Raw genomic sequence first — 57671 nt, 5'->3', positions numbered from 1 at the left:
CGAATGTGGTCTCAGGCGCGAAGTCGCCGAAGTTGGAGAAGTGCGCGATCGACCGGAGCTGCGTCGCAACCGCGTCCGCGATCTCGGCGCGGCCGTGCCCGACGTTGGTGAACCACAGGCCCGCTGTCGCGTCCAGGTAGCGGTTGCCTTTGTCGTCCCAGATGTACGCGCCCTCGCCGCGGCTGACGACAAACGGACCGCCCTCGCTCACCGCGCCCATGTCCGCGAATCCGTGCCACAGTGCCTGGGTGTTCGTCACGCCATCTCCTCGCTCTCGCCGGTGGCGATCCCTTCCGCCGCCATCCGGCGCTCGGTTCCACCGTATCGCCACCGCTGGGCGAGCCTGCCCGCGGCGTTGACCGCGAACGACATCAGCACCATGGCCAACAGCAGCACCACCAGCCCGATGGACATCTGCAGGTAGCCCTGCACGCGGGGATCGATGAACGGATACGGGTACCAGTCGACGATCGGGCCGCGGACGAGTGTGTAGACGCCGTAGACGACCGGGAACGTCAGCCAGGTCATCGACTGCCCGTCGGTGATCCGCATCCGCGGCGGGTTGATCAGCCAATCGAGGAAGATCGCGAGCGGCAGGATCTCGTGAAGGAGGACGTTGATCCATTTGTCCTGCAGCATCACATCGACGTTGGCGAGCAGGACCGCGTAGATGATCCCGGTGATGACCATGTACACGGTGGTCGCGCCGCGAAAGAGCTGCCAATTCCGCGACTGCGGGTCCCCGAACGCCCCGACGAGGAACACGATCACCGTCAACACGTTGCTGAGGATGGTGAAGTAGCTGAAGTAATTGGTGGTCGAGAACGTCTCGCTGTCGATGTTGCGCAGCGGGATCCAGACCAGCGCGAGGATCCCGAGACCGGCGAACACCAGCCGCAGCGCCCGCCAGACCGGATTCGTGTGTGGGTAGACCGGGGTATCCGTGGCAGCAGTCACCCGCAGATGTTCGCACAGGGCAACAACGGGCTGCGGTATTTGAGTGGCGGCCTTTCGATAGGCTGGTCCGAGCATGTCCACCACACCTTCGCCCGAGCTGCCCGACGTCGACCGGCGCGAGCTCAAGCGCCGCCTGGCCCACCTCTCCCTCCGAGACGAGCACCGACTCCGACGCCGTCTCGACCGCGCCTCGAACCCCGAGGCCCTCACCGGGGTCCTCCGGGAGGTGTCGCAGGCGGAGGCGCGCATCGCCACTCGCCGCGCCAACACCCCGAAGACCAGCTACCCGGACAACCTTCCGGTCAGCCTGCGCCGTGACGACATCGCCGCCGCGATCGCGGCGAACCAGGTCGTCATCGTGGCCGGCGAGACCGGATCCGGTAAGACAACCCAGATCCCGAAGATCTGTCTCGACCTCGGGCGTGGGGTGCGCGGGCTGATCGGGCACACCCAGCCGCGCCGGATCGCGGCGCGCACCGTCGCTGAGCGCATCGCCGAGGAGTTGGACACCCCGCTCGGCGGGGCCGTGGGGTACACGGTCCGCTTCACCGACCAGGTGTCGGACGGCACCCTGATCAAGCTGATGACCGACGGCATCCTGCTCGCCGAGATCCAGCGCGACCGGATGCTGCGCCGGTACGACACCCTCATCATCGACGAGGCGCACGAACGCAGCCTCAACATCGACTTCATCCTCGGCTACCTCAGGGAACTGTTGCCGCGGCGGCCCGACCTGAAGGTGATCATCACCTCCGCGACGATCGACCCGGAGCGCTTCGCACAGCACTTCGCCGTGAACGGGGTGCCCGCACCGATCGTGGAGGTCTCGGGACGTACCTTCCCGGTCGAGGTCCGGTACCGGCCCCTGAGCGTCGACGTCGGCGAGCAGACCATCGATCGCGACCCCGTCGACGCGGTCGGCGAGGCGGTCGAGGAACTGCTCGGTGAAGGCGACGGCGACATCCTGGTGTTCCTCTCCGGCGAACGCGAGATCCGCGACACCGCCGACGCGCTGCGGGACCGCAAGCTGCGCGGCACAGAGATCCTGCCCCTGTACGCCCGGCTGTCCGCGGCCGAGCAGCACCGGGTCTTCGAGCGGCACACGGGCCGCCGGGTGGTGCTCTCGACCAACGTCGCGGAGACCTCGCTGACGGTCCCCGGCATCCGGTATGTCATCGATCCCGGCACCGCCCGCATCTCCCGGTACTCCGTGCGCACCAAGGTCCAGCGGCTGCCGATCGAGGAGATCTCGCAGGCCTCGGCCCGCCAGCGGGCCGGACGCTGTGGCCGTGTCGCAGACGGCATCTGCATCCGCCTCTACTCCGAGGACGACTTCGAGTCACGTCCGGCCTTCACCGAACCCGAGATCCTGCGCACCAACCTGGCGTCGGTGGTGCTGCAGATGACCGCCCTCGGCCTCGGCGACATCGCCGCCTTCCCGTTCGTGGAGGCGCCGGATCCGCGCGCCATCCGTGATGGCGTCGCGTTGCTCGAGGAACTCGGGGCGATCAAGCCGGGCGCCAAGGACGGCGTCACCGAGCTGACACCGGTGGGGCGGGAGCTCGCCCAGTTGCCGGTGGACCCCCGGATGGCCCGGATGCTCGCTCATGCGCACAACACCGGGTGCCTGCGCGAGACCCTCATCATCGTCGCCGCGCTGTCGATCCAAGACGTGCGCGAGCGGCCGGCCGAACACCAGCAGGCCGCCGACGAGAAGCACGCCAGGTTCACCGTGGGCGGCTCCGATTTCCTCGCCTACCTGAAGCTGTGGGAATACCTCGGCGAGCAGCGGAAGGAGCTGTCCTCCAACCAGTTCCGGAAGATGTGCAAGAACGAGTTCTTGCACTGGCTGCGGATCAGGGAGTGGCAGGACCTGCACGGCCAGCTCGCGCAGATCACCCGTGGGCTCGGCTGGACCGGCAACGACCAGCCCGCCGGCGAGGCCTCGGTGCACCAGGCGCTCCTGTCCGGGCTGCTCTCCCACATCGGCCTGCGCGAGGGCGACAAGCGAGACTTCCTCGGCGCCCGTGGCGCCCGGTTCGCGGTGTTCCCCGGTTCCTCGCTGTTCAAGAAGCCGCCACGCTGGGTGATGGCCGCCGAACTGGTGGAAACCTCCAGGCTCTGGGGCCGGATGGCGGCCGGCATCGAGCCCGAGTGGGCGGAGAAGCTGGCGCCGCACCTGATCAAGCGCACCTACTCCGAGCCGCACTGGTCGACCAAGCGCGCCTGCGCGATGGCGTACGAGCGGGTCACGCTGTACGGCATCCCGCTGGTCGCCAAGCGGGCGGTCACCTACAGCTCGATCGACCCAGAGACCTCGCGGGAGCTGTTCATCCGGCACGCGCTGGTCCAGGGCGAATGGCAGACCCAGCACAAGTTCTTCCATCAGAACCGGGCCCTGCTCGAGGACGTCGAGGAGATGGAGACCAGGGCACGCAGGCGCGACATCCTGGTCGACGACGAGGCCCTCTACGAGTTCTACGACCAACGCGTCGGCCAGGAAGCCGTGTCCGCCAGGCACTTCGACACCTGGTGGAAGCGCGCCAGGCGCACGGAACCGGACCTGCTGAACTTCACCGCGTCGACCATCGTGAACGCCGATGCCGCCGGGGTGCTCGGCGGTGATTATCCGAACACCTGGCGCCAGGGCGAGATCTCGTTCCCGCTGACCTACCAGTTCGAACCCGGGACCGAGGACGACGGCGTCACCGCACGCATCCCCGTCGCGCTGCTCGCCCAGGTCCGCCCGGTCGGCTTCGACTGGCTGGTGCCCGGCATGCGCGAGGACCTGGTCACCGCGCTCATCAAGACGCTGCCGAAACCGTTGCGCCGCACCGTGGTCCCCGCGCCCGACTACGCCAGGGCGGCGCTGTCGGCCGTCAAACCGCGATCCGAGGCGTTGACCATGGCGATCGCCAGGGAACTGTCCCGAATGGCAGGCGTCCCGATCTCGCCCCGCGACTTCGACCTGAGCGCGGTCCCCGATCACCTGCGGATGACCTTCGCCGCGGTCGACGGTTCGGGCAAGGTACTGGGCCGGAGCAAGAGCCTGACCGGGCTCTCCGCCTCGCTCTCGCCCCGCGTCGACGTCGAGGTGGCCAAGGCCGCCTCGAGCACCGAGCGTCCGGCCGCCGCGGTCTGGACGTCGGAGACACTCGGTACCCTGCCGGACAGCGTGACCCGCACCATCGCGGGCCAGAAGGTGGTCGGATACCCGGCGCTCGTCCCCGAGAAGGAGGGCGTCGCTGTCCGGGTCCTCAGCACCCCGCTCGCGCAGCGCCAGGCGATGCGCGAGGGCACAAGGGCCCTGCTGCTGAGCGCCATCGTCACCCCGACCAAGTCCGCGATCTCCGGCCTCGGCACCCGGGATCGGCTGGCCCTGAGCCAGAATCCGCACGGCAGCGTGGAGGCCCTCGTCGAGGACTGCCGGGCCTGCGCGGTGAATGAGCTGATGGACGCGAACGGCGGGCCGACCCGTACCCCTGAGGCGTTCGAGAAGCTGCAGGCCGCGGTGCGAGCCCAGCTCGCCACCCGGGTGGCGGTACTGGTCCGGTTGGTGGTCCCCGCGCTGTCCCGTGCCCAGGAGCTGCGCGTGATCCTCGATCGCGCCACGGGAGAGGCCGCCGACGATGTGCGCGAGCAGCTCGAGACGCTGATGTATGCCGGATTCGTCACCGACACCGGCACCGACCGGCTGCGGGAGCTGCCCCGGTACCTGGAGGGCGCCATCCGCCGTCTCGAGGCGCTCCCCGCGAGCGCGGGGCGCGACAGCCAGGGCTTGGTGATGCTGGACGCGGTGTACGAGGACTATGGCCGGTTGCTCGCCCGTCTGGACGAGCGCAGACACCACGACCCGGATGTGGACGCGGTCCGCTGGATGATCGAGGAACTGAGGGTCGGCCTGTTCGCGCAGTCGCTCGGTACCCCGTACCCCGTGTCCGAGAAGCGGATCCGAAAGGCGATCGCCGCGATCACCAGGTGACGGTCAGTCGGTCGCGGATTCTTCGCGATGCACGCGCAGGTCCTTGATCTCGCGCTCGAAATCCTCGGCGGAGCTGAAAGAGCGGTACACCGAGGCGAATCGCAGGTAGGCCACCTCGTCGAGGTCGCGGAGCGGACCGAGGATCGCCAACCCGACCTCGTTGCTGGGGATCTCGGCCGATCCGGCCGCGCGCACGGCCTCCTCGACCTTCTGGGCGAGCTTGTAGAGCGCGTCCTCGTCCACCGCCCGGCCCTGGCAGGCGCGCCGGACGCCGCGGACCACCTTCTCGCGGCTGAACGGCTCGGTCACGCCGCTGCGCTTGACCACCGAGAGCACCGCGGTCTCGACGGTGGTGAACCGCCGACCGCATTCCGGGCACGATCGCCGCCTGCGAATGGCGTTGCCCTCGTCGGCTTCACGAGAGTCGACCACGCGCGAATCGGGATGCCTACAGAACGGGCAATGCATGGCGAATCCTTCGTCGGAACCGAGGAGCCCTGTACGACCACTGGATGTGGTGGGGCTGACAGGGTTCGAGGATACCGCCGCCGGGCGCCCGAGGGCGCGCATCGGGGTTCAGTCCACCGGTCCGACGGGCACCACCAGCGATTGTCCCGCCTGCACCGAGGCTCCTGACATGGCGTTCAGGTCGAGAATCCGCGCCACGACCTGCTCGACACGGCCCTCCGGTGCGACGCGCGACGCGACGTCGCTGAGCGTCTCTCCGCCCTGCACCTGCACCACCGCGGTCTCGCCGAGGGCGAACTGCGGGTTCGACCGGGCCTGCGCGATCCCGAGCAGGCCGGCCACGGCGACCGCCGACAGCAGCATCCCCACGACCAGCGCGCCGAGTCCGCTCTCCCGCTCGCTCTTGCCGTGAACCGCCCTCGACACCGGCATCGGCGCCCGGCCGTATTCGACGAAGCCGTCCACCCGGCGCCTGCGTGCGACCACCTGTCGCGACCTGCCGCCGTTCGGGACCGTGTTCTTCGGGACCGCCCTGCTCGTGGGAACTGCCATGCTCATGGGGACTGCCATGCTCATCGGAACCTCCGCCGGTGATGGTTTCGCTTCATTCGTTCACACGTTCGAGTGAACGCATGTTCGATTTCTACCACGACGGTCCGACAAAGTCTCGACTTGACGCGACACATCTCGAACAGATGTTTGAAACATGCTGGAATCCGGTCTAGATTCGTGTCAGAACCCACATCGACACGGGAGGCCCTCCATGAAGGACGACAGCTCCAACGACGGCTCGGCCGCCACCCCAGGCGGAACCGACCTCGCGGCGGGGCTCACGGATCGACAGCGCCGGGTGCTGGAGGTGATCCGCGCCTCGGTCAGCGAACGCGGCTACCCGCCGAGCATCCGCGAGATCGGCGACGCGGTCGGGCTCACCTCGACCTCGTCGGTCGCGCACCAGCTCCGCACGCTCGAACGCAAGGGATTCCTGCGACGCGATCCCAACCGTCCGCGCGCCGTGGACGTCCGCGGGCTGGACGACGGTGTGGCGGCCTCCGACACCGAGGCCGGATTCGAGCACGCGGCGCAGCCCGCGGGCGAGGGCACCGAGACCCAGCTGCCGAAGCCGACTTTCGTCCCCGTGCTCGGACGGATCGCCGCAGGCGGTCCGATCCTCGCCGAGGAGGCCGTCGAGGACGTGTTCCCCCTCCCCCGCGAGCTCGTCGGCCAGGGATCGTTGTTCCTGCTGAAGGTGGTCGGCGAATCGATGATCGAGGCGGCGATCTGCGACGGCGACTGGGTGGTCGTCCGGCAGCAGAGCGTGGCCGACAACGGCGACATCGTGGCCGCGATGATCGACGGCGAGGCGACCGTCAAGACATTCAAGCGGAGCAAGGGCGAGGTGTGGCTGATGCCGCACAATCCGCTGTTCGAACCGATCCCCGGCAACGACGCGGCCATTCTCGGCAAGGTCGTCACGGTGATGCGCAAGATCTGATCGGCCGAGACCGAACCCCGGTACGCACGAGAAAGGCCGCGGCACCCGGTGCCGCGGCCTTTCTCGTGTCCGGTCCGATCAGGACAGGTTCAGTCCCCGGCCGATGATCTCCTTCATGATCTCGGTGGTGCCGCCGTAGATGGTCTGCACGCGAGAGTCCATGTACGCCTTGGCGATCGGGTACTCGCGCATGTAGCCGTAGCCGCCGTGCAGCTGAAGGCAGCGATCGATCAGCTTGACCTGCGCCTCGGTGGTCCACCACTTGGCCATCGCGGCCTCCTGGACGGTGAGCTTGCCTTCGTTGAGCTGCTCGATGAACTTGTCCACGAGGATCCGCACGGCGGTGGTCTCGGTGGCGAGCTCGGCGAGCACGAAGCGGGTGTTCTGGAAGCTGCCGATCGGCTTGCCGAACGCCTTGCGGTCGCGGACGTACTGCATCGTCATCTCGAGGCAGGATTCCATCGCTGCGGCGGCGACGACGGCGATCGACATGCGCTCCTGCGGCAGGTTCTGCATCAGGTAGATGAAGCCCATGCCCTCCTCGCCGAGGAGGTTGGCAGCGGGGACCCGCACGTCGGTGAAGCTGAGCTCGGCGGTGTCCTGCGCCTTGAGGCCGATCTTGTCCAGATTACGACCGCGCTCGAAGCCCTCCATGCCGCGCTCGACGACGAGGAGCGAGAAGCCCTGGGCGCCCTTGTCCGGGTCCGTGCACGCGACCACGACCACCAGGTCGGCGTTGATCCCGTTGGTGATGAAGGTCTTCGAGCCGTTGAGGACCCAGTGGTCGCCGTCGCGCACCGCGCGGGTCTTGATGTTCTGCAGGTCGCTGCCGGTTCCTGGCTCGGTCATCGCGATCGCGGTGATGATCTCACCGGAACAGAAACCGGGCAGCCAGCGCTTCTTCTGCTCCTCGTTGGCCAGCTTGAGCAGGTACGGCGCCACCACGTCGTTGTGGAGCATGAAACCGACGCCACTGAAACCACCACGGGTGGTCTCCTCGGTGATGATGGCGTTGTAGCGGAAGTCCTCGACGCCGCCGCCGCCGTACTCCTCGGGCACGTCCATGCCGAGGAAGCCCTGCTCGCCCGCCTTCTTCCAGACCTCACGGTCGACGATGTTCTGCTCTTCCCACTTGTCGTGGTTGGGAGCGACCTCCTGCTCGAGGAACTTCTGGTAGGACTCCCGGAAGAGAAGGTGCTCGGGCTCGAAAAGCGTGCGTTCCATCAAGGCTCCTGTGTGTCGACGTAGCTGCCTGCCAGGCTAGGCGTCGTCCGACTCGGCGGTCGATGACCCTAGCGAGCGCAATCTGTGACCAACAGCGACTCCCGGCCGCGGCGACGAGTGGGTCACCGACGCAGCCGCGCCAGCGCCCGCATCAGCGGGTACCCGACGAGGATCCCGACCGAGCCCCACGCGATGCCGCCGAGCTCAACCGAGCCGACCATCAGGGTGAGGTTTCCGATGCCTGCCACCAGCGCCGCGGCGACCACCGTGAGATTCACCGGATCGGTGAAGTCGACCATGGCCTCCATCCAGATCCGCACGCCGAGAATGCCGATGAGCCCGTAGAGCACCAGCGTCGCGCCGCCGATCACGCCGTCCGGCACGGTGAACACGAGGGCACCGAACTTCGGCGAGAACGCGAGCACGATCGCCGTCGCCGCCGCCACCCAGTAGGCGGCGGTGGAGTACACCCTGGTCGCCGCCATCACGCCGATGTTCTCCGCATAGGTGGTGGTGCCGGAGCCACCGCCCGCGCCGGCGAGGGTGGTGGCGAGACCGTCCGCGAAGAGCGCGTCGCCCGCGACGTCGTCGAGCGACCGACCGGTCATCGCCGCGACCGCCTTGACGTGACCGACGTTCTCGGCGATCAGCACGATCACCACTGGGAGCGCGAGCGCGATCGCCGACCACTGGAAGCTCGGCCCCCGCAGGTGCGGCAGGCCCACCCAGGCCGCCTCACGCAGCGCGTCCACCCGCTCGGTCGACAGGCCGCCGGTGACCGCCGCGAACACCCACCCGATCACCACGCCGACGAGGATTCCCAGCCTGCCGAGCAGCCCAGGACCGGCGGCGGTGACGACGAGGATCGCGACGAGGGTGACGGCCGCGATCAGCGGCTGGGCCTGAAACGAGCCGACCGCCGCAGGCGCCAGGTTCAATCCGATCAGCATGACCACGGCACCGGTCACCACCGGCGGCATCACGGCGTCGAGCACCCTGGCGCCCGCGAGCTTGACCACGATGCCGACCAGCATCAGCACGACGCCGACGGCCAGCACCGCGCCGAGCTGCGCGGCGGGTCCGTCGGCCGCCGAGGCGGTGAGCGGAGCGATGAAGGCGAACGACGAACCGAGATAGCTCGGGATCCGGCCCCTGGTGATGACGAGAAACAGCACGGTGCCGATCCCCGAGAACAAGAGCGTGGTCGTCACCGGGAATCCGGTGATCGTCGGCACCAACAATGTCGCGCCGAACATCGCGATCACGTGCTGCATGCCGATTCCGACCGTGCGGGGCCACGACAGCCGCTCGTCGGGTGCCACGACAGCACCGTCTGCGATTCGCTTGCCGTCGCCGTGCATCTGCCAGCGGAATCGGGATCCGCCGGCGCCCGTCGTCATCTCCTGCTCAGTCACGGGGGCCAATTCTAGGACGCGACACCGCATTCGCGCCCATGGAGGAAACGGTGCGATCGATCGGCCCCTCGGCTAGCGTTACCGCCCATGAACGGGCCAGCTGGTCCGTGACTTCCGTTCCCGAGGAGTTCCATGTCTATTCGTCCCACTTTGGGGAGTGTTGGCGAACATGAACTGCAGAACGAATTCGGCACGACAGAACGTGCCGAGCGGTTCTATTCCGATCAGATGCTCAATCACCTGAACCCGACAATGATCGAGTTCGTAGCCCGGCAGGAAATGGCGTTCATCGCGACCGCCGATGCACACGGCGAATGCGACTCCACATTCCGGGCGGGTGAACCGGGCTTCATCCACGTCATCGACCCGCGGACCGTCGCGTATCCGGAGTATCGCGGCAACGGGGTGATGGCCAGCCTCGGCAACATCAGGGAGAACCCTCATGTCGGGATCCTGATGATGGATTTTGTCCGCGACCTGATCGGTCTCCACGTCAACGGTTCGGCCCGCATCGTCGAGGACGTCGACCTCCGTGCCCAGCTGGCCGACCTGCCCGACACACACGCCAACGGCCGCACGCCCGAACGCTGGGTGGTCGTGGATGTCGAAGAGGCATACATTCACTGCCGCAAGCACATTCCACGGATGGCGCCCGTCGACCGGGATCGGTCCTGGGGCACCGATGACGTGCGCCGAAAGGGTGGCGACTACTTCGACGCCAAGGGAACCCCGCACGAGCTGCCGGAGCCGGTCGCGCCGGCCGCAGAGATCCCGGCCGAGCCCGCGAAGGCGCCCGCGCGGAAGCGGACCTCGAAGAAGGCGGCCAGCGGAAAAGCCCCTGCCAGCAAGACGACTCCGGCGACCAAGACTCCGGCCACAAAGACACCGGCGGCCAAGACACCAGCCAAGAAGGCCCCCGCACGAAAGGCCGCTCCACGAAAGGCGGTCGCCGCGACGGCTGCCACCTCACGGACCCCGGTCAAGAAGAGCGTCACCCAGAAGACCACCGCCGCACGCATTGCGGCGAAGCGGGCGGGCGCTTCGGAGCCGGCCGTCAAGGAGTGACCGGAGGATCTACTGCCGGGTCCAGGCGATCAGATCGTCGGCGGTCCACGTGTTGACCACCCGGTCGGTCCCGATCCCGGCCGCCTGAGCCCGCTCACACCCGTATCCCTGGAAGTCGAGCTGGCCGGGCGCGTGCGCGTCGGTGTCGATCGCGAACAGGCAGTCGCGTTCGAGTGCCAGCTCGATCAGGCGCGCGGGCGGATCACGACGCTCGGGCCTGCTGTTGATCTCCACCGCCGTGCCGAACTGGCGGCACGCCTCGAACACGACCTCCGCGTTGAACTTCGACTCCGGCCTGGTCCCTCGGGTGCCCTCGACCAGCCTGCCGGTGCAGTGCCCGAGCACGTCCACATGCGGGTTCGCGACGGCCCGCACCATCCGTCTGGTCATCGCGTCGGACTCCATCGCGAGCTTCGAGTGCACGCTCGCGACAACGATGTCGAGTTCGGCGAGCAACTCCTCCTCCTGATCCAGGGAGCCGTCATCGAGGATGTCCACCTCGATCCCGGTCAGGATGCGGAACGGCGCGAGCTCCGAGTTCAACTCCGCCACCACCTCGAGCTGTCGGCGCAACCGCTCCGCGGATAGTCCGTTCGCCACCGTCAGCCGCGGCGAATGGTCGGTCAGTGCGCAGTACTCGTGACCGACCATCGCGGCCCGGCGCATCATCTCCCCGATGGGGCTACCGCCATCGGACCAGTCCGAGTGCGTGTGCAGGTCGCCGCGCAGCGCCGCGAGCAGCGCCCGCCCACCCTCACCGATCTGGCCGGCCTTCGACTTCACCTCGGTCAGGTAGGCGGGCACCCCGCCCGTATACGCCTCCGCGATCACCGCGGCCGTCTTGGGCCCGATCCCGCTCAGCGCGGCCCAGGTCCCGGTGCGGCCGAGCCGGTCCCGCTGCTCGTCGCTCAGTGCCTCGACGATGTCCGCGGCGCGGCGGTAGGCCTTGACGCGGTGCGTCTCGGCCCGCGATCGCTCGAGCCAGTATGCGATCTCCCGCAACGCCTCGACAGGGTCCATGTGTACATCCTGAGCCTTCGGTGGTGGCCTGGCCACCGATTACGAACAACGCCCGTCGTTCTACTGCGCGAGCAAGCCCGTGCGCTCGGCGACCCAGTCGAGCTCGCGGGCCAGCGCTGGTCCCCACACCTGCGGGCTGTGGCCCCCGGGCAGCTCGTAGTAGCGGACGTTCATCCCGGCGGACCTCGCTGCCGCGAACATGCGCTGCTGTTGGGGTCGGTACTCCTCGTCACCGCTGCCCGACACGAACACCCCGGCCAGCTGCGGCATGGAGGTCACGGCCAGCAGGTCGCGCGCGTTCACCGCAGCGAACGCGGACTCGTCGCCCCCGAACGTCGCGGCAACCGTGCTCGCGTGGTCACCGAGGGACGGCTCGTCCTGGCCCGAAATGTCCACGAAGGTCGGATAGACGTCCGGGTGGCGGACCGCCAGCTGGACCGAGCAGGTCCCGCCATAGGAGAAGCCCCCGATCGCCCGGTGCTCGGGATCGTTGTCCACCTGGAGGTGGCCTGCGATCCAGTCCGGCACGTCCCGCGCCAGATAGGTGTCCACGTTTCCGAGCTGTGAATCCAGGCACAGCGGCAACGCATCGGTGGCGCCGAGCGCGTCCGGGACCACGACGACCGGGGCGAGTCCGTCGTGTTCGGCGGCGAATGCGGTGACCGTCTCGGCCAAAGCGCCGAGGGTGAGCCAGTCGTCCGGCTTCCCGGGATTGCCCGCCACGAGTACCAGCACAGGAAGCATCGCCCGCGGGGAATCCAGATAGGCGGGCGGCAGGTAGAGCAGCGCGGGCCGTGACGCGAAACCCGACACCGCGCCAGGGATCTCGACGTGCGTGAGCATCCCGTCCCGGGTCGAGCGCAACGGCCGTCGCCAGACACTGGCCACGGGATCACCCGTCTGGACCGCGGCCTGTGGTCCTGGCACCGCGGCGAAATCCGTCGCCAGAGCGCCGGGGGGCGCACGATGGCCGATCACCGCACCGAGGGTGGGAAAGGTGCCGAGATCCTCGTTCACCACTCCTGCACCGCACGCGAGAAGCGCCGTGGCCGTCGCGAACGCAAGCGCCACCCTCCCACGACCCCGGGGACGAAGCAGGCAGACCGCTGCCGCGAACACGCCGAAGAGGCCGACTGCGATCCCCAGACAGCTCTGCACCGACAATTGAGGTGGCAGCGGTCGCAGTGCCGACCACACCGCGACCGCGATGCAAGCGGATGTCGCCACGGCGAGGCCCGCGACCGTCCCACGCACCCGAATCGAGACCCCTCGCAGCGCCGTGCTCGCGCCGACAAGCCCTCCCACCCCAAGAACGACAACAGCGGTCGCTGCAAGGGCGCCGGTCATCGACACCTGCGAGAGCGCGCTCAACACGGCATTGGCGTACATCGGACCAGTATCACGAGCGGTCCGGTCCCGACACCAATCGGACAATCGTGGCCGCCTGCGCCGGCGTGGCGCTCGGCGTCGAATCAGGTCCGACGACTGGCGCGGGGCGGTAGCTGAGTTTGCGCCCACTCCGCCCACTCGCGGTTCATGGTGTGGAAGCGTTCGCCCCACTCCATGGCGATCCGACCGTAGACCGACAGATCGGTGTCGTCCCAGTCGATGGTGGTCTTCAGTGCGGCCAGCTCGCCGTGTGCTTTGAGTGAGCGATCCTCGACATCGCGGAGGTACTGGCGAGCATGCTCCTGGGAGTCGACGCCGAGGAAGAACACGCGCAGCAGCATTTCGTTCCGCGCCACCCGCTTGGGTTTCGTGGTGGTGAGCCAGGTGCGCAGGTCGTCGAGCCCGGCGTCGGTGATCGTGTATTCCTTGCGCCCGCGCGGACCCTCGTCGGTGACGGCGATCAGTCCGGTATCGGCGAGTTTGGTGAGCTCGGTATAGATCTGGCTCTGGGTCGCGGGCCATACGTTCGCGAGGGACTCCTTGAAGCGCCGTAGCAGGTCGTAGCCGCTGGCCGGTCGATCGGACAGCAGCCCTAGCAGCGCGTAGCGGAGACTCATGACATTCACTCTACATTCCAGTATTGACATGTCGAGACTGGAGGCTCATTGTTTGACATGTCAGAACTGGAATGTCAACGGCTAGGAGCCTGACGAGATGACGTACCTTCGCACTTTCGCCCCGTGGATCGTCTACGCCGTGATTCCGTCGCAACACTGGCAGTGGTCCGCGGTGATCGCGCTCGTCATCGCGCTGGCCGGTATCGCCCAGCAGATCCGCGCCGGGCAGCGATGGGACGCGCTGATCATCGATATCGGATCGGCGGTGTTCTTCACCGCACTGACGGTCCTGGCGCTCACCGATCCGGACACCGCGCTGCATCCGTACATGCCCGCCATCTCTTCCGGGGTGCTCGCGCTGATCGCCGGCGTCTCGCTGCTCGTGCGGGTGCCGTTCACCCTGCCGATCGCCAAACAGACTACGCCGCAGGAGTTCTGGGATCAGCCGATGTTCATCCGGACCGCCTACATCCTGACCTCGGTGTGGACGGCGAGCTTCGCGATCGGCTGCATCGCGCTGACCGCGCTCGCCCATTCCTCCTCGGGCCTGCGCACCACGGTGCAGGTGCTCGCCTTCGTCGTCCCGGTGTTGTTCACCCTCCGCTACGTCGCCCACATCCAGGCCAAGGCGAAGCTACTCGGCCAGCCCGCAGCCTGACCCTTCGCGAATCCCTTCGAAAGAACAGGTACGGATCATGACCGTCCCACATCTGACCGGCAATTACGCACCGGTCACCGAGGAACTCACCGCCTACGATTTGCCCGTCACCGGAACCATCCCGGCCGAGTTGACCGGCTGGTACCTGCGCAACGGCCCCAACCCACACGCCGCGGCCTCCAAACACTGGTTCCTCGGCGACGGCATGGTGCACGGCGTGCGTCTCGAAGGCGGACGTTCAGTCTCCTACCGCAACCGGTGGGTCCGCACCACGACCTTCACCGAGGGCGCACACGGTCGTGACAGTCGGGGCAATCGGGATCTCGTTGCCGGCGTGGCCAATACCCACGTCATCCGGCACGCGGGGCGCACCCTCGCACTGGTCGAATCCTCGTACCCGTACGAATTGACCTGCGACCTCGACACTGTCGGCCCGCACGACTTCGACGGCAAACTGACGACCGCCATGACCGCGCACCCCAAGACGTGCCTGATCACCGGTGAACTGCACTTCGTCGGCTACGACGTCTTCGAGCCGTATCTGACCTATCACCGCGCCGATGCCGCAGGCAACCTCGACGTGAGTCGAGCGGTCGAGGTGCCGGCCGCCACCATGCATCACGACTTCAATCTCACCGCGCAGCACGTCGTATTCATGGATCTCCCGGTGTGTTTCGACCTGGAGTCCGCGCAAGCCGGAACGGGTATGCCGTTCCGGTGGAACGACGACCATCAGGCCCGGCTGGGCGTACTGCGCCGCGATGATCCATACGGTGAGATCCGCTGGTTCCCGATCGACCCTTGCTATGTCTTCCACGCGCTCAACGCGCACGACGAGCCCGGACGAATCGTCCTGCACGTCATGCGGTATCCGAGCATGTGGCGGGCCGATTCGCACGACTTCGAGCAGGCCACACTGTGGCGGTGGACCATCGATCTGGTCGCCGAAACGGTTCAGGAGGAGCAGCTCGACGACCGTGTCGCGGAATTTCCTCGGATCGACGATCGGCTCGCCGGTCTCGACACCCGATTCGGACATGCCAGCGTCTCGGGCAGCAGTGGCGCACTGATCCGTTACGACTTGCACAAGGGGTTCAGCTCGGCTCACGAATTCGGCCCCGGCCGGATTCCGGCCGAGGCGTCATTCGTCGCCGCCGATGAAAACCCCGGCGGCGACGGCTACCTCATGACCTATCTCTACAACGCCGACAGCGATCGCAGTGATCTGGTCATCCTCGATGCGGGCGATCTCGCCGCACCGGCGGTTGCGACCATTCACCTACCGAGCCGGGTGCCCTACGGGTTCCACGGTAATTGGCTCGCCGACAACTGAGGTCGATCGGCGCGCTGCGTGTCAGCTCAGAAGCTCGTTTCGACGGGCACCGGCGGCAAGGTGACGACCTGGCCCGCGTAGCTCAGCCCGGCGCCGAAGCCGAGCAGCAGGGCCAGCTGTCCGCCCTTCGCCTTGCCCGTCACCAGCATCTCCTCCATCGCGAGCGGAATCGACGCGGCGGACGTGTTGCCGGTGTTCTCGATGTCGTTCGCGACGGGCACGTCGTCCCCGAGGCCCAGGTTCTTCTTCATGAGGTCGTTGATCCGGGCGTTCGCCTGGTGAGGGACGAAGACCTCGATGTCCTCGATCGCGACGCCGGACTCCGACAGGATGCTGCCGAGGGCCTTGGGCAGGGTGATTGCGGCCCATCGGAAAACCCGGGGGCCCTCCATCGACACCACCATGCGGCCGATCTGCTCGGCGTCCGCGCCCTGGGCCTGCAGGGCCTCCGCGCGGTCCATGTAGGCGGGGATGTCGTAGTTCTGGCTGATGGCGGCGGAGTTCTCGCCGTCGCTACCCCACACCGTCGGCGAGATGCCGTTCCGCTCGCTGGGGCCGACCACCACCGCACCCGCGCCGTCGCCGAAGATGAAGGCGGTGTTGCGGTCGGTCGGTTCCATCACCACGGACATGGTCTCGACACCGATGACCAGGACATACTCGGCCGAGCCGGACCGGATCATGTCGGTGGCCACGCCCAGCCCGTAGCCGAAGCCGCCACAGCCGGACGCGAGGTCGAACGCCGCGATGCCGTTGATCCCCAGCTCGTGCGCCACCTGCGGGGCGCCGTGCGGGATCTTCGTCTTCCAGCTGCCGGTGGCGAGGACGAGCGCGCCGATCTGCTCCTTGTCGATGCCGCTGTTCTTGATCGCCCGCTCGGCCGCGGCAACGGCCATCGACTTCGCGGTCTCGTCGCCGCTGATCCAACGACGGTTGCGGATCCCGCTGCGCTCGTAGATCCACTCGTCCGACGAGTCGAGTACCTCGCACACCTCGGCGTTGCTGACGATCCGCTGGGGCCGGTAGGCGCCGATACCGAGCAGCGACACGTTCTCGTGCCCCTTCTTGACCGCAATGTTGAACATCTGGAGCTTGCCCCTTCGCCGCTGTGAGAGTTGTCCGCCGTTCGGCTGACGTGTGAATCGGCATGGAGCCTACCGACCCGAACCCGACAACTGTTCAGTTCCGTCGACGCCGCGAGCGGATCCGCCACCACAGCACGCCGCCGACGATGACCACGAGCCCGGTGCCGACGGCCGCGGCGATCAGCGCCGCGGGGTCCACCTGCAGCGCGTACCCCACCGACACGGCCCCGGGGGTGACCAGCCCCTCCGCCCCGTACAGGACCCGGATCGGTGGCAGCGGTCCGCCGTTCGCCTCGGACGCGCTGAGCAGGTCGCCTGCCGGGGTGAAGGCGATGGCCTCACCCTGCGGCTGGTCCGGCATCGGCACCCGGGTCGGTTCGGCACCGGTCAGCGCCGCCACGACGTCGCCGTCCGGCGCCGGGTACAGGTACACGTCGGTGTAGGTGCGCAGCGCCACCACTGTGCCGTCCGCGCTGACCGCGCCGCCGGTGATCATGGTCGAGGCAGCGAACGGGATCGGGCCGCCGGGCGTCTCGGTGGGCTCGAATCCGATCTGCCCCACCCGTTCCAACGCGGTGGGTCCCGGGCTCGGCAACTGCTCGGCGCGTAGTGCGCCGGCGGGACGGTAGATGCCGCTCGCGCCGAACAATTCCTTCGTCACGAGCACCGGGACCCCGTCGCTGCCAAGGAGGATCGCCTCCGCGTCGTGAGCGCCGTCCGGGTAGGTGAGCCGGCGCAAGGTGCCTGCGCCGGTGCCGGTGTCCATGTCGGTCAGCGCGACGGTGGTCCGCGCACCGGCGTTGTCGCCGGTGTCCGAAAGCCACAACCGCCCGCCGGCCTGGGCGAGGTCTTCCACGTCGAACGGGTCGACGGGCAGGGGCAACGTGCCGGTCACCCGGCACTGATCGTCGAGGACCCGGATCGCATCGTCCGTCCCGCTGTCGGCTGCCGCGTAGATCCCGTCGTCGGTGACGGCCAGACCGGACACCTCCTCCAACGCGGGATCCGTTGGAGTGCAGAGGTTCTCCCACGCGACATCGACGGTCTCGATGGGCCCGGGCGCCGAGCTCGGCTGGGCCGCCGCGGGCAGCGTGCTGAGAACGGCCGAACCAAGGACAGTGACGGCCACCGCCGCGAGGCGGCTACGCACCGAGGTCGACCAGTCCGGTGGCGCCGCGCAGGACCTGAATCGGCGGCAGCGGACCGCCGTTCGTCTCGGACGCGCTGAGCAGGTCGCCGTCCGGGGTGAACGCGATGGCCTCACCCTGCGGCTGATCCGGCATCGGGACCCGCACCGGCGTCGCGCCGGTCAGCGCGGCCGCGATGTCGCCGTCGGGCGCAGGGTAGAGGTAGACGTCGGTGTAGGTGCGCACCGCGACGACCCGGCCGTCGGCGCTGACCGCGCCACCGGTGACCAGGATCGACCCCGCGACCGGCATCGGGCTGCCGGGAGTGTCGGTGGGCGCGTACGCGATCTGCCCGATGCGTTGCAGCGGCGCCGGGCCGGGGCCGAGCTGGTCCAGGGTTGCGCCGCTCGCCGGTCGGTAGATACCGCTGGCCGCGAGGATCTCCTTGGTGACGATCAACGGTCGGCCGTCGTGGCCGACCAGCAGCGTCTCCGCGTCGTGCGCGCCGTCCGGGTAGGTGAGCAGGTGCCTCGCGCCTGCGCCGGTGACGGGGTCCACGTCGGTCAGCGACACCTGCTGGCGGACCTTGGTGTTGTCGCCGGTGTCCGAGAGCCAGAGCCGACCGCCCACCATGGCCATGTCCTCGACGTCGACCGGGGTCGGCGGCACGGCCACCGTGCCTGTGACCCGGCACTGGTTGTCGAGCACCCACACGACGTCGTCGGTGCCACTGTCACCGATGGCGTAGATCGTCTCACCGGTAGAGACCAGCCCGGAGATCTCCGCGAGCCCGGGATCGGTTGGGGTGCAGAGCGTCTCGAAACGCGCGTCGGACGCCTCGGAACCGGTCGAGGAGCCGGCGGACCCGCTCGAGCCCGGCGCGGCCCCGGCCGAGGCCGCGGTCACCACGGCCGACGCGACCACCGCCAGCGCGAGTACCGCCAGCCTGCTATGCATCGGCGCAGCAGCAGGATCCGGCCGCGGTGCCCGCAGCCTCGAGACAGGCAGCAGCGCCCGGTTCCGTCATGTCCGTTCCCGTCCGGTCAGGCGCTGTGTCGGTACTCCTGGAGTGCGGAGGCCAGCGCCTCCGGCACCTTCGCGCGCACCAGTGTGCCTTCCGCCTCGTGCGAAGACCCGAGAATTCGCCCATCCGAGTGGATGCGGGCCACCAGGTCGCCGCGGGTGTACGGCACCAGCACGGTGACCTCCACCTCCGGCGCCTTCACGATCTCGGCGAGGCACTCCCTCAGCTCGGCGATCCCCTCACCGGTCCGCGCGGAGACGAACACCGCACCGGGCAGCAGCCCCCGCAACTGGGTGAGCATCACCGGATCCGCGGCGTCGATCTTGTTGACCACCAACAGCTCGGGCGGCGCAGGCGAATCGGTCTCGCGGAGCACCTCGGTGACCACCTCGCGCACCGCCTTGATCTGATCGGTCGGCAGCGGGTCGGAGCCGTCGACGACGTGCAGCAGCAGGTCGGCGTCGGCGACCTCCTCCAGCGTCGACCGGAACGCCTCGACCAGCTGGGTCGGCAGGTGCCGGACGAAGCCGACGGTGTCGGTCAGCACGTACTGGCGGCCGTCCTCGAACTCCGCCTTGCGGGTGGTCGGGTCGAGGGTGGCGAACAGTGCGTTCTGCACCAGCACGCCCGCCCCGGTGAGCGAGTTGAGCAGGCTGGACTTGCCGGCGTTGGTGTATCCGATGATCGCGACCGAGGGCACCTCGTTGCGCAGACGCTGGGTGCGTTTGGTGTCGCGGGCGCCCTTCATCTCCTTGATCTCGCGGCGCAGCTTCGCCATCCGCTCGCGGATCCGGCGGCGGTCGGTCTCGATCTTGGTCTCGCCCGGTCCGCGCGTTCCCACGCCGCCGTCCTTGCCCGCGCGGCCACCCGCCTGCCGGGACATCGACTCACCCCAGCCGCGCAGCCGCGGCAGCATGTACTGCATCTGCGCGAGCGCGACCTGCGCCTTGCCCTCGCTGGAGGTGGCGTGCTGGGCGAAGATGTCGAGGATCAGCGCGGTCCGGTCGATGACCTTGACCTTCACGACCTTCTCCAGCGCGTTGAGCTGCGCGGGGGTCAGCTCGCCGTCGGCGATGACGGTGTCGGCGCCGGTGGCGAGCACCACCTCACGCAGTTCGTTGGCCTTGCCGGAGCCGATGTAGGTGGCGGCATCGGGCTTGTCGCGGCGCTGCACCAGCCCCTCGAGCACCTCCGAACCCGCGGTCTCGGCGAGCGCGGCCAGCTCGGCCATGCTCGCCTCGGCCTGCTCGGCCGTGCCGTGGGTCCAGACGCCGACCAGCACCACCCGCTCGAGGCGGAGTTGTCGGTACTCGACCTCGGTGACGTCGGTGAGCTCGGTGGACAGTCCGGCGACCCGGCGCAGCGCCGCGCGCTCGTCCAACTGCATCTCGCCGACCGAGGGGTCATGGCCCGCCCAGTCGGTGTCGCGGTCGGTGGCGTCGTGGCCATCGGCGCCGTCGTGCTCGGCGTCGATGTGATCGAGGATCGGTGTCTTCGTGATACGCGGTGTTTTCGTCATACAAGACCCATGGTCCCACGACCGACCCTCCTGGTGCACGCGCATTTACGCGAGCGCGTTCCACCAGTCGTCGTCGATGCGCCCGGAGCCGACCAGAACCGACGGCCCCCGCAGTTCGGCGGCGCCGTCGCGCACGGCGACCAGGACCTCCCCGCCCGGCACCCGCACCCGGACCTCGCCCTCCTCGCGCCCGTCGGCCCGCAGCGCAGCGGCGGCGGCCGCGACGGTGCCGGTACCGCAGGACCGCGTCTCGCCGACCCCGCGCTCGTACACGCGCATGTCGACGACGCCGTCGACGAGCGGCGTGAGGATCTCGATGTTGACCCCGTGTGGGAAGAAGTCCGCCGCGAACTCGGGCGCGGCGGTCAGGTCGAGCGCGGCGAGCTTGTCGGCGGTGAGCGACTCCTCGACGCAGGCCAGGTGCGGATTGCCCACGTCGATGCCCAGCCCGGTGAACGTCTGGCCGCCCACGGTGGCGCTGGAGGACCCGAGCTCGGTGACCGTGCCCATGCCGACGCTCACATCAGCCGTCCATCCGTCGCAGCGGTGCACGACCACGGGCCTGGCACCCGCGCGGCTGCCGACCACGAATTCCGCGGCTCCCTCGAGGCCGGTGGCCCGGAGGTAGTGCGCGAACACCCGGACCCCGTTGCCGCACATCTCGGCGATCGAACCGTCGCCGTTGCGGTAGTCCATGAACCAGTCGTCCTCGCCGACGCCCTCGGGCAGCGCGTCGAGGACGCCTGCCGCGCGCAGGGCGCCCGCCCTGGCGACCCGCAGGACGCCGTCGGCGCCGAGTCCTCGACGCCTGTCGCACAGCGCGGCCACCCGATCGGCGCGAAGGTCAAGGCGCACGTCGAGGTCTGGCAGCACCACGAAGTCGTTCTCGGTGCCGTGGCCCTTGCTGAATTCCATGCCGATCATGCTACCGAGCGGCGGGTACGGTTCGCCGACCCCGGCGAACAGCGCCATCCGCGCGGCGAGCCGGCCCGCGAGGGCCGCCGACGACCCGTCCGGGTGCGACGTCCAGTCCGAATCCCACTCGTCGCTCATCCGCGCTGCCTCGCAATCTCGTAGAGGCAGACCGCGCCCGCGCTCGGCGCGCCGAGGGAGCTGGCCGCACCGCCGATCGGGATGCTCACGGTGACGTCGCAGGCCGCGCGCCAGGAGGCGCTCATCCCGCGGGTCTCGTTGCCGATGACCAGGATCGTGCCCCCGGTGAAGTCGTGCTCGAAGATCGGCACGTCGCCGTCCTCGTCGGTGCCGACGATCCGCAGCTCGGTGCCGCCGTCGCGGACCCGCGCCCGGTAGGCCAGCACCTCGTCGGCGTCGGAGGCCGTCAGCACGGGTACGGCGAACAACGATCCCGTCGAGGCGCGAACGCACTGCGGGTCGTAAGGATCGGCCGCGTGCCCGGCGACGATCACCGCGTCCGCGCCGAAGGCATTGGCCGACCTGATGAGGGTGCCAAGGTTGCCGGGCGAGGAGGGCCGGTCGAACACCACGAGCAGGGGCGACGCACCGGTGAGGTCAAGCGAACCCAGCCCGCGATGCCGCTGCTTCGCGACCGCGATCAGTTCGGGTGAGGCGTCCTTCTCCCCCAGCTCCGCCATGAGTTCGCCACTGACGCCGACCTTCTCGTGCTGCCAACCGTCGAGCACCCCGCGGGCCCAGGACGAGAGCGGTGGCCCGTCGATCCGGTACAGCAGAGCCTCCAACGGCCAGTCGTGCTCGATCGCGAGCGTCAGCGGTCGCACGCCCTGAATCAGGAACCGCGCCGACTTCGTCCGCTTGGCGCGGGTGTTCAGGTACGACTCCCACTGCTGAAAGCGCGCATTGCGCACCGTGACCCGCGCCTCACGGGCCGCGAGTCTGCTCACCGGCTTCTTGCTCACTGGCTCCCCACAATCGTCATTGCTCTAGAGATCACATCGCGGTCACCGCCGTCGAGCCAGTGCACCCGCTGGTCGCGCCGGAACCAGGAACGCTGCCTGCGGACGTACCGCCTGGTCCCGATCAGGGTCCGCTCCCTGGCCTCGTCCATGTCGTACTCGCCGTCGAGGGCGGCCAGCACCTGGGCGTAGCCGATGGCCCGCGGGGCCGTCACACCCTCGCGCAGTCCCACCTCGATGAGGCCGAGAACCTCCTCGACGAGACCGCCGTCGAACATCAACCGGGTGCGCAACCCGATTCGTTCGTCGAGCTCCGCGGTGTCGCGATCCACACCGAGAATAACCGTCCCCCAACGCGGTTCGCCGATGGCCGGTGCGGAGGCCGCGAACGGCCTGCCGGTGAGCTCGACGACCTCGAGGGCCCGGACCATCCGCCTGCCGTCGGTCGGCAGGATCGTCGCGGCGGCCTCGGGGTCCGCCTTGAGGAGTTCCGCGTGCACCCCCGCCACCCCGCGCTCGGCCAGCACGGCCTCCCAGCGTGCCCGCACGGTGGGATCGGTTGCGGGGAACGACCAGTCGTCGAGCAGGGACTGCACGTACATCATCGAGCCGCCGACGATGATAGGCACCGCACCGCGGGCTGCGATCTCCTCCACGTCCGCCCTCGCCGAACTCTGGTAGTTCGCGACGGTGGCCGTCTCCGTGACGTCGAGCACGTCGAGCTGGTGGTGCGGGATGCCGCGGCGCTGATCCGGTGGCAGCTTGGCGGTCCCGATGTCCATGCCGCGGTACTGCTGCATCGCGTCGATGTTGACGATCTCACCGCCGAGCCGCTCCGCGAGGTCGAGTCCGAGGTCCGACTTCCCGGTCGCGGTCGGGCCGACCACCGCGACCGGTACGGGTGTGCGCTCGCTCACGGCAACCACATGCCCACGTGGTAGCCGACGCCGAACGGCGCGCCCCGGTAGTAGGTCCGGCACTCGCTCGGAGCGCCCCTGAACAGCCCGGCCAGCACCTGCCAGGCCGCGCGCCCCTCGATCCCGATGTCGAGGCAGACCACCGGATCGAGTTCCGCCAGGTACTCGGCGTCGCCGGAGTCCAGTGCCCGGTCCAGCTCGGCCTGCGCCTCGGGCGCCCGCTCGTCGAACGAGCCCGGCGCCTTGGCCGTGAGCGTCCGGGCGCCGTCGGCTACCACCAGCACGCCGTGGGGTCGGGGGTCGGCCTCGAGGCGATCACGCAGCCGGGCGCCGAGTTCGGCGCAGTACACCGGCGAGGTGTCCTCGGCCACGATGATCGCGTCCACGACGGTCTCGGCGGGCGCCGCGGCTCGCAGCCAGCCGGCCATCAACGCGGCCAGCGGCAGCTCCGGGTCCAGGCCCGCGGCGGCGGGCGACAGCGCGACGCGCACGTCCGCCCCGTAGCCGCGGAAGGTGCCCGCCGCGGTCGCCGGGATCTCGCATTCGGTGCGTCCGACGCCGATCGCGGTCCAGCGGGTCGCGAGCGCGCCGAGCCGCGCGGCCACGTGCTTCGAGGCCAGTCGCAGCTCGTCCGTCTCGGTCGCCGCGCCGCCCGCCAACTCGGGTATCAGCAGGGGTGGCGAGGGGATGAGAGCCGCGGCGGTGAACACACTGGGCCACGGTAGTCGACGGCGGAATCCCCGACTTCGGGGTCTGACCTGTTTCAATAGTCCTGGCCACGTGCAGCGGGTTGAATGGAACCCACATGTACGAGTGGCACTGAGACCTACGACGCAACGGCAGCCGTGACGCGCGGCAGAGATGAGGAGTCATGACCGACAGCAGCGCACCCAAGCCAGGCGCCCCGAAGCCAGGAGCGCCCAAGCCCGGCGCCCCCAAGCCCGGCGCGATCAAGCCGTCGGCCGCCGCCCCCGCCGTGGCGCACCCGCCCACCCTGGCTCCGCCGAGCGACCCGAGCCTCTTCGGCCGGGTGGACGAGGACGGCACCGCCTGGGTCAAGACCACCGACGGCGAGCGCCAGATCGGTTCCTGGCAGGCCGGTGACGCGGCCGAGGGCCTTGCCCACTTCGGTCGCCGATACGACGACCTTGCCACCGAGGTCGGATTGCTGGAGGCCCGGCTCGCCTCGGGCGCCGGCGACGCGAAGAAGACCAAGGCCGCCGCCGTCGCGCTCGCGGAGTCGCTGCCGACGGCCTCGGTGATCGGCGACATCGATGCGCTCGCCCGCAGGCTGGACGTGATCGTCGCCGAATCCGATCAGGCCGCGGCGGCCGCGAAGGTCGAACGCGAGCACGAGCGGGAGGAGCACACCCACCGCAAGGAGGAGCTCGCCGCTGAGGCCGAGCAGATCGGCGCCGAGTCCACCCAGTGGAAGGCCGCGGGCGATCGGCTGCGCGAGATCCTCGACGAGTGGAAGACGATCCGCGGCGTGGACCGCAAGATCGACGACGCGCTCTGGAAGCGGTACTCGAAGGCCAGGGAGGCGTTCAACCGGCGTCGCGGCGCGCATTTCGCGGAACTCGACCGCGACCGTGCCTCCGCGAAGGTCGTCAAGGAGGAGCTCGTGGTCCGCGCCGAGGCGCTGTCCGACTCCACCGATTGGGGCCCGACGGCCGCCGCCTTCCGCGATCTGCTCACCGAGTGGAAGGCCGCGGGCCGGGCGCCGCGCGACGCCGACGACGCCCTGTGGAAGCGGTTCAAGGGCGCCCAGGACGTGTTCTTCGCAGCCCGCAACGCCGCGGCGTCCGAGCGCGACGCCGAGTTCGACGAGAACGCCACCGCGAAGGAGGCGTTGCTGCGCGAGTTCGGCGACATCAATCCCGAGAAGGACCTCGAGGCCGCCCGCGCCGCGCTGCGGGACCTGCAGGACAAGTGGGACGCCATCGGGAAGGTGCCGCGCGAGCGCATGCACGATCTCGAGGGCAAGCTGCGCGCGATCGAGAAGAAGGTCCGCGACGCCGTCGATTCCCAGTGGCGCCGGACCGATCCCGAGGCCATGGCCAGGGCCGCGCAGTTCCGCGAGCGGGTCGCGCAGTTCGAGGACCAGGCCGCGAAGGCGACCGCCGCGGGCAAGACCAAGGACGCGGAGAAGGCCCTCGCCCAGGCACAGCAGTGGCGCGAGTGGGCCGAGGCCGCCGAGGGCGCGGTCAACGGGCTCTAGCCGGCGCTGGTGTCCGCGGATCCCGCGGACACCAGGTGCCCGGCCGAGGCCACCAGCAGGATCACGCACACCACCGCCGCGGGCCAGATCAGCACCAGCCCGATCGATCTGAGCCAGGGCGCTCCGATCGCGTCGGCGACCGTGATCGTGGCCGCGGCGGTCATCCCCATCGGAAACGCGGTTGACCAGCGCCGCACGTCGAATCCCAGGCGTGGCCACCGCACCTCACAGATCACCAGCGCCACGTACCCGGCGAGGTCCAGGGCCAGGATCACCGCCGCGGCGACCCGGATCACGGTGTGCGGCCAGCCATTCCAGCCGGCCGCGTCCATCGCGACGATGAGCTTGCCCGCCGCGAGCGCGCTGATGGCCAGTCCACCCGCGCACACCCAGTGGTCACCCGCGCCGGTCTTGAACTGCGCGAACGAGAACCGCGAGAGCACCACGAGGTACGCGATCAGTCCGAGGACGAAGGTCGCCGCCGCCACCGGGGTGAGCCAGGACGCCGGGAGCGCCACCGCGAGGGTCGCGCCGAGGACCACCAGTCCCTGCGTCGCCACGCACAGCAGGAAGTGCGCCCCGACGGTCGGTCCGGTCCAGTGCCCGATCACGGCGGGCATCAACACCGCCCAGACGAGAGCGGCCAGGCACAGCGCGAGCACCGCGATCGCGTCCCAGCCGAGCGGGGCGACCCGGGTGCCGAGGACCGTGGTCGCCGCGACCGCCGTCAGGGCTGCCGGGGTGTCGGCCTCCGCCACCCAGCGGGCCCGGTCCCCGACCAGTCGCGTGAGGAAGACGCCGACGAGCACCGCCCAGATGCCGGCCCCGATGACCAGCCAGATCCTGGAGAACCACTCGATGTCGGCCAGGTGCAGCGCGACCGACACGATCCCGGTCGCCATGGCGGCGGCACCGGCCCCAGGCGGCACGGCGCTCATGGCGCGGTCCGCGGCGACTACATCGTGATGGTGACTGCGCACCGACCCAGCATGACGGCAGCCACGGCGCCGCGCCGGACGAATCCGGTCGGGCCGGTCAATCCTTCTGGTCGCCCCAGATCGTCCGCTGCTCTGCCTCGGCCGTCTTCTGCCTGCGTTCCTGCTCCGCGGCCAGCTGCAGCGAGGTGCGGCTCCAGACCACCTTGAGCCAGTGGAAGGTCAGCACCAGCACCGCGATCCAGCCGAGGATCAGGCCGATGCCGGGCCCGCCGCCCGTGCTGGTCGGGGGCAGCGTCTGCCGCGACCAGATGGCCAGCATGCCGAACACGAAGGCCACCGCGCAGCCGGCCGACGCGATCCAGGCCAGCGCCCAGCGGCGGGTGACCAGAGCAAGCACGCTCACCCCGACGCCGAACACCATGGCGAGCCACACGAATATGCGGGACGGCAGCGCGATCGACTCGGCGATGGCGGTGTCGTCGCCCGCGAGCACGTCCCACCCGTTCGCGGACCCGGCGTGGGGCAGCATGAACGAGAGCAGGAGCACCAGCACGGCCACCGCGACGACGACAGCGCGCATCCCGGGGTCGATCTCCCCGGCGACCTTCCGCTCGGCCGCGTCGATGTCCTTGCGGTACTGCTCGATGGGGTCCTCGTGCGCGTCTTTGCTCATGCTCCACATCCGGTTGCGGTGGGCAGCGGCGCGGGCGCGCCGATCTGCGGTAGGCCCAGCCCCACGCCGATGGGCGGCGTCTTGGGGGTGATGCCACGTTCGTGCGAGTCGCCCGCCCTGGTGCGGCGGTGGCTGAGCACCGGGCCGTCGGCGATCAGGTGGTGCGGGGCGGCGCCGGTGATCGTCGCGGTGATCACGTCGCCGGGGCGGATGACGCCGTCGAGCCTGCCCTCCGGGCGGAAGTGCACCAGCCGGCCGTCGCGGGCGCGCCCGCTCATCCGCTGGGTCGCCTCGTTCTTGCGGCCCTCGCCCGCGGCGACGAGCAGCTCGACCTCGGCGCCGAGCAGCTTCTGGTTCTCCTCGAGGGTGATCTGCTCCTGCAGCGCGATCAGCCGCTCGTACCGTTCCTGGACGACCGCCTTCGACAGCTGGCCCTCCATCTCGGCGGCGGGGGTACCGGGACGCTTGGAGTACTGGAAGGTGAAGGCGCTGGTGAAGCGGGCCTTCCGGACCACGTCGAGGGTCTCCTGGAAGTCCTCCTCGGTCTCCCCGGGGAAGCCCACGATGATGTCGGTGGTGATCGCGGCGTGCGGCATGGCCGCCCGGACCTTCTCGATGATGCCGAGGAACTTGGTCATGCGGTAGGAGCGGCGCATCGCCTTGAGCACGCGGTCGGAGCCGGACTGCAGCGGCATGTGCAGCTGGGGGCACACGTTGGGGGTGGTGGCCATCGCCTCGATCACGTCGTCGGTGAACTCGGCGGGGTGCGGGGAGGTGAAGCGGACCCGCTCCAGACCCTCGATGTTCCCGCAGGCGCTGAGCAGGGCGGCGAAGGCGCCCCGATCCCGGGGGACCTCGGGGTCGGCGAAGGAGACGCCGTAGGAGTTGACGTTCTGGCCGAGCAGGGTGACCTCGAGGACACCCTCGTCGACCAGGGCCTGCACCTCGGCGAGGATGTCGCCGGGACGGCGGTCCACCTCCTTGCCGCGAAGCGCGGGCACGATGCAGAACGTGCAGGTGTTGTTGCAGCCGACCGAGATGGACACCCAGCCCGCGTAGGCGGACTCCCGCTTGGCGGGCAGGGTGGAGGGGAAGGCCTCGAGCGACTCGAGGATCTCCACCTCGGCCCTCTGGTTGTGCCTGGCCCGGTCGAGCAGGGTGGGCAGCGAGCCGATGTTGTGGGTGCCGAACACCACGTCCACCCAGGGCGCCTTCTTGACCACGGTCTCGCGGTCCTTCTGAGCCAGGCAGCCCCCGACGGCGATCTGCATGCCCGGGTGCGATGCCTTGGTGGGTCGGAGCATGCCGAGGGTGCCGTACAGCTTGTTGTCGGCGTTCTCGCGGACGGCGCAGGTGTTGAACACCAGCAGGTCGGGCTCGGCCCCCGGCTCCGCCTTGGTGTATCCGGCGTCCTCGAGCAGACCGGACAGGCGCTCGGAGTCGTGCACGTTCATCTGGCAGCCGAACGTGCGTACCTCGTAGCTACGCGCCACCTGGTCGTCGGAGTCGCTGTACGCCGCGGGGGTCTCTCGGTCGATCGTGTCCACGTCAACAAGGGTACGGCCCCGTCAGGGGGCGCTCGCACGCCCACGTTTGCCTGCGGCTCAGGCCGGCGGGGCCGACCCCGGTACGCCGAGCCGCAGTGCTTCCGCGGCGACGCTCGGCAGCCCCGACAACCGCCGGTTCATCGAGGTCGCGATCCCGGCGCCCTGGACCTTGGCCCGGTCCGCGTGCGGACCCGCGAACATCTCGTCGACGGTGCGGTGCCAGAGCTCGAGCCAGCGGTCGAAGTGGGCGGCCCCGAACGGATGCTGTGACCGGACCCGCTGGTGCACCCGGAACGCGCTCCCCCGGTACGTCCCGGCGCCGAACAACACCGTCTCCCAGAAGTCGCACATCACCGGCAGGTGGGACTCGAGGCCCTGTTCGCGCACCTCCGTGAACGGCTCCGCGAGCAGGTCGTCGACCAGGGCCCGGCCGTAGAACCGTCGGAGCAGGGCCTCCACGTCGGCCCGGCAGGTCAGGTCCCCGGTCATGCGCTCCCCTTTGCTTCCTGGCGTGTTCGGCCCGGCAAACCTACCGGGACCACGGCGCGGCGCGGCCCGCAAAGGTCGCGGTGCGCCGTCCCGACCCCCTAGGGTCTTGGGCTATGACGAACGCGGGTGAATCGGGGGCTGCCACCTCGGTGGCCGACTCCCCCACCATGATCTCGATGAAGTCGGTCCAGAAACACTTCGGTGACCTGCACGTGCTTCGCGACATCGACCTGGAGGTCCCGACCGGTCAGGTCGTGATCGTGCTCGGGCCGTCGGGGTCAGGAAAGTCCACGCTGTGCCGAACGATCAACCGGCTCGAGCCGATCGACTCCGGAACGATCGCGATCGACGGCAAGGAGTTACCCGCCGAGGGCCGGGCGCTCGCCGCGCTGCGGGCCGACGTCGGGATGGTGTTCCAGTCCTTCAACCTGTTCGCGCACAAGACGATTCTCGAGAACGTGATGCTCGGGCCGATGAAGGTGCGCAAGAAGAGCAAGAGCGAGGCCAAGCAGCGGGCGACGGAACTGCTCGAGCGGGTCGGCATCGCCAACCAGGCGGACAAGTATCCGGCCCAGCTCTCGGGCGGGCAGCAGCAGCGGGTGGCGATCGCGCGGGCGCTCGCGATGAACCCCAAGGTGATGCTGTTCGACGAGCCGACCTCCGCGCTGGATCCCGAGATGGTCAGCGAGGTCCTCGAGGTGATGATCTCGCTGGCGAAGGAGGGCATGACGATGCTCGTGGTCACCCACGAGATGGGGTTCGCGCGCCGCGCGGGCAATCGCGTCCTGTTCATGGCCGACGGCCTGATCGTCGAGGACACCGATCCCGAGACCTTCTTCACCGCACCGGAGACCGACCGCGCCAAGGACTTCCTTGGCAAGATCCTGGGCCACTGAGCTCGGGACACTCCTCCTGGCAGGGCCCCACCCGCCACCCTTCACCACCGTTCTGACCACAGAGAGGAACACCATGAGGATCACTCGCGCACTACGACTCGGCGTCGGCATGGTCGCGATCGCCGTCGTCGCCACCGCATGCGGAGGCGACGAGCAGAAGAACGCCTCGGAGAGCGCCGAGAGCGGCAAGCTGACCGTCGGCATCAAGTTCGACCAGCCCGGACTCGGCCTGCGCAATCCGGACGGCACGTTCACCGGCTTCGACGTCGACGTCGCCACCTACGTGGCCGACAAGCTGGGAGTGCCCGCCAGCGGGATCACCTTCAAGGAGTCCCCCTCCGCCCAGCGCGAGACCCTGATCCAGAACGGCGAGGTCGACTACATCGTCGCGACGTACTCGATCACCGATGCCCGCAAGGAGAAGGTCGACTTCGCAGGCCCGTACCTGACCACCGGCCAGTCCCTGCTGGTGCGCTCGGACAACACCGACATCACCGGCCCCGAGTCCCTCAACGGCGGCAAGAAGCTGTGCTCGGTGACCGGTTCGACGCCCGCACAGAAGGTCAAGGACAACTACGCCAAGGACGTGCAGCTGCAGGAGTTCGACACCTACTCGGCCTGTGTCGAGGCGCTCCGCAACGGCGCGGTGGACGCGGTGACGACCGACGCGGTCATCCTGGCCGGCTACGCCGCCCAGTACCCCGGCCAGCTCAAGGTCGTCGGGCAGCCGTTCACCACGGAGAACTACGGCATCGGACTCGCCAAGGGCGACACCGAGACCCGCAACAAGATCAACGACGCGATCGAGGCGATGATCGCGGACGGCTCCTGGCAGGCGGCGCTGGAGAAGAACGTCGGCCCGTCCGGCTACCCGATCCCGGCTCCGCCCACCGTCGACCGCTACTAGCCGGCGCTACGCGCCAGTGGTGCGGTTACGGAGGGCCTGCTCTCTGTAACCGCACCACTGCGGCGCAGCCGCATCATCTTCACGACTCGGGAGAGGCCGCGTGGACATACTCAGTGAGTATTGGGATCAACTGATCTCCGCATTCTGGATGACGATCAAACTGACCGCTCTGTCCGCGGTTGGCGCGCTCGTCCTCGGCACGATTCTGGCCGCCATGCGTGTCTCCCCCATCCCGGTGGCCCGGTGGATCGGCACCGCCTACGTGACCATCTTCCGCAACACCCCGCTGACGCTGATCATCATCTTCTGCTCGTTCGGCCTGTATCAGACGATGGGCGTCAGCCTGGCCCCGGAGAACTCACCGACCTTCCTCGTCGACAACAACATTCGGCTCGCAATCCTGGGCCTGAGCGTGTACACCGCCGCGTTCGTCTGCGAGTCGCTGCGCGCCGGGATCAACACCGTGCACGTCGGACAGGCCGAGGCCGGGCGCTCGCTCGGCCTCACCTTCGCGCAGAACCTCCGGTTGATCGTGCTGCCGCAGGCGTTCCGGTCCGTGATCGCGCCCCTGGGCAGCGTCCTGATCGCGCTGACCAAGAACTCGACGATCGCCTCGGTGATCGGTGTCGCCGAGGCGTCGCTGCTGATGAAGTCGATGATCGAGAACGAGGCCGCGATCTTCGTGGTCGGCGGCATCTTCGCCCTCGGGTTCGTGATCCTGACACTGCCGATGGGACTGCTCTTCGGCTATCTGGGCAAGCGGCTGGAGGTCGCCCGATGAGAGCCGAACCGACCCTCCTCTACGACGTGCCCGGCCCGAAGGCACGCAATCTGTACCGACTGCTGTCGGTGGCGGTGGCGGTGGCGCTTGGCGTCATCGGATACCTCGTCTACCGCGCGCTGGACTCCAAGGGCCAGCTCACTTCCGAGAAGTGGAGCCCCTTCACCGAATCCACCTCGTGGACGACGTACCTGCTCCCCGGAATCCGAGGCACCCTGATCGCCGCTGCCCTCTCGATCGTGCTGGCGCTGATCCTCGGCGCGGTGCTCGGCATCGCCCGACTGTCCGATCATCGGGTGATCCGGAGCGCGGCCGGTTTCTTCGTCGAGCTGTTCCGCGCGATCCCGGTGCTGATCCTGATGATCTTCGCCTACCAGCTGTTCGCCGACTACCAGGTCTTCAAGGCGAAATATCTGGCGCTCGCGGCCGTGGTCACCGGACTGACGCTCTACAACGGCTCGGTCATCGCCGAGATCGTCCGCGCGGGCATCAAGTCGCTCCCGAAGGGTCAGACCGAGGCCGCGAAGGCGCTCGGCATGCGCAAGAGCATGATCATGCGGACCATCCTGTTGCCGCAGGCGGTGACCGCGATGCTGCCCGCACTCATCTCCCAGATGGTGGTCGCGCTGAAGGACTCCGCGCTCGGTTACCTCATCGGCTACGTCGAGGTGGTCCGCTCGGGGCAGCAGCTCGGCTCGTTCTATGGCAACTATCTACCGGCCCTGCTGGTGGTGGCCGCGATCATGATCGTGCTGAACTCGGCGCTGACCCTCCTCGCCACCCGGGTCGAGAAGCGGTTGCGCACCGGCAGGCGCGGCCGCGCCGCTGTGGTCCCGACCGCCGTCCCTGTCACCGCTGTACCGGGGATGGACCTGACCGGCAACGAACCCGAGGTTCGCGGCTAGCCGGCGAACCCGAGACTCGTTCAGTTCGACTCCGGCGCAAGATCGTTCGCCACCAGCGCGAGAATGTCGTCCGCATGGCTGACGGCGATGAAATGGCCACCTGCGTCGATCGGGTGCCAGAGCGCCCCCGGGGTCTTCTCCGCCACCGTCTTGTTGATGATCTCGGGCACCAGGGCGTCATCGCTGCCCTGCCAGAAATGCACCGGGCGCGTCACGCTGGTCATGTCGAACGGCCAGGCCTCGTAGAGCATGGTGGCGTCTACCACGAGGCCGTCCGCGCCGTGCAGGAAGCACTCCCGGCTCGCGCCGAGAAACAGCCCGAGGACGTCCTCATCGGCCAACACCTCCCGATCCGCGATGCAGGCGACGTGGACGAGGCGCGCGGGGTCCAGGTACGCGGCGGCCGCGAGGGCCCACGGTCCACCCTCGGACCAGCCGGTCACCGCGAATCGGTGTGCGCCCAGGGAGTCGGCCAGTAACAGGAGGTCATCGGTCCAGCCCTCGAAGGTGCGGCCGGGCTGAGGATCGGACCCGCCCATGCCCGGCCGATCCGCGCACACGAATCTCACTCCGTTGGCCTTCGCGGACGAATCGAACAGCTCGGCCTCGAGTCGACTCGAGGGTCCACCGTGGTTGTGCAGGACGAGCGGGCCGCCCGGGTCACCGACTTCGAGATAGGTGACGGGCCGGTTGCCTGTCCGGATACTTCCCTCTCGAGTCATGTGGACTCCTCACAGTGTTGGCCGGACACTCCCACTGGGGTGGTCAGGCGTCGAAACTGCAGGTACTCCGATCTCCTCCATCGTAGGCACCACCGAGGCCCTGGTCGGACCTCCGGAGGGTGAGGTTGTCGGAATACCTGGGCGCACACGAAAGTTGACCACGTCATGGCTCAAGGTCCAGCACCCCGCACCCTGTCCGACGACGCACTCTCCGAGCTGCTGCGCACTCAGCAGTTCGGCACCCTTGCCACCAATAAGCGCAGTGGCCATCCCCATCTCACGACCATGCTCTACAACTGGGACGCCGAAGCGCGCATCGTGCGGTTCTCCACCACGGCCGACCGCATCAAGGTCACGCAACTTCGACGTGACCCGCGCGCGGCCGTACATGTTCCTGGCGGCGACGTATGGTCGTTCGCCGTGGCCGAGGGCGAGGCCGAGGTCTCCGAGATCACCACGACGCCGGGTGATGCAATCGGGCGAGAGCTACTCGCGATGGTTCCCGAGGCCGCGAAGCCGGAGGATGAGGATGCGTTCCTCGAGCAGTTGGTCGCCGAGCGTCGCGTGGTGATCCGGCTGAAGGTGGATCGGCTGTACGGGACGGCACTCGACATCGACGGCTAGGAGACCTAGTCGTCGAGCCCCGAACCGGCCTACCCACCTAGAGTTGGATCGTGAGCAACATCGATCTGAGTTTGCAGGTGGACGAGGACGGTTTCGTCTGTGTAGTCGCACCGGATACCTATCGCGGGTTCGTAGATGAGGATTGGGCACTCGACGACCTCCTTGCGCGTTTTGTGGAGCAGATGAACCGAGGTTCACTATTCGTCGCTTATCCTGGCTCCGACAACGCGAACAGCAACCTGATTGTTGAGTCCGAGTCTTCGCCCGTGCAGGCACTCCGCGAAGCTTCTGGCATTGTGCAAGTCGGCGCTGAAGGCCTCTGGGTCACGGACTACACCCAGTTGTCGATGGCCGCTCAGTTCGCAGATGAGTCGCCGCTCGCAGGATATTCGCAGCGACTTCCGGCAGAGCCTGGGATGTATAGGGTCACTCTGCGCGAGGACGCCGAGAACGGCTCCACATTCTTGCTCACCATATCGCTGACAAGCGCGGACACGGCCTTGGAGCACCTCTCGGTCCCCTGGTTCGACTAGATCAATCAGCGACTGCGTCGCTCGCAGCGTGAGCAACGATCTGAGGAACGATTCGCCCAAGGTTCGCGCACGATGAGTGTCGATGACCTTAGGCACTTCTTCACTAGCCGCAGTGCGGCGCGCCTAACGCCGAATCGTCTTCCGCCACGGTATAATTAGAGTGCATGCAATCATGCGATTCTGCTCAGATCGAAGCCTTCCTCGCGCGCTACGCCAACGCTGACAGCGCCGAACAATTCGCGCCGCTCTACGAAGACCAGGTACTGGTCGGAGATCCGGACGGCAACCAGCACATCAGCCGCGAACAGTTGCTCGCCGGCATCTCCGCACGTTCGGAGCTGTTCGAGGCGATCGGCTACGGCGGCACCACCCTCGCCTCGCACTCCGCTACCTGGCTGGGCGAGCACTACTGTCTCGCCAGCACCACCTGGTCCATCCCGCTACGGCCACGCTCCTCGGACCCCGTCACCCTCACGATGGCTTCGGACTTCCTGCTGCGCCGACGCGGCGATGAACTGCGGATTGCGGCGTACCTGACCCGCACGTCGATGCTGGACGAGCTCAGGAGGGTGGGGGTCCTCCCGGCCGCGGGAGGGACGCCCTAGCCGTCCACCAGGCCGTCGAGCTCCGAACCGGCCTGCGCGAGTTCGCTCTTCACCACATCGAAGGCCATCGACTGCGGGTAGCCGCGGCGGGCCAGCATGGACACCAGCCGGCGTACGGCCCGGTCCCGTTCGCTGCTGCGCCCGCCAGGTCCGTCCACCTCGAAGTCCAGGGACATGGTGCGCAGCTTCCGCTGCACCAGTTCGATGGCGCGGGCACGCTCGTCGTCACCGTCGATCTGGTCGAGCGCCTGCGCGGCGATCTCCGGCGCGACCCCCTTGGTGCGCAGTTCCATCGCAAGCGCGCGCTTCCCCTTGCCGGAGAAGGTGTGCCGCGAATGCACCCATTGGGCGGCGAAGGACGCATCGTCGATCAGGCCGACCACGGTGAGCCGATCGAGCACCCGCACGGCGACATCCTCGTCGAAGCCCTTGTCCGCGAGCTTCTTCGCCAGCTCCGCCCGGCTACGCGCCCGATCCGTCAAGAGGCGCAGGCACACATCCTTTGCCTGCGCCTCCTGAGCGGCGGGAGTCCGGGGGGCATCGTCACCGGAGCGCACGGTGGTCCTAGAAGTCGACCGGGGCAGCAGGCGCCGCGTCCGCCGTCACGTCGGCGCCGATGCCCAGCTTTTCCTTGATCTTCTTCTCGATCTCGTCGCGGATGTCGGTGTTCTCCAGCAGGAACTTCCGGGCGTTCTCCTTGCCCTGGCCCAGCTGGTCGCCCTCATAGGTGAACCAGGAGCCCGACTTCCGGATGAAGCCATGCTCGACGCCCATGTCGATCAGCGAGCCTTCCTTGCTGATCCCGTGACCGTAGAGGATGTCGAACTCGGCCTGCTTGAACGGCGGCGCCATCTTGTTCTTGACGACCTTGATGCGGGTGCGGTTACCGACCGCGTCGGAGCCGTCCTTCAACGTCTCGATTCGCCGGATGTCCATGCGGACGGACGCATAGAACTTCAGCGCCTTACCACCGGTGGTGGTCTCCGGCGAGCCGAACATGACACCGATCTTCTCGCGCAGCTGGTTGATGAAGATGACGGTGGTGCCGGAGTTGCTCATCGCACCCGTGATCTTGCGCAGCGCCTGGCTCATCAGGCGGGCCTGCAGACCGACGTGGCTGTCGCCCATCTCGCCCTCGATCTCGGCGCGCGGCACCAGCGCCGCCACCGAGTCGACTACCAGGATGTCGAGCGCGCCGGAACGGATCAGCATGTCCGTGATCTCCAGCGCCTGCTCACCGGTGTCCGGCTGGGAGACCAGCAGCGCATCGGTGTCGACGCCGAGCTTCTTGGCGTAATCCGGATCGAGCGCGTGCTCGGCGTCGATGAAGGCCGCGATTCCGCCGTTGGCCTGTGCGTTGGCGACCGCGTGCAGGGCGACCGTGGTCTTACCGGAGGATTCCGGACCGTAGATCTCGATCACACGACCGCGCGGCAGACCGCCGATGCCGAGGGCGACATCCAGCGCGATCGAGCCGGTCGGGATCACCGCGATGGGCTGACGAGACTCGTCCCCGAGGCGCATCACCGAACCCTTGCCGAAGTTCTTGTCGATTTGCGCCAGTGCGAGCTCGAGCGCCTTGTCGCGATCGTGTGCCTGTGGTGCCATCTTCGGTTCTCCTTAAGTCAACGACTCGTCCAGCGATCTGGGATTCATCAGCGATCTGTTTCAAGCGATGCCGTCACGTTAGAGCGGGGTACCGACAAGTTCGTGATCAGTCGACTTGTCCAGGGACAAGGTCACCGATCCGGGCGATCACCGAACACACCCCAGCATAGGGGAACACCTGTTCGAGTCAACATCCGCGGCGGCGTGGCGCCGGACCGATCGACGGATCCGGTTTCACCAGCGGGCGCGCGGGACCTCGAACTCGGCACACAGCGCGCGCCAGACCTCGCGGGGATCGCGACCTGCCTCGATGGCCTCGGCCGCGGTCTTGCCGTCGAGGCTGATCAGGACGTGGTCCACCAGCAGCGAGTCGCCGTACAGTCGGCCGAACTCGCTGTGGACCATCTCGTTGAACTCGGTCAGTCGCACACGGCAACGGTAGCGCGCACCGTCACCGGGCCGCCGCCCTGCACACCGCCACCGGGTCCGCCACCTCGGTCAGGCCTGCCGCCGCGCCCGCCGCGGCCGCTCCGAACCCGGGTTCGGACAGCACGCGCAGGACGGCCTCGCGCAGGGCGTCCACCCCGAGCGGGCGCACCACCACCGCGCTGCCCTGCCTGGACGCGCGGTTCGCCAGTTCCCATTGGTCCCCTCCGCCGGGCACCGTGACCGCGGGAACCCCGGCCAGCAGGGTCTTGGCGAGCATGCCGTGCCCGCCGCCGCACACGACAGCGGCGGACTGCGCGAGCAACGCGTCCTGCCTGCCCAGCCCGGCTCGGGCCCAGTCGGGCAGGTCGGTCGGCGGCGCGTCGAGCATCGAGGCGACCACCCGCACGCCCGCGCCGTCGAGGGCCTTCAGCGCCGTCTCCAGCATGCCCTCGGCGCCGGTGAACGCGGTCGAGGGCGCGATCATCACCAGCGGCTCGTCGCCCGGCGGCGGCGTCAGCAGGTCCGAGGTCGGCTCCCACAGCAGCGGGCCGACCACGTGCGCGTTCTCCGGCCAGTCCGGCCGCGGTACCTCCAGCGCGGGCAGGGTGGCGATCAGCCGGGCGACCGGGCCGGGGTCCGTCGCGGGCAGCCCGACGCCGACCCGGGCGGCGGATCGCTGGCGTGCGCCCTGGCGGATCGAGCGCGCGGTGGCCGCGCGCATCAGCGCGTCCCTGGCCTGGCCACGCAGGCCCTCGCCCGGCGCGAGGCCGCTGCCGATGGGCGGCAGCCCCTTCGATGCCGAGTACAGGGGGTGCGGCGACAGCTCCACCCATGGCACGTCGAGGCGTTCGGCCGCCATCCCGCCGCCCGCGGTGAGGATGTCGGACACCACCAGGTCAGGGAGCATCGCGCTCAGGTCCGGCAGCACCTCGGTCGAGATGTGCGCCGCCCGCGAGTGGATGCGCTGACCCGCGTCCATGTCGTCGTCCTCGGGGCGCGGCGCCAGGCCCTTGAGCTTGCGCGCGGTGATGCCGGCCTCCCGCGCCGCCTCCAACCAGCGGACCCCGGTGAAGAGAACGGGATCGTCACCGGCCGCAATGAATCTCAGGCAGAGCGCAATGGCTGGAATGGCATGACCCGGATCCGGTCCGGCGACGACGGCGACTCGCATCCGGTCAGCGTGCCACAGCGGCCCGAGCGCCATGACCGCCGCTCGCCTCCTCCTAGCGGCGCACCAACCCGCCCAGGGTCCGGCCCGCCAGCTCGACGATGCCCGGCTCGTGGCCGTTCGCGACCAGGTTGATGATGACGCCGTCGATCCCGCGATCGAGGACCCGCGACGCGATCTGCTCGGCCACGTCGTCGGGATCGCCGACGAACTGCCGGTCCGTGGCGGCGGCGCGTTCGTCCTCGTCGAGCGCGCTCAGGTCGATGCCGCGGGCGAGCAGGAAGTCCCGTTGCAGGCGGCGGGCGCGATCGCCGTCCTCGTCGATCATCACGAACGCCAGGAAGCTCGTCTCCAGCGTGCTGCGGTCCCGGCCGATCTCCGCGCAGCGCGCCTCGAGCGCGTCGAGTTTGCGGGGCAGCTCGGATGCGTTGCAGATGACGTTGAGATGGTCGGCGAACCGGGCGGCATATGCGAAGGTCTTCTTCTCTCCGCTGCCGCCGATCAGGATGGGGAGATCGTCGCGGATCCGCGGTTCGTTGATCGCCGCCTCGGTCCGGTACCACTTGCCCTCGAACGTCGGCCGCTGCCCGCGCAGCATCGGCACGATGATCTCCAACGCCTCGCCGAGCCGCTCGAAGCGATCGGTGAAAGTGCCGAACTCATAACCGAACTGGCGGTGTTCGAGCTCGAACCAGCCGGCTCCGATGCCCAGCACGGCCCGCCCGCCGCTGACGACGTCCAGGGTCGTCACCGTCTTGGCGAGCATGGGCGGGTTGCGATAGGTGTTGCCGGTGACGAGCGCCGAGAGCTGGATGCTCTGGGTCGACGCCGCCAGCCCTGCCAGCGCGGTGTAGGCCTCGAGCATCGGTTCGTCGGGCTCCCCGATGCCGGGCAGCTGATAGAAGTGGTCCATCACGAACGCGGTGTCGAATCCGGCCGCCTCGGCCTCGCGGGCTTGGGCGATCACGGTGGGGAACAGCTCCCGCACCGACCGCGAGTAGCTGAAGTTGGGCATCTGATATCCGAGTCGAATGCTCACGAACTCCGACGCTACTCCCGGCGGGCCGGATCCGCGCGGCACCGAGGCGGGCCACCCCGAGGGTGGCGGATCGTCACCCCAGGGTCGGTGGTGGCGGACCCTGGGGCGGACGGAGCATGAGGGTGATCGCTTCGCACCACATGCCTCGACTCGAGGAGAACCACGATGTCCAGCGCCGAACTCCCGGCGAACGGAACCAACGGCGAGCGGACGATGCAGGACGACCTGGGGACCTCGTTCCGCGCCGACCGTTTCTACGACCGCCAGATGTGCGCCCACCTGAACCCCGCGATGATCGAGTTCATCGCGAGAATGGACCTGCTGTTCGTCGGCACGTCCGCGTCGGATGGAACCTGCGATGTGTCGCTGCGGGCCGGCCCACCGGGCTTCGTCCAGGTCTTCGCCACGGACCTCGTCGGATATCCCGAGTACCAGGGCAACGGGGTGATGGCCAGCCTGGGAAATATCGTCGAGAACCCGCACATCGGGCTGTTCATGGCGGATTTCGTCACCGATCTGATCGGCCTGCACGTCAACGGCACGGCGCAGATCGTCGCCGATGACGAGCTGCGCCGCGCGCACCCGGACATTCCGACGGAGCGGGTGCGCGGCCGCCGCGCGGAGCGGTGGGTCCTCGTTCACGTCGAGGAGGCATACATCCACTGCCGCAAGCACATCCCCCGATTGGTGCCGATCGACAGGGTCCGCGCGTGGGGCACCCACAACCCGGAGCACAAGGGCGGCGACTACTTCGGAGTCGCCGCCGAGCGCGACCTCCCCCGCTAGAACTCCATGCCTGCGTCGGCCCCCATCTGCATGGTGGTGTTCCCGCCGTCGAGCGACTCGCGGATGATGTCCGCGTGACCCGAGTGCTGCGCGGTCTCCCGGAGGATGTGCAGCAGGATCTTTCGGGCCGTCCACCACTCGCGCTCGGGGGCCCACGGCGCGGTCGGCATCGGGATGAGCGCGCCCAGGTCCGGCACCCCCGACACCGCGGCCTCCGTCGCGCGCGCGACTGCCGCGTAGTCCTCGAGCAGCGAGGCCAAGGTCTCGTCCTCGCCCACGGTCCACGCCGCGGTGGCGGTCTCCATGTCGAACTCGGCGTTCTCGTCGGGCTCGAGCATCGTCTCGATCCAGTGCCGCTCCACGGTGGCGACGTGCTTGACGAGGGCGATCAAGGTGAGTTCGCTCGCCGTCGACCGCGTCCGAGCCTGCGCGTCGTCGAGTCCCCGAAATGTGATGAGGAACGTCTGGCGCTGATCGGCCAGCATCGCCAGGATGTCGGCATGCTCTCCGGTGACGGTGGACTGTGCGGCGGCGTTCTGAACGGTGCTCATGTGATCGGCCTTCCCTTGTCTGTTGGTAGGGATGACGCTACGAGCAATTGCGGTCAGAAACGGTCCTCAATTGCCGGGGTCGCGGACAAACCCCGAAAATCCTCGCCGTCAACCGTTCAGCCGTCAGCCGTTGAGCGCGGCCTCGGCCGCCTCCGTCGCACGTTCGCGATCCGCGGGCACCAGCCCGATCCGGGTCCGCCGGTCCAGCAGGTCGTCGACGTCGAGGGCGCCCTCGTGGCTGACCGCGAAGGCCAGCTCGGCGTGCGTGACATCGATGCCCTCCGCGATCGGGGTGAGCTCGCCCGCAGCCGCCACCTGTGCCGACTCGCTGCCGTAGCGGGCGACGAGCGAGGCGGGCAGGTTGCCGGTGACCTGCCCCGCGCCGACCACCGGGAGCTTCGTGGTCACACACGGCCGCGCCACGAGACCTCCCGCGCGGACGGCCGCGTCGACCGCGTCCTGCGCCATCTTCCGATAGGTGGTGAGCTTGCCGCCGACCACGCTGATGACGCCGTTCGACGAGCGGAGCACCGCGTGGTTGCGCGAGAGATCGGCGGTGGAGCCCTCACCGGTGTCGAGAAGCGGCCGCAGGCCCGAATAGGTCGCCAGCACGTCCGCTCGGGTCAGCGGCGTACCCAGCGCGGTGTTCACCGTGTCGAGCAGGAAGTCGATCTCGAAGTCCGCCGCCTGTGGCACGTCGGGGATCTCGCCCTCGATCGCCTCGTCGGTCAGGCCGAGGTAGACCCGCCCGAGCTGCGCGGGCAGCGCGAAGACGAATCGGTTGGTCTCGCCCGGGATCGGCACCGTCAGCGCAGCGGTGGGATTCCCCAGCGCCTGCGCGGGCAACACCAGGTGGGTTCCCCGGCTCGGCTTCAGCCGGATGTCGGGATCGACCTGCCCGGCCCAGACCCCCGCCGCGTTCACCACCGCGCGCGCCCGGATCGTCAGTTCCTCGCCGGTCTGCTCATCGCGCAGCCGCGCCGAGGTACCGGTCACGTCGTACGCGCCCACCCGGGTCAGCACGGTGGCGCCGTGCTGCGCAGCGGTGCGCGCGATGGCCACCACCAGCCTGGCATCGTCGATCAGCTGGCCGTCGAACGCCAGCAGCCCGCCGCGCAGGCCGTCCCGCCGGACCGCGGGCGCGAGCTCCGCGGCGCGGTCGGCGGACACCCGGCGCGAGCGCGGCAACACCTTCGTCGACGTCCGGGCCGTCGCCCGCAGCACGTCGCCCGCCAGGAATCCGGTTCGCACCAGGGTCTTCTCGAAGGCCCCGACCGACGGCAGCAGCGGAACGAGCTGCGGCATCGCCCGCACCAGGTGCGGCGCGGTGCTCGTCATCAGGATCCCGCGCTCGACGGCGCTCTCCCGCGCGATGCCGACATTTCCCGAGGCCAGGTAGCGCAACCCGCCGTGGGCGAGCTTGGAACTCCACCGGCTCGTCCCGAACGCCAGGTCGTGCTTGTCGACGAGCACCACCCGCAGGCCGCGCGAGGCGGCGTCGAGGGCGGTACCGACACCGGTGATGCCGCCGCCGACGACGAGCACGTCCACCGCGGTCCCGTCGCCGAGCCCGGACAGTTCCCGGCTGCGCCGGTCCGCGTTCAGCGCCGACTTCGATTGCTGGTTCACCGTTGCTCCTATGTGAGGGGTGGTCTGAGGTACGCGTCGACCGCGTGCGCAAGCTCCGCGATCAGCGCCTTCGGCGGCAGGATCTCCGCGACCATGCCGGCGGACTGCACGGCCGACTGCGCCATCAGCAGGATCATGGTGGCGATGCCGGTGGCATCACCCGCGCGAATCGAGCCGTCGCGTTGCCCGACCAGAACGACCGGGGTGAGCGTCTCGACGATCGCCCGCTGGCTCGCCCCGAGCCGGTCGACAATGTAGGTGATGAGCAGTTCGGGGTCCGAGCGCAGGATCTTGACGAACAGCGGGTGGGTCCGGACCGTCTCGGCGGTCTCCGCCACGCCGCGCACCAACAGCTCACGCGCATTCCCCGACCCAGACATCTCCGGCAGCGCCTGCTCGATCTCCCTGGTCAGCAGGTCCGCGACGACGGCCTTGGTGTCGGGCCAGCGGCGGTACACGGTAGGTCGGCTCACCCCCGCGCGGCGGGCGATCTCGGCCAGGGTGGTCCGTCTCAGGCCAAACTCGAGCACGCAGGCTCGGGTTGCGTCGAGAATGAGGTCGTCGACGGTGGGCGCTGCAGCTGCAGTCTGCGGATCAGCGTTACGGATAGACATCGTATGTAACACTGTAACGCATGTCCGACACCGCAGCTCCGCAATCAGCCTCCACTCCGCAGTTCCCCGACACCGCTGCACCCACCATGGAGTGGGACGCCTGGGGAGTCGCCGAGTTCCGCAAGCAGCTCTCGCCGCAGGTGCTCACCCTGCTCCGATCCGCACTCGGCGTCAGCGCCGAGCAGTCTCCGCCGCCCGAGGAGTCGGCCGCGGTGCTGCGCCCGACCAGCCTGACCGAGGGCCACCGCACCGACCTCGACGAGCTGATCGGCTCCGAGCACGTGCGCACCGACGACGCGACCCGGCTCCGCCATGCCGGCGGCAAGAGCACGCCGGACCTGTTGCGCCGCAAGGACCCCGAGCCGCAGGATGCCCCCGACGCGGTGGTCCTGCCCGGCTCACACGACGAGGTGCTCGCCCTGCTGCGGTACTGCGCGGCCGAGTCGATCGCGGTGGTGCCCTTTGGCGGTGGCACCAGCGTCGTCGGCGGCGTCGACCCGGCGCGCGGCGGATTCGACGAGGTGATCGCCCTCGACCTGCGCCGCCTGGACGCGCTGCTCGAGCTCGACACCGTGTCCGGCATCGCGACCCTGCAGGCAGGCGTCACCGGCCCGCAGGCCGAGCAACTCCTCGGCACGCACGGCTTCTCGCTCGGCCACTTCCCGCAGAGCTTCCAGTTCGCCACGATCGGCGGGTTCGCCGCGACCAGGTCCTCCGGCCAGGCCTCCGCCGGTTACGGCCGCTTCGACGACATGGTCCAGCGGATCCGGGTCGCCACCCCCACCGGCGATCTCGATCTCGGCCGGGCGCCCGCGTCCGCCGCCGGACCGGACCTGCGCGAGCTGTTCGTCGGGTCGGAGGGCGCGTTCGGGATCATCACCGAGGTCGCCGTTCGGGTGCACCCGGTCCCCGAGACCACCGCCTACCGGGCCTGGTCGTTCCCCGATTTCGAGACCGGTGCCGCCGCGCTGCGCACGGTGATCCAGACCGGCGCGACCCCGACCGTGATGCGACTGTCCGACGAGGCCGAGACCGGCCTCAACCTGGCGCTGGCGGGCGACGTCGGCGGCGAGAGCCCCGCGGCGGGCTGCCTGGCGATCACCACCTTCGAGGGCACCACAGCGCACGTCGAGTCCCGGCACACCGAGGCGAGCGCACTGCTCGCCGCCGCGGGCGGCACCGACCTGGGCGAGCAGCCCGCCAGGTCCTGGGAGCACGGCCGCTACGACGCGCCGTACCTGCGCGATGCGCTGCTCAACGCGGGCGCCATCGTGGAGACCCTGGAGACGGCCACCACCTGGTCGAACCTGTCGAACCTGCGCACTGCCGTCACCAGCGCGATCACCGAATCGCTGACCGCACAGGGCACCCCGGCGTTGGTGATGTGCCACATCTCGCACACCTACCCGACCGGCGCCTCCCTCTACTTCACCGTGGTCTGCGCGCAGACCGCCGATCCGCTGCCCCAGTGGGCGGCGGCGAAGAAGGCCGCGGGCGACGCGATCGTCTCCGTCGGCGCCACCATCACCCACCACCACGCCGTCGGGCGCGATCACCGTCCGTGGATGTCGGACGAGGTCGGCGAGCTGGGCGGACGGGTGCTCCAGGCAGTCAAGGACGCCGTTGATCCCACCGGAATCCTCAACCCTGGCAAGCTGATTCCATGAGATCAGTCACGGTTCTGACGAACCCCGCCGCAGGCAACGGCCACGCCCCTGAGGCCGCCGCGGCCGCGATCGCCCGGCTCCGCGAGCTCGGCGTGCAGGTCTCCGAGATCGAGGGAGACTCCGCGGCCGAGGCACTCGAGCTGGCACGGAAGGCGGTCGCCGACGGCACCGACGCGTTGGTCGCGGCCGGCGGCGACGGGCTGATCAGCATCGCCTGGCAGGCCCTGGCCCAGAGTGGCATCCCGCTCGGCATCATCCCCGGCGGCACCGGCAACGACCACGCCCGGCTGTTCCACATCCCGGTCGACGACCCGGCCGCCGCCGCCGATGTCATCGCCCGCGGCACCACCGAGACGATCGATCTCGGCAAGATCGGCGACCGCTGGTTCGGCACGGTGCTCTCCAGCGGCTTCGACTCGCTGGTCACCGACCGGGCGAACCGGCTGCGGTGGCCCCGCGGGCCGATGCGCTACAACGTCGCCATGCTCGTCGAGCTGGCACAGTTGCGCCCGATCCCCTACCGGATCGTGCTCGACGACCAGACGATCGAGCTGGACGCGGCGATGGTCACGGTCGGCAACGGCACCTCCTACGGCGGCGGCATGCTGATCACCCCGAACGCGGAGGTCACCGACGGACTGCTGGACATCACCGTGGTGGCGGCGGGCAGCCGGTTGCGGCTGGTGCGGCTGTTCCCGACGGTCTACAAGGGCACCCACGTCGACCTGGACGAGGTTCAGACGTTCCGGTCCCGCCGGGTCCGGCTCGAGGCGGCGGGCATCACCGCGTACGCCGACGGCGAGCGGGTCGCCCCGCTGCCGATCGACATCGAGGCGGTTCCCGGCGCCGGATCCGTCATCGTCGGGGCACCGATCCGCTGACGGTCCGGTCGTAGGGATCGGTGATCTCGCGCAGCGTCACCAGCGCGCGGCGAAGCTGCGACATCGTGCGCTCGCCGAGGTGGGCGGTCCATTCCGCCTCTACCTCGGCGAGCGCGTCGGCCGCCGTCTGGCCGCCGCCGAACCCCGTTCACTCACCCGGATCAGCCGGGCCCTGGCATCGGTGAGATCGGAGACCCGGGTTTAGTACAGCACGGAGTCGGAGTACGCCACGCCCCCGCCAACTGCGGAATTCCGACAATCGACGGGGATTTAACCAGCGGGTCGGCATGCCAGCAAACTCGAAACACGGTGCGTAAGTATGTATTGGAAGAATGCCGACGCGCCCGCAGGCGGTCGTCAAAGGCATTCCCGCTCCACAAGCCCCACACTATTGAGCAACGACATCCTGACCCTGCGGCATCACAGCCTGCATGAGCGCCGCCGCACGGCGGTGATCCTTCGTCATTCGATTAGCACTCGCGAACAGCGACCACCGGCGCCGGTGGGTGGGCTACTCCTCCGCTGCGCATCGGCTTCGGCGTGGTATCCCGCTGCTGCTGCGATGATCACGCACCCAGGGGTCCGGCGCCTCCTCCGGATAGCGCATCGGACCACCCTCCTACACCATCAGCTACAACAGGCGATCCGCATAGATCCCCAATCAGAGCACAAAGGGATGCGCGTAGGCGAGTACCTCCGACCGCAGTCGCGGGTACTAGGCGGGGCCTAGGGACATTGGAGAACCTGGGGCGAAGGGATCGAAGACTTCGCCGTCGACGTCGGTCATGCGACACCCTCCTTGACGACACCTTCGATCTCCACCAGAAGCTCTTCCCGGCAGACGTCGCTCTTCAAGTAAATGATCTTCGCCTCCGGGCCAAAGAACTCCGTGCACCGGGCGATGATGGTCGGAACGTCTTCGTCGCACCGGTAGTAGACCTTAACCTCCGAATACCGCGAGCCGGCATCGCAGAAGTGTGCGAGGTGCTGGAATGTGATGTCGAGTTGGCCGTCGACGTTCCCGATGTGCTGGGATTCGTGACCGATGATTGCGGCGGTACCGGAAACCAGCGTCTTCACGGGAGCCGATTCGGCTGCGCGCACTAGGCGTGATGCCCGGCTGAAGCTCGGCGATTTGGGACCGTATCGACGCGGATATGTGTAGGCCGGCATCTGGTTCGGATTCTCGATGTTCTGCACGATCGGGGTCCGGGAGGCCAGGTAGTACCAGACGATGCCTGGATCCGACTTTCCAATCCCGGTCGCGGCCGGCATGTGCGTGCCGTCGACACCGAGCTGTTCGAAGGCCTGCGCTCTGCCCCGGCAGAAGTCGCGATAAATTTCGAGATTCTCGGAGTTCATGCCATTAATATCACCTAGGTAATTCCACATCCGCACCAGGTAGGGGAAGCCCAGTTTCCGCTGCGCGCTGATCGCCTCACGATAGGCCTCCTCGGTCACGGCACTGTACGAATCTTGTTCCGGAATCAGACCGGCACACATGAATATGTTTCGAGTGTGCACGTAGGCGCCATCGGTCCCGCACAGCTTTTCACAGCCCTCGAGCGGCTCCGGGGTCGTCCACACTTCCCTTGTCGGACTGCCGGCAACCACGTCGATATTCACGTCCAGCCGGAGGGCACCATCCCCGGAGAACGAAAGCCCGCTGAGCTGATCCGTGAAGACCACCTCCAATTCGGCTGCAGTCTCACCGCCATGCCACTCGTTGCGATAATCTACGTCAAACACCACTCAACCCCCCGTTGATCCGTAAATGGGCACAGAAAACAAACTGTCAAGATGCGCAATCGATTGAAATCACTGGTTGTCGCCGGCCGCCGAGCCGCCGGCGACAACCAGCAATGATCGAGGGGCCGAGCCCCGTCGGATGTCTAGCGGCCGTTGTCCCAGACGCTATTGCCGTGCTTGGTCTCGCTGGGGTGAATCTGGATCGTCTCCCAGTGATGAGCGATGAGGCCCTGCTCATCCAGGTGGAAGATATTGATTGTCCCGCGGCCTGAACGGTCTTCGTCCTCGTTCTCGGCGTACGGCACGAACGTCTGCGCGACGACGAACGATCCGTCGCCGATGATCCGGGCCAGTTTGAAGTCACCCTTGCGCACCGGATCCAGCTCTGAGCGAATCTGGGCAAGACCGTCAGAGAAGGCCTCAGCACCGTCACCGTATGCAGAGCCATGCTGCACAAAGTCGGCGCGACAGGCCTTCGACACCACTGCTGGCAACTCGGCAACGGGACCGGCGAAGATCGCGGTCAGGAAATCGGTGACGATCGCCTTGTTCCGTGCGACCTCTTCCTTGCTAAGCGGTAGCGGGACTCGGGGGCCGTCGAACATTCGATCGACATTCGTCGTCTTGCCTGGCATGTACTCGACATTATCCCAGTGCTCGTCGATCTTGCCCGCGTCAATGCGGAAGAAGTCCGCAATCGCCATATCGGTGTGCTCTCCGCCGAGCTCCAGGTGCGAGTGTAGAAAAACTGTCTCGCCTTCGCCGATGACGCGCAGGACGTTGGACCACTGGTTGGGGTACTTCCGCAAGAAATTTCCCAGTGAAATCAGGAATCCCGGAGTGCCATCGCCGCAGATCGGGTCGTGCTCCATGCACTCCGCGGTCATGAATTCGTAGGCCGCATCGGAGAGCCGCTGCTCATTGAATGCGAGATCGTAGAACCGATAAACCAGGTCCTTGTTGTATTCGGGGGTATCCACCCACTGTCGTTGCATGACGAAACCTCACGTGATCGCAGTTTTACAGGGAAAGGAAAGACGGGAAGCTGCGGGCATTCACTGATATCCAGATGATTCAGCGTGCAGTCGAGAATGCAACCCCAACAAGATCATATCAGCTTTCCATCGGAATTGTGAAGAGTTCGAGGTCGATAAGCGCGGCGGTAGAAGCAGCGTTCGACTCCAATATTGTGAAATGATCGCCTGGAGCGTCGATTACGCGATGCTCCAGCGGCCACTGCGCCTCATATTCACCATCATGGACGAACGACTCCTTTGCGCGCACAAGTACCGTTGGCACCCTGGTGATGGATGGCTCCCAACCTGCGAACAGTCGGAAGTACCCGCCCATCGCTGTCAGCCGTACGTCGGTGAGCAGGTCGAAGTCCTGCTCACGCGCGAACATGGAATTCGTCATCGCGGACCGGAATTCCGTCGACGCCGCGTCCTTGGGTAGGAAGGTGTCGAGCAGTACGAGCGCCTGCGGCCCGTGGCCGGCATTATCCAGGCGAGCCACCACTTCCGAAGCGAGCCATCCCCCCGACGAGTAGCCGACAAGCACGGATGCCCGTCCATCCGCGAGGCGCAATGCCGCGTCGGCGACTGCCGCGACGATAGTGTCGATCGTCTGCGGCAGCGGCTCACCCTCGACATATCCGGGCACCTGCACGACAGCCACGCCCCGCTGACCTCGGAAGCCTTCAGCAAAACGGGCGTACTGATGCGGACCCGACATGGCGGTCAGCGACGGCAGGCAGATCAGGATCGGCTCTACACCCACATCTTCGGACAACCACAGGCCGTCCACCACGCGGCCGGCCGCATCGTCAAAGGTCGGACGCAGATTCGACGCGGCCGCGAGCAGTTCTCCCGCCTCCACGACCTTGCCATCAAGACATGCCTGACGATAGAGCGCTCGAATCTGCTGGGGCCGTTCGGAACTCGACCGTGGCTCGGGCAGTTCGAGCCGCTGCTGCAGGTATTCGGCCAGAGCGGCGGGCGTTGAATGGTCGAAAATCGCGGTGGTCGACATGCGCACGCCGAGTGCGTTCTCGATCCGGTTTCGCAGGCGAACCGAGGTGAGCGAGTCGAAACCCTGTTCCAGGAAGCCACGGTCCGTGTCGACCTCCGCGGCCGACTCGTGGCCGAGGACGACCGCGGTGTGTTCCAGGATCGTTTCCAGCACCGATGGCGCGACAGACCGCTGATCACGGCGTTCTGCCCGCGGCACCAGCTCCCGCAGAATGCTCGGCACCCCTTCGCCGCCTGCGCGTGCGCGGAGCTCATGAATGTCGAAACGAACTGGTACCACCAGAGCTTCGGCCATACGGAGACCGGCATCAAATAGGCCGAGACCCTCTTCGATACCGAGTGCACGCACCAGCGAACCGCGCTGTTCCGCGCCTGCCGCCATACGGCTGCTCGGGGTTTCCCAAAGCCCCCACGCCAGCGAGATGGCGGGCAGCCCCGCGCCGCGTCGCATCGAGGCCAGGCCGTCGAGATAGGTGTTGGCAGCGGCATACGCGGCCTGTCCAGGGGCACCGAGGACACCTGAGGCCGACGAGAAGAGCACGAAGGCATCGACATCGCCAACCAGGTCGTGCAGGTGGCGAGCGCCGTCGGTCTTAGCCGCCAGAACGACGTCGAGACGCTCAGGGGTCAGCGATTCCACCAGACAGTCGTCGAGCACGCCCGCGGCATGCACGACACCGGTTAGCGGATGCTCGGCCGGTATCGAAGCCAGCAGCCGCCGCACGTCGGAGCGATCGGCGATATCGCAGGCGACGACCCGCACCGAAACATCGGGATTCGTGGCAAATTCGGCTGAACCTCCGCTGCGGCTCGCCAGTACCAGGTGGCGAACACCGTGCGTCGCGATTAGATGTTGGGCGACCGCTTGTCCCAGTGCACCGGTTCCGCCGGTGATCAGGACGGTCCCACCGGCGGCGAAGTGCGGTTCGGAGTTCGGCTGCGGCGCCCGCGCCCTGATCAGGCGAGCCGTCAATATAGCCGAACCGCGGATCGCCAGTTGCGGTTCGCCGGAGACGATCATCCACTCGCCGAAGTCCTGTTCATCCAGGTCGAGCAGGACGAAGCGGCCTGGGTGCTCCGACTGAGCGGACCGAACCAGCCCCCAGACAGCGGCACCGGAGAGATCGTCGACGGATTCGCCGGCGACGGCGACCGCTCGCCTCGTCACGAAGACCACGACGGGTCCGTCCTCTGAGAGTGCTCGCTGCACCACGTCGAGCGCCTGATGCACGGCCTCGCGCAGGTCGCCGGCGACCTCAATGACGGTGTGCTTCGGCGCCTGCACTTGTGCGCCGCGCACTGGGTTCCAGGCCACCTCGAACAAGGCATCGCTTTGCACCGCAACCGGTCTGAGCACCAGCGACTCAACCTCGACGAGGGCCGCTCCGCGCTCGTCTGTGACGTTGACCGAAACGCTGTGTTCTCCAACGCGTCCGATCGAGACACGAGCCGAATCAGCCGTGCCGGGGAGCAGTGACACCCCAGACCACGCGAAAGGCATTCGTGCGGAGCCGGTTCCGAAGGAGTCGCCGAGTCCGATGGTGTGCAGGGCGGAATCCAGGATCGCCGGATGCACACCAAACCCGGCCTGCCCGGTGTCGGGCAGCCACACATCTGCGAATACTTCGTCGTCGCTCCGCCAGGCCGCGCGCACGCCGCGAAATGCCGAACCGTAGTTCAGTCCGACCGATGCCAGCTCAGCGTAGAGGTCGTTCACATCAACCGGCTCAGCGCCCGCGGGTGGCCATGAATCTAACTGCGCTGCCGCTGGCTTCGGACCGGAAGCAACCGAACCAGCAGCGTGCCGGGTCCAGGATTCAGCTGCCGCCCTCGCGTAAACCACGACGTCGCGGCGGCCGTCGTCCTGAGTGGCTCCCACCAGAATCTGGAGCTGGACCGAGCCGTCCTCCGGAAGCACCAGAGGAACTTCGAGTGTCAGGTCCTCAACACGACCGCAGTCTACATAGGTTCCCGCATGCCACACGAGTTCGATCAAAACCGCGCCCGGCACTACGATGTCAGTGCCGACGCGATGATCGGCAAGCCAGGGATGAGTCCGTGCCGACAGTCTGCCCGTGAAGGTGACGCCATCGGAATCCGGTGCGAGCATGGCCGCGCCGAGCAACGGATGTTCGACCTTCTCCAGTCCGGCGACGCTGACATCGCCGCTGCTGCCAACAATCTCCGGCCAAAAGTGCTGGTGCTGGAAAGCATACGAGGGCAACTCCACCCGCTGCGCGTCCGCAAACACCGCACCCCAATCGACCTCCACACCCAACAACCACGCCGCCCCCAACGACGACACGAAACGATCCAAACCTCCCTCACCCCGCCGCAACGACTCAACCGAACGATCCCCCAAACCCGGCAACAACACCGGATGCGGACTCACCTCCACCAACACACAATCGCCAAGACGCTCCACCACCGGACCGAACTCAACCCGTGATCGCAAGTTCCGGAACCAATACTCCGCATCGAAAGCCCCGCCACCACAAGTCGAATGAAACGTCACGACCGGCACCCTCGGTTCCACCGGTGCCAACACCTCCAACAGCTCCTCCCGCAACGCATCCACATCTGCCGAATGCGACGCGTAATCCACCGGAACCCACCGCGCCCGATCACACCCGGCTACCAACTCCCCCAACAACCCCCTGTCCCCAGCCACCACAAACGACGACGGACCATTCACCGCCGCCACCTCCAACCCCTCAGGAACCACAAACCCCTCCAAGGGCAGCGCCACCGACACCATCCCCCCAGTACCGGCCAACCCCCGCAACGCCTTCGATCGCAACGCCACCACCCGCGCACCATCCACCAACGACAACCCACCAGCCACCACCGCCGCCGCGATCTCACCCTGCGAATGACCCACCACCGCGGACGGCCGCACCCCGAACGACTCCCACACCGCAGCCAACGACACCATCACCGCCCACAACACCGGCTGCACCACGTCTACCCGAGCCAACGCCCCCTCATCCGACAACACCTCCAACAAATCCCACCCAACGAACCCCGACAACGCCTCCCGACACTCACCCATACGTGAAGCAAACACAGGCGACGACCCCAACAACTCCACCGCCATACCAACCCACTGCGCACCCTGACCCGGAAACACAAAAACCACATTTGACTGCCCACGCGCGGCCCCTTCGAGTACGCGTTCCGAAGGCTTGCCCTCGGCCAGCCGTGTGAGCGCGAGAAGGCCCTCCGAGTGGTCAGACGTCATCACCACGGCCCGGTATTCGAGGTGTGATCGGTTCGTTGCCAACGACCACCCAAGATCGTCGATCGGCACCCCGGGCTGCGAGTTCACGTGTTCGGCGAGGCGAGCGGCCTGGCCGCGCAGGCCGGCCGGGGACTTGGCCGACAGCATCCACGGCACCACGGGCGGCGCCATCGCCAATTGCGCACCCGAAACCTGATTCGTCACAGCCTCGAGGTCGCCCTGTTCGAGAATCACATGCGCATTCGTTCCGCTCACACCGAAGGAGGACACCGCAGCCCGTCGCGGCCGACCGGTCTCCGGCCACGGCTTAGCCTCAGTGAGCAACTCCACCGCACCGGATTCCCAATCCACGTGCGGCGTCGGCTCATCCACATGCAAAGTCTTCGGCAACACACCCCGCTGCATCGCCAGCACCATCTTGATCACACCTGCCACACCCGCAGCCGCCTGCGTATGACCGATATTCGACTTCAACGACCCCAACCACAACGGCCGCTCACGACCCTGCCCATACGTCGCCAACAAGGCTTGCGCCTCAATAGGATCGCCGAGCTTAGTACCCGTGCCATGAGCCTCCACAGCGTCCACGTCTGTCACCGACAATCCGGCATTGGCAAGCGCCTGGCGAATCACCCGCTGCTGGGAAGGCCCATTCGGCGCGGTCAAACCATTCGACGCACCATCCTGATTCACCGCCGAACCACGCACCACCGCCAACACCCGATGACCATTCGCCCGAGCATCAGACAACCGCTCCAACAACACAACGCCCACGCCCTCACCCCACCCAGTGCCGTCCGCCGCGGCGGCGAACGACTTGCAACGGCCGTCCGGCGACAGACCACGCTGTCGCGAAAACTCCACGAAGGTTCCGGGTGTGGACATCACGGTCACACCGCCGGCGAGTGCGAGCGAACACTCGCCACGGCGCAGCGAATCCGCAGCAAGGTGCAGCGCGACAAGCGACGACGAGCAGGCCGTGTCGACGGTGAGGGCCGGGCCCTCGAAACCAAAGGAGTATGAAATACGCCCGGATAGGACACTGCCGGCGTTTCCGGTGCTGAGGTATCCGCCGACTTCCTCCATGTGTTCTGCAAGGATCGATCCATAGTCGTGGTACATGACACCGGCGAAGACCCCCGTTTCGGAACCGCGCATCCCTGCCGGGTCGATTCCTGCGTATTCGAATGCCTCCCAAGACACTTCGAGCATGAGGCGTTGCTGAGGATCCATTGCGAGTGCCTCGCGCGGCGAGATCCCGAAGAATCCGGCATCGAATCCAGCGACGTCATCGAGGAACCCGCCTTCGCGTACATACGATCGCCCCGGCGCGTCCGGATCGGAATCGAAGAGCTGCGAAGTATCCCAACCTCGATCGGTGGGGAACTCCGAAATCCTGTCTCGGCCTCGTGCCGCGACGTTCCATAGTTCGCCGGGAGAGGTCACGCCACCCGGGTATCGGCAGGCCATGCCCACTACCACGATCGGATCGTCGGTACTCGTCGTCGATTCGACGGCCCGCGGCGCCGTAGTCATCGGAGCGGAATGTTGGGTGCGGATGTACTCAACGAGCGCGGCTGGTGTGGGGTAGTCGAACACCAAGGTCGCGGGCAACCGGAATCCCGTCGCCGCAGCCAAGCGGTTTCGGAGGTCCACCGCGGTGAGGGAATCAAAACCGAGCTCGGTGAAGGCCCGATCGAAGTCGATCGAGGCGCCGGAGCTGTGCCCGAGCACGTGCGCGAGGTGTTCTCGAACCACACTGGTGACATCCGCGTCCACCTTGGTCGGCTGCGCGGTCGTCTTGCGCACGAGCAGGCGGAACACCGCCGGCGGTTCGTCCATGCTCAGCGCCGGTAACTGTAGGTTCGCGGGCACGATAACCGGACTCGCAGCCGAACAGCCGGCATCGAAGAGCGCCAGTCCTTCTCCGATCTCAAGTTGCGCGACACCGGATTCCGAAATGCGTTTGCGATCGGTCGATCCCAGTTCCTTGCCCATGCCACTGCCGCTCCAGAGACCCCAGGCCAGGGACGTAGCCTGGAGCCCGTTCGCACGCCGGTGCGTTGCCAAAGCGTCGAGGAACGAGTTGGCAGCGGCGTAGCTGCCTTGTCCGGGGGCGCCCAGTACACCCGATGCGGAGGAGAAGAGCAGGAACGCGCGGAGCTCACGGTTGAGGGTCAGCTCGTGCAGATGCCATGCCGCATCGACCTTGGGGGCGAGCACGGTGTCCACACGCTCCGGTGTCAGCGAACCGACCACACCGTCATCGAGCACGCCGGCGGCGTGCACGACGGCGGTTACCGACAGTCCGTCCAGTAGCCGACTGACCGCGTCGCGGTCGGTCACATCGCAGGCCGCGAGGCGCACGTTGGCTCCCGCGTCTGTCAACTCCGCCGCGAGCTCGGTTGCGCCAGGGGAATCCGCGCCGCGCCGGCTGACGAGAACGAGGTTCCGGACACCGTGGGTGTGCACCAGGTGACGGGCGTGGAGTGCGCCCAGACCGCCGGTGCCACCAGTGATCAGGACGCAATCGTCTGGCTGCCACTCGAAGTGGGAGTCCTGAGGAGCAGCTCGGATGAGCCGCGGCACGAAGAACCGCCCATCACGGATCGCGAGCTCCGGCTCGTCGGCGTCTGGATAGACGGCCATGCTGTCGGGCTCGTCATCGACGTCTATCAGCCCGAATGTGGCGGGATTCTCGGTCTGTGCCGACCGGACCAAACCACGCACCGCCGCGTGGCCGAGATCGACGATGTCCTCATTGTCGCGGACTGCAGTCGCACGGCGGGTTACGAATACGAGTTGTGCAGCGGCACAGCGGCTATCGGCAAGCCAGGCTTGCAGAAGCGCAAGCACACGGTGGACAGCGGTGTGACTGTCCACCGGAAGATCCGTTGTGGCCGAGCATGCTACGTACACAGTTGCCGGGACGACATCCAGGGCGGCCAGGTCGGCGGGGGTGATGATCCAAACCGGCTGGTCGATGCTCGTGCGGCCGACCTCCACCTCAACCCAGGTCAGCCGGAAGAGGGAATCACTGTGGTACCCGACGCGCTGCTGCCCGACCGGGCGCAGTGCCAGTGTATCGATGGTGGCAACAGGTTGTCCGGCAGTGTCGGCGAGCTCGAGCATGACACCGCCGCCCGAACGGGACAGTCGCACCCGAATGCCTGTCGCACCCGGTTTGTGCAATGCGACGCCGTTCCACGAGAAAGGCAGGACCGCGCCGGTCTCCTCCAGCAGTGGTCCGAACCCGATGGCGTGCAGGGCTGCGTCCAGCAAGGCTGGATGCAGCCCAAAACGTCCGTCCTCGGCGTGTGGCGGAAGCTGTACTTCGGCGAACAGCTCGTCACCGCGGCGCCAGACAGCACGTAGGCCCTGGAAAGCGGGCCCGTAACCGAACCCCGAAGCATTCAGGTGATCGTAATGCCCATCCACGGGCACCGGGTCCGCTCCTAGCGGCGGCCATTCGTCGAGCGAAATCGGTTCAGCCGGGCCCGAGACCGCAAGGGCACCTGTTGCATTCCGGGTCCAGGCGCCGTCGTTCAACCGGGAATAGAAAGTGACAACGCGGCTGCCGTTGTCAGCTGCCGGGCCGGCGAAGATCTGCACCTGTGCTGCGCCGCCATCAGGTAGCACAAGTGGCACTTCGAGGGTCAGTTCGTCCACGACCGCGCAGCCCAGCTGATTGCCAACGCGAACAGCCAGTTCAACGAATGCGGTTCCCGGGACAAGCACCTCCCCCATGACCTGGTGGTCTGCTAACCAGGGGTGAGTCAGGGTCGACAGCCTGCTGGTGAATACAACTTGGTCGGAATCTGCGAGGGTGACTATTGCCCCCAGGAGCGGGTGTTCGGCAGCTCCCAAACCGGCGGCGGCGACATCCGCTGTGGGCGTGCGCTCGGGCCAATAGCGTTGGCGTTGGAAAGGGTACGTCGGCAGATCCACCTGACGCCCGGCTACCAACTCCCGCCACCGGACCGCGATACCGCGCGTCCACAACCCCGCGAGGGCGGTCACCGCGGTCTCGGGCTCCTCACGATCACGACGCAGAACCGGGATCGCCAACGACTCCGCCTCGCTCACGCATTCCGGCACCAGCGCCGTGAGAGCACCGTCCGGCCCTAGTTCGACAAACGTCCGCACGCCCAGCGACTCGAGGTGCGCAACGCCCGCCGAGAATCGGACCGGCTCCCGAACCTGCTGCACCCAGTACTCCGGAGAGCACATATCGGCCCCGACGGCAACCGTCGATACTAGAGGAATCCGCGGTGCGTGATATGTCAAACCCTCAGCAACTAAACGGAACTCATCCAACATCGGCTCCATCAGTGGCGAATGGAACGCATGGCTGACCGTCAACCGTTTCCAACGCGAGAACCGCGACGCCACCTCGAGAACCGCAGCTTCCTCGCCCGCGACCACCACCGACGACGGACCGTTCACCGCCGCAATCGCGACACCCGGCTGCAACTCCGCCACCACCTGCGACTCGGACGCGGCGATCGCCACCATCGCCCCGCCAGCCGGCAAGGCCTGCATAAGCTGCGCACGAGCATTCACCAACCGCACCGCGTCCTCGAGCGACAACACACCCGCAACATGCGCCGCCGCCACTTCGCCGACCGAGTGCCCGAGCAGGTAATCCGGCCGCACACCCCACGACTCCAACAGCCGGAACAACCCCACCTCCAACTCGAACAGAGCCGGCTGCGCGAAGCCCGTCCTCGACACATCACCTCCCTCCAAGACCTCCGGGATCACCAAACCCGCAGTACGCACCTCTTCGACCGCCCGCGCGAAAGCCGGGAAGGCCTCGAACAGACCCTCACCCATCCCCCAACGCTGACCACCCTGACCCGCGAACACAAAACCCACACCACCCGAGACCACAGACCCACGCACCACCGCCTCGCCCTGCGCGAACAGCACCGCCCGATGGTCGAAATCGGGTTTCAACGTCAGTGAATAGCCAACATCTTCCGCGTTGAGAGTGGTTGCTTGCGAACGGATTTGATCAACCTGAGCATTCAGGGCGCTCGCATCCTTCGCCGACACGACCCACGGAACCACCCGGGTTGTCGCGGTGCGCTCCGGAGCATCTCCGAGGTCGCCCTGCTCGACGATGACATGCGCGTTGGTGCCGCTCACACCGAAGGAGGACACCGCAGCCCGTCGCGGCCGACCGGTCTCCGGCCACGGCTTAGCCTCAGTGAGCAACTCCACCGCACCGGATTCCCAATCCACGTGC

The 57671-nt window shown here is 67.9% G+C and carries 48 protein-coding genes and 1 pseudogene (2 of these 49 cut by a window edge); 16 read left to right on the top strand and 33 right to left on the bottom strand.

What is annotated here, in order from left to right; genetic code table 11:
• Together JOE46_RS02665 and JOE46_RS02660 are read right to left on the bottom strand one after the other, a co-directional pair.
• A protein-coding gene (locus JOE46_RS02665; RefSeq protein WP_097211338.1) for an aspartate aminotransferase family protein crosses the window boundary here: on the bottom strand, positions 1-220 show its start. 974 nt of this gene lie to the left of the window's left edge; only the first 220 of its 1194 coding nucleotides appear in the window; it begins with the start codon at positions 218-220; the stop codon falls past the left edge of the window.
• 35 nt (positions 221-255) lie between these two features.
• Complete coding sequence (locus tag JOE46_RS02660) at positions 256-957, bottom strand: Pr6Pr family membrane protein (protein ID WP_269588119.1); 702 nt, start codon at positions 955-957, stop codon at positions 256-258.
• Between the two features lie 73 nt (positions 958-1030).
• On the opposite strand from JOE46_RS02660, the gene hrpA reads away from it, so the two are divergent.
• On the top strand, positions 1031-4939 hold the full coding sequence (hrpA, locus tag JOE46_RS02655; protein ID WP_097211235.1) for an ATP-dependent RNA helicase HrpA: 3909 nt from the start codon (positions 1031-1033) through the stop codon (positions 4937-4939).
• Between the two features lie 3 nt (positions 4940-4942).
• On the opposite strand, the gene nrdR is transcribed toward hrpA, so the two are convergent.
• Positions 4943-5407, bottom strand: coding sequence for a transcriptional regulator NrdR (nrdR, locus tag JOE46_RS02650; RefSeq protein WP_077041388.1), 465 nt, complete (start codon positions 5405-5407; stop codon positions 4943-4945).
• Between the two features lie 108 nt (positions 5408-5515).
• Positions 5516-5983, bottom strand: coding sequence for a LysM peptidoglycan-binding domain-containing protein (locus tag JOE46_RS02645; RefSeq protein WP_143548428.1), 468 nt, complete (start codon positions 5981-5983; stop codon positions 5516-5518).
• 187 nt (positions 5984-6170) lie between these two features.
• Between JOE46_RS02645 and lexA the strand changes: the two genes are divergently transcribed.
• The gene (lexA, locus tag JOE46_RS02640; protein ID WP_097211233.1) at positions 6171-6902 is read left to right on the top strand and encodes a transcriptional repressor LexA; all 732 of its coding nucleotides are present in this window, start codon (positions 6171-6173) and stop codon (positions 6900-6902) included.
• A gap of 78 nt (positions 6903-6980) precedes the next feature.
• Here the strand turns inward: lexA and JOE46_RS02635 are convergent, their stop codons facing one another.
• Both JOE46_RS02635 and JOE46_RS02630 read right to left on the bottom strand, forming a co-directional pair.
• Positions 6981-8126 carry an acyl-CoA dehydrogenase family protein gene (locus tag JOE46_RS02635; RefSeq protein WP_027499503.1) on the bottom strand — a complete coding sequence of 382 codons (1146 nt, stop codon included), beginning with the start codon at positions 8124-8126 and terminating at the stop codon, positions 6981-6983.
• 122 nt (positions 8127-8248) lie between these two features.
• Positions 8249-9526, bottom strand: coding sequence for a uracil-xanthine permease family protein (locus JOE46_RS02630; protein WP_373560242.1), 1278 nt, complete (start codon positions 9524-9526; stop codon positions 8249-8251).
• Positions 9527-9673: 147 nt separating this feature from the next.
• Here JOE46_RS02630 and JOE46_RS26245 point away from each other — a divergent pair.
• Positions 9674-10333, top strand: a pseudogene (locus tag JOE46_RS26245) (pyridoxamine 5'-phosphate oxidase family protein); the annotation flags it as partial.
• Positions 10334-10615: 282 nt separating this feature from the next.
• Here JOE46_RS26245 and JOE46_RS02620 read toward each other — a convergent pair.
• The 3 genes from JOE46_RS02620 to JOE46_RS02610 form a co-directional block, all read right to left on the bottom strand.
• Positions 10616-11626: a PHP domain-containing protein gene (locus JOE46_RS02620; protein ID WP_097211231.1), complete on the bottom strand. Its 1011-nt coding sequence runs from the start codon at positions 11624-11626 to the stop codon at positions 10616-10618.
• Between the two features lie 60 nt (positions 11627-11686).
• The gene (locus JOE46_RS02615; RefSeq protein ID WP_097211230.1) at positions 11687-13015 is read right to left on the bottom strand and encodes an esterase family protein; all 1329 of its coding nucleotides are present in this window, start codon (positions 13013-13015) and stop codon (positions 11687-11689) included.
• An 83-nt stretch (positions 13016-13098) separates the two neighbouring features.
• Entirely contained in the window at positions 13099-13632 is a 534-nt protein-coding gene (locus tag JOE46_RS02610) for a PadR family transcriptional regulator (protein WP_097211229.1), read from the bottom strand.
• Positions 13633-13729: 97 nt separating this feature from the next.
• Here JOE46_RS02610 and JOE46_RS02605 point away from each other — a divergent pair, with 97 nt between their 5' ends.
• Positions 13730-14290: a hypothetical protein gene (locus JOE46_RS02605; RefSeq protein ID WP_097211228.1), complete on the top strand. Its 561-nt coding sequence runs from the start codon at positions 13730-13732 to the stop codon at positions 14288-14290.
• Between the two features lie 37 nt (positions 14291-14327).
• Complete coding sequence (locus JOE46_RS02600) at positions 14328-15623, top strand: carotenoid oxygenase family protein (RefSeq protein ID WP_097211227.1); 1296 nt, start codon at positions 14328-14330, stop codon at positions 15621-15623.
• Positions 15624-15649: 26 nt separating this feature from the next.
• Here JOE46_RS02600 and JOE46_RS02595 read toward each other — a convergent pair whose 3' ends face one another.
• The 8 genes from JOE46_RS02595 to JOE46_RS02560 all read right to left on the bottom strand — a co-directional run bounded on the left by JOE46_RS02595 (position 15650) and on the right by JOE46_RS02560 (position 23897).
• Positions 15650-16708 (bottom strand): beta-ketoacyl-ACP synthase 3, encoded by a 1059-nt coding sequence (locus JOE46_RS02595; protein WP_077043629.1) that lies wholly within the window; start codon positions 16706-16708, stop codon positions 15650-15652.
• Positions 16709-16802: 94 nt separating this feature from the next.
• A complete protein-coding gene (locus JOE46_RS02590) occupies positions 16803-17858 on the bottom strand; it encodes a hypothetical protein (RefSeq protein ID WP_257017357.1) in 1056 nt (351 codons plus the stop codon).
• On the bottom strand, positions 17851-18792 hold the full coding sequence (locus JOE46_RS02585; protein WP_097211226.1) for a hypothetical protein: 942 nt from the start codon (positions 18790-18792) through the stop codon (positions 17851-17853). Before JOE46_RS02585 ends, JOE46_RS02590 begins: the two co-directional genes overlap by 8 nt.
• Positions 18793-18878: 86 nt before the next feature.
• Positions 18879-20378: a GTPase HflX gene (gene hflX / locus JOE46_RS02580; RefSeq protein ID WP_097211225.1), complete on the bottom strand. Its 1500-nt coding sequence runs from the start codon at positions 20376-20378 to the stop codon at positions 18879-18881.
• A gap of 45 nt (positions 20379-20423) precedes the next feature.
• On the bottom strand, positions 20424-21293 hold the full coding sequence (gene dapF, locus JOE46_RS02575; protein ID WP_097211335.1) for a diaminopimelate epimerase: 870 nt from the start codon (positions 21291-21293) through the stop codon (positions 20424-20426).
• A gap of 134 nt (positions 21294-21427) precedes the next feature.
• The gene (locus tag JOE46_RS02570; RefSeq protein WP_097211224.1) at positions 21428-22273 is read right to left on the bottom strand and encodes a TrmH family RNA methyltransferase; all 846 of its coding nucleotides are present in this window, start codon (positions 22271-22273) and stop codon (positions 21428-21430) included.
• Complete coding sequence (miaA, locus tag JOE46_RS02565; RefSeq protein WP_097211223.1) at positions 22270-23187, bottom strand: tRNA (adenosine(37)-N6)-dimethylallyltransferase MiaA; 918 nt, start codon at positions 23185-23187, stop codon at positions 22270-22272. The genes JOE46_RS02570 and miaA overlap by 4 nt, the downstream gene beginning before the upstream one ends.
• Positions 23184-23897 carry a class III extradiol dioxygenase subunit B-like domain-containing protein gene (locus JOE46_RS02560; protein ID WP_097211222.1) on the bottom strand — a complete coding sequence of 238 codons (714 nt, stop codon included), beginning with the start codon at positions 23895-23897 and terminating at the stop codon, positions 23184-23186. Before JOE46_RS02560 ends, miaA begins: the two co-directional genes overlap by 4 nt.
• 161 nt (positions 23898-24058) lie before the next feature.
• Between JOE46_RS02560 and JOE46_RS02555 the strand changes: the two genes are divergently transcribed.
• The gene (locus JOE46_RS02555; protein WP_097211221.1) at positions 24059-25408 is read left to right on the top strand and encodes a DUF349 domain-containing protein; all 1350 of its coding nucleotides are present in this window, start codon (positions 24059-24061) and stop codon (positions 25406-25408) included.
• Here JOE46_RS02555 and JOE46_RS02550 read toward each other — a convergent pair.
• From JOE46_RS02550 to JOE46_RS02535, 4 genes are all read right to left on the bottom strand, one after another.
• Positions 25405-26346: a tellurite resistance/C4-dicarboxylate transporter family protein gene (locus JOE46_RS02550; protein WP_097211220.1), complete on the bottom strand. Its 942-nt coding sequence runs from the start codon at positions 26344-26346 to the stop codon at positions 25405-25407. The two genes, JOE46_RS02555 and JOE46_RS02550, sit on opposite strands and share 4 nt — an antisense overlap.
• Positions 26347-26443: 97 nt before the next feature.
• Positions 26444-27019: a hypothetical protein gene (locus JOE46_RS02545; protein ID WP_097211219.1), complete on the bottom strand. Its 576-nt coding sequence runs from the start codon at positions 27017-27019 to the stop codon at positions 26444-26446.
• On the bottom strand, positions 27016-28566 hold the full coding sequence (gene miaB / locus JOE46_RS02540) for a tRNA (N6-isopentenyl adenosine(37)-C2)-methylthiotransferase MiaB (RefSeq protein ID WP_097211218.1): 1551 nt from the start codon (positions 28564-28566) through the stop codon (positions 27016-27018). The genes JOE46_RS02545 and miaB overlap by 4 nt, the downstream gene beginning before the upstream one ends.
• A 57-nt stretch (positions 28567-28623) precedes the next feature.
• Positions 28624-29055: a group III truncated hemoglobin gene (locus JOE46_RS02535; RefSeq protein ID WP_097211217.1), complete on the bottom strand. Its 432-nt coding sequence runs from the start codon at positions 29053-29055 to the stop codon at positions 28624-28626.
• Between the two features lie 167 nt (positions 29056-29222).
• On the opposite strand from JOE46_RS02535, the gene JOE46_RS02530 reads away from it, so the two are divergent.
• From JOE46_RS02530 to JOE46_RS02515, 4 genes are all read left to right on the top strand, one after another.
• Complete coding sequence (locus JOE46_RS02530; RefSeq protein ID WP_097211334.1) at positions 29223-29951, top strand: amino acid ABC transporter ATP-binding protein; 729 nt, start codon at positions 29223-29225, stop codon at positions 29949-29951.
• Positions 29952-30024: 73 nt separating this feature from the next.
• Positions 30025-30858 carry a glutamate ABC transporter substrate-binding protein gene (locus JOE46_RS02525; RefSeq protein WP_097211216.1) on the top strand — a complete coding sequence of 278 codons (834 nt, stop codon included), beginning with the start codon at positions 30025-30027 and terminating at the stop codon, positions 30856-30858.
• Between the two features lie 100 nt (positions 30859-30958).
• Entirely contained in the window at positions 30959-31639 is a 681-nt protein-coding gene (locus tag JOE46_RS02520) for an amino acid ABC transporter permease (protein WP_097211215.1), read from the top strand.
• Entirely contained in the window at positions 31636-32544 is a 909-nt protein-coding gene (locus JOE46_RS02515) for an amino acid ABC transporter permease (RefSeq protein ID WP_097211214.1), read from the top strand. The genes JOE46_RS02520 and JOE46_RS02515 overlap by 4 nt, the downstream gene beginning before the upstream one ends.
• A 20-nt stretch (positions 32545-32564) precedes the next feature.
• Here the strand turns inward: JOE46_RS02515 and JOE46_RS02510 are convergent, their stop codons facing one another.
• Entirely contained in the window at positions 32565-33266 is a 702-nt protein-coding gene (locus JOE46_RS02510; RefSeq protein WP_209926148.1) for an alpha/beta fold hydrolase, read from the bottom strand.
• Between the two features lie 165 nt (positions 33267-33431).
• On the opposite strand from JOE46_RS02510, the gene JOE46_RS02505 reads away from it, so the two are divergent.
• From JOE46_RS02505 to JOE46_RS02495, 3 genes are all read left to right on the top strand, one after another.
• Positions 33432-33890: a pyridoxamine 5'-phosphate oxidase family protein gene (locus JOE46_RS02505; protein WP_209926145.1), complete on the top strand. Its 459-nt coding sequence runs from the start codon at positions 33432-33434 to the stop codon at positions 33888-33890.
• 50 nt (positions 33891-33940) lie between these two features.
• Positions 33941-34423, top strand: a complete 483-nt coding sequence (locus tag JOE46_RS02500) for a hypothetical protein (protein ID WP_209926144.1) — start codon at positions 33941-33943, stop codon at positions 34421-34423.
• Between the two features lie 164 nt (positions 34424-34587).
• The gene (locus JOE46_RS02495) at positions 34588-35028 is read left to right on the top strand and encodes a hypothetical protein (protein ID WP_097211210.1); all 441 of its coding nucleotides are present in this window, start codon (positions 34588-34590) and stop codon (positions 35026-35028) included.
• Here the strand turns inward: JOE46_RS02495 and recX are convergent.
• From recX to JOE46_RS02470, 5 genes are all read right to left on the bottom strand, one after another.
• Positions 35025-35585, bottom strand: a complete 561-nt coding sequence (recX, locus tag JOE46_RS02490) for a recombination regulator RecX (protein ID WP_097211209.1) — start codon at positions 35583-35585, stop codon at positions 35025-35027. The two genes, JOE46_RS02495 and recX, sit on opposite strands and share 4 nt — an antisense overlap.
• Positions 35586-35592: 7 nt before the next feature.
• The gene (recA, locus tag JOE46_RS02485) at positions 35593-36636 is read right to left on the bottom strand and encodes a recombinase RecA (protein ID WP_077041372.1); all 1044 of its coding nucleotides are present in this window, start codon (positions 36634-36636) and stop codon (positions 35593-35595) included.
• Between the two features lie 234 nt (positions 36637-36870).
• A complete protein-coding gene (locus JOE46_RS02480) occupies positions 36871-37065 on the bottom strand; it encodes a DUF3046 domain-containing protein (RefSeq protein ID WP_209926143.1) in 195 nt (64 codons plus the stop codon).
• Between the two features lie 22 nt (positions 37066-37087).
• Positions 37088-38236: a glycosyltransferase gene (locus JOE46_RS02475; protein WP_097211207.1), complete on the bottom strand. Its 1149-nt coding sequence runs from the start codon at positions 38234-38236 to the stop codon at positions 37088-37090.
• Positions 38237-38288: 52 nt separating this feature from the next.
• The gene (locus tag JOE46_RS02470; RefSeq protein ID WP_179800505.1) at positions 38289-39272 is read right to left on the bottom strand and encodes an LLM class F420-dependent oxidoreductase; all 984 of its coding nucleotides are present in this window, start codon (positions 39270-39272) and stop codon (positions 38289-38291) included.
• A 165-nt stretch (positions 39273-39437) separates the two neighbouring features.
• Here JOE46_RS02470 and JOE46_RS02465 point away from each other — a divergent pair, with 165 nt between their 5' ends.
• Positions 39438-40058: a pyridoxamine 5'-phosphate oxidase family protein gene (locus tag JOE46_RS02465; protein WP_097211205.1), complete on the top strand. Its 621-nt coding sequence runs from the start codon at positions 39438-39440 to the stop codon at positions 40056-40058.
• Here JOE46_RS02465 and JOE46_RS02460 read toward each other — a convergent pair.
• From JOE46_RS02460 to JOE46_RS02450, 3 genes are all read right to left on the bottom strand, one after another.
• On the bottom strand, positions 40055-40609 hold the full coding sequence (locus JOE46_RS02460) for a DinB family protein (protein WP_097211204.1): 555 nt from the start codon (positions 40607-40609) through the stop codon (positions 40055-40057). The genes JOE46_RS02465 and JOE46_RS02460 overlap by 4 nt on opposite strands.
• Positions 40610-40732: 123 nt before the next feature.
• Positions 40733-42238: a glycerol-3-phosphate dehydrogenase/oxidase gene (locus JOE46_RS02455; protein WP_209926142.1), complete on the bottom strand. Its 1506-nt coding sequence runs from the start codon at positions 42236-42238 to the stop codon at positions 40733-40735.
• An 8-nt stretch (positions 42239-42246) separates the two neighbouring features.
• Positions 42247-42852: a TetR/AcrR family transcriptional regulator gene (locus JOE46_RS02450; protein WP_097211202.1), complete on the bottom strand. Its 606-nt coding sequence runs from the start codon at positions 42850-42852 to the stop codon at positions 42247-42249.
• 86 nt (positions 42853-42938) lie between these two features.
• Here JOE46_RS02450 and JOE46_RS02445 point away from each other — a divergent pair, with 86 nt between their 5' ends.
• Together JOE46_RS02445 and JOE46_RS02440 are read left to right on the top strand one after the other, a co-directional pair.
• Entirely contained in the window at positions 42939-44519 is a 1581-nt protein-coding gene (locus tag JOE46_RS02445) for an FAD-binding oxidoreductase (protein WP_245221282.1), read from the top strand.
• Positions 44516-45400 carry a diacylglycerol kinase gene (locus JOE46_RS02440; protein ID WP_209926140.1) on the top strand — a complete coding sequence of 295 codons (885 nt, stop codon included), beginning with the start codon at positions 44516-44518 and terminating at the stop codon, positions 45398-45400. Before JOE46_RS02445 ends, JOE46_RS02440 begins: the two co-directional genes overlap by 4 nt.
• A 783-nt stretch (positions 45401-46183) precedes the next feature.
• On the opposite strand, the gene JOE46_RS02435 is transcribed toward JOE46_RS02440, so the two are convergent.
• The 3 genes from JOE46_RS02435 to JOE46_RS02425 form a co-directional block, all read right to left on the bottom strand.
• Entirely contained in the window at positions 46184-47152 is a 969-nt protein-coding gene (locus tag JOE46_RS02435; protein WP_209926136.1) for a hypothetical protein, read from the bottom strand.
• A gap of 140 nt (positions 47153-47292) precedes the next feature.
• Positions 47293-48144, bottom strand: coding sequence for a nuclear transport factor 2 family protein (locus tag JOE46_RS02430; protein WP_209926135.1), 852 nt, complete (start codon positions 48142-48144; stop codon positions 47293-47295).
• A 118-nt stretch (positions 48145-48262) separates the two neighbouring features.
• Positions 48263-57671 carry the 3' portion of an SDR family NAD(P)-dependent oxidoreductase gene (locus JOE46_RS02425; RefSeq protein WP_374102912.1) on the bottom strand. The gene runs 1250 nt beyond the window's last position, so the window shows 9409 of its 10659 coding nt (coding positions 1251-10659); its start codon lies off the right edge, out of view — the gene reads right to left on this strand; its stop codon occupies positions 48263-48265.

Origin of the sequence: Rhodococcus sp. PvR099, assembly GCF_017833315.1 — a bacterium.
GTDB classification, from domain to species: Bacteria; Actinomycetota; Actinomycetes; order Mycobacteriales; family Mycobacteriaceae; genus Rhodococcus_G; species Rhodococcus_G oryzae.
The sequence above is the reverse complement of the archived record's forward strand: the minus strand, read 5'-3'. Positions and strand labels throughout refer to the sequence as shown.

What these genes read in the sequence shown, in the direction of transcription:
- hrpA (WP_097211235.1), top strand. Translation starts at nt 1,031, where the DNA reads ATGTCCACCACACCTTCGCCCGAGCTGCCCGACGTCGACCGGCGCGAG.
- nrdR (WP_077041388.1), bottom strand. Translation starts at nt 5,407, where the DNA reads ATGCATTGCCCGTTCTGTAGGCATCCCGATTCGCGCGTGGTCGACTCT.
- JOE46_RS02645 (WP_143548428.1), bottom strand. Translation starts at nt 5,983, where the DNA reads ATGAGCATGGCAGTCCCCATGAGCATGGCAGTTCCCACGAGCAGGGCG.
- lexA (WP_097211233.1), top strand. Translation starts at nt 6,171, where the DNA reads ATGAAGGACGACAGCTCCAACGACGGCTCGGCCGCCACCCCAGGCGGA.
- JOE46_RS02635 (WP_027499503.1), bottom strand. Translation starts at nt 8,126, where the DNA reads ATGGAACGCACGCTTTTCGAGCCCGAGCACCTTCTCTTCCGGGAGTCC.
- JOE46_RS02630 (WP_373560242.1), bottom strand. Translation starts at nt 9,526, where the DNA reads ATGACGACGGGCGCCGGCGGATCCCGATTCCGCTGGCAGATGCACGGC.
- JOE46_RS02620 (WP_097211231.1), bottom strand. Translation starts at nt 11,626, where the DNA reads ATGGACCCTGTCGAGGCGTTGCGGGAGATCGCATACTGGCTCGAGCGA.
- JOE46_RS02615 (WP_097211230.1), bottom strand. Translation starts at nt 13,015, where the DNA reads ATGTACGCCAATGCCGTGTTGAGCGCGCTCTCGCAGGTGTCGATGACC.
- JOE46_RS02610 (WP_097211229.1), bottom strand. Translation starts at nt 13,632, where the DNA reads ATGAGTCTCCGCTACGCGCTGCTAGGGCTGCTGTCCGATCGACCGGCC.
- JOE46_RS02605 (WP_097211228.1), top strand. Translation starts at nt 13,730, where the DNA reads ATGACGTACCTTCGCACTTTCGCCCCGTGGATCGTCTACGCCGTGATT.
- JOE46_RS02600 (WP_097211227.1), top strand. Translation starts at nt 14,328, where the DNA reads ATGACCGTCCCACATCTGACCGGCAATTACGCACCGGTCACCGAGGAA.
- JOE46_RS02595 (WP_077043629.1), bottom strand. Translation starts at nt 16,708, where the DNA reads ATGTTCAACATTGCGGTCAAGAAGGGGCACGAGAACGTGTCGCTGCTC.
- JOE46_RS02585 (WP_097211226.1), bottom strand. Translation starts at nt 18,792, where the DNA reads ATGCATAGCAGGCTGGCGGTACTCGCGCTGGCGGTGGTCGCGTCGGCC.
- hflX (WP_097211225.1), bottom strand. Translation starts at nt 20,378, where the DNA reads ATGACGAAAACACCGCGTATCACGAAGACACCGATCCTCGATCACATC.
- dapF (WP_097211335.1), bottom strand. Translation starts at nt 21,293, where the DNA reads ATGGAATTCAGCAAGGGCCACGGCACCGAGAACGACTTCGTGGTGCTG.
- JOE46_RS02555 (WP_097211221.1), top strand. Translation starts at nt 24,059, where the DNA reads ATGACCGACAGCAGCGCACCCAAGCCAGGCGCCCCGAAGCCAGGAGCG.
- JOE46_RS02550 (WP_097211220.1), bottom strand. Translation starts at nt 26,346, where the DNA reads ATGAGCGCCGTGCCGCCTGGGGCCGGTGCCGCCGCCATGGCGACCGGG.
- JOE46_RS02545 (WP_097211219.1), bottom strand. Translation starts at nt 27,019, where the DNA reads ATGAGCAAAGACGCGCACGAGGACCCCATCGAGCAGTACCGCAAGGAC.
- JOE46_RS02535 (WP_097211217.1), bottom strand. Translation starts at nt 29,055, where the DNA reads ATGACCGGGGACCTGACCTGCCGGGCCGACGTGGAGGCCCTGCTCCGA.
- JOE46_RS02530 (WP_097211334.1), top strand. Translation starts at nt 29,223, where the DNA reads ATGATCTCGATGAAGTCGGTCCAGAAACACTTCGGTGACCTGCACGTG.
- JOE46_RS02525 (WP_097211216.1), top strand. Translation starts at nt 30,025, where the DNA reads ATGAGGATCACTCGCGCACTACGACTCGGCGTCGGCATGGTCGCGATC.
- JOE46_RS02515 (WP_097211214.1), top strand. Translation starts at nt 31,636, where the DNA reads ATGAGAGCCGAACCGACCCTCCTCTACGACGTGCCCGGCCCGAAGGCA.
- JOE46_RS02510 (WP_209926148.1), bottom strand. Translation starts at nt 33,266, where the DNA reads ATGACTCGAGAGGGAAGTATCCGGACAGGCAACCGGCCCGTCACCTAT.
- JOE46_RS02505 (WP_209926145.1), top strand. Translation starts at nt 33,432, where the DNA reads ATGGCTCAAGGTCCAGCACCCCGCACCCTGTCCGACGACGCACTCTCC.
- JOE46_RS02495 (WP_097211210.1), top strand. Translation starts at nt 34,588, where the DNA reads ATGCAATCATGCGATTCTGCTCAGATCGAAGCCTTCCTCGCGCGCTAC.
- recA (WP_077041372.1), bottom strand. Translation starts at nt 36,636, where the DNA reads ATGGCACCACAGGCACACGATCGCGACAAGGCGCTCGAGCTCGCACTG.
- JOE46_RS02475 (WP_097211207.1), bottom strand. Translation starts at nt 38,236, where the DNA reads ATGCGAGTCGCCGTCGTCGCCGGACCGGATCCGGGTCATGCCATTCCA.
- JOE46_RS02465 (WP_097211205.1), top strand. Translation starts at nt 39,438, where the DNA reads ATGTCCAGCGCCGAACTCCCGGCGAACGGAACCAACGGCGAGCGGACG.
- JOE46_RS02460 (WP_097211204.1), bottom strand. Translation starts at nt 40,609, where the DNA reads ATGAGCACCGTTCAGAACGCCGCCGCACAGTCCACCGTCACCGGAGAG.
- JOE46_RS02450 (WP_097211202.1), bottom strand. Translation starts at nt 42,852, where the DNA reads ATGTCTATCCGTAACGCTGATCCGCAGACTGCAGCTGCAGCGCCCACC.
- JOE46_RS02445 (WP_245221282.1), top strand. Translation starts at nt 42,939, where the DNA reads ATGGAGTGGGACGCCTGGGGAGTCGCCGAGTTCCGCAAGCAGCTCTCG.
- JOE46_RS02440 (WP_209926140.1), top strand. Translation starts at nt 44,516, where the DNA reads ATGAGATCAGTCACGGTTCTGACGAACCCCGCCGCAGGCAACGGCCAC.
- JOE46_RS02430 (WP_209926135.1), bottom strand. Translation starts at nt 48,144, where the DNA reads ATGCAACGACAGTGGGTGGATACCCCCGAATACAACAAGGACCTGGTT.